This window comes from Lentzea albidocapillata (genome assembly GCF_000719115.1).
Lineage (GTDB): Bacteria > Actinomycetota > Actinomycetes > Mycobacteriales > Pseudonocardiaceae > Lentzea > Lentzea albidocapillata.
The window spans coordinates 55924-111501 of sequence record NZ_JOEA01000008.1; the positions used below are offsets into that span (position 1 = coordinate 55924).

General features: G+C 68.1%; 57 protein-coding genes and 1 pseudogene (2 of these 58 cut by a window edge). 26 read left to right on the plus strand and 32 right to left on the minus strand.

Features of this window, described 5'->3' with window-relative positions; genetic code table 11:
- On the minus strand, positions 1–901 hold the beginning of the coding sequence (locus IG04_RS0112755; protein ID WP_030476818.1) for a S9 family peptidase. Its footprint begins 959 nt before the window's first position; only the first 901 of its 1860 coding nucleotides appear in the window; the start codon lies at positions 899–901; the stop codon falls past the left edge of the window.
- 89 nt (positions 902–990) lie between these two features.
- On the opposite strand from IG04_RS0112755, the gene IG04_RS0112760 reads away from it, so the two are divergent.
- Positions 991–2193 carry a metal-dependent hydrolase family protein gene (locus IG04_RS0112760; RefSeq protein WP_030476819.1) on the plus strand — a complete coding sequence of 401 codons (1203 nt, stop codon included), beginning with the start codon at positions 991–993 and terminating at the stop codon, positions 2191–2193.
- On the opposite strand, the gene IG04_RS0112765 is transcribed toward IG04_RS0112760, so the two are convergent.
- Positions 2190–3200 (minus strand): TerC family protein, encoded by a 1011-nt coding sequence (locus IG04_RS0112765; protein ID WP_030476820.1) that lies wholly within the window; start codon positions 3198–3200, stop codon positions 2190–2192. The two genes, IG04_RS0112760 and IG04_RS0112765, sit on opposite strands and share 4 nt — an antisense overlap.
- Positions 3201–3557: 357 nt before the next feature.
- Here IG04_RS0112765 and IG04_RS0112775 point away from each other — a divergent pair, with 357 nt between their 5' ends.
- The 3 genes from IG04_RS0112775 to IG04_RS0112785 are packed head-to-tail and all read left to right on the plus strand — an operon-like array spanning position 3558 to position 7508.
- Positions 3558–6404 carry an alpha/beta fold hydrolase gene (locus tag IG04_RS0112775; RefSeq protein WP_030476821.1) on the plus strand — a complete coding sequence of 949 codons (2847 nt, stop codon included), beginning with the start codon at positions 3558–3560 and terminating at the stop codon, positions 6402–6404.
- Positions 6397–6585, plus strand: a complete 189-nt coding sequence (locus IG04_RS46430; protein ID WP_084401629.1) for a hypothetical protein — start codon at positions 6397–6399, stop codon at positions 6583–6585. The genes IG04_RS0112775 and IG04_RS46430 overlap by 8 nt, the downstream gene beginning before the upstream one ends.
- On the plus strand, positions 6582–7508 hold the full coding sequence (locus IG04_RS0112785; RefSeq protein ID WP_030476822.1) for an ABC transporter permease: 927 nt from the start codon (positions 6582–6584) through the stop codon (positions 7506–7508). Before IG04_RS46430 ends, IG04_RS0112785 begins: the two co-directional genes overlap by 4 nt.
- On the opposite strand, the gene IG04_RS0112790 is transcribed toward IG04_RS0112785, so the two are convergent.
- Positions 7505–7897, minus strand: a complete 393-nt coding sequence (locus tag IG04_RS0112790; RefSeq protein ID WP_030476823.1) for a VOC family protein — start codon at positions 7895–7897, stop codon at positions 7505–7507. The genes IG04_RS0112785 and IG04_RS0112790 overlap by 4 nt on opposite strands.
- 56 nt (positions 7898–7953) lie before the next feature.
- Between IG04_RS0112790 and IG04_RS0112795 the strand changes: the two genes are divergently transcribed.
- Positions 7954–8337 carry a VOC family protein gene (locus IG04_RS0112795; protein WP_030476824.1) on the plus strand — a complete coding sequence of 128 codons (384 nt, stop codon included), beginning with the start codon at positions 7954–7956 and terminating at the stop codon, positions 8335–8337.
- 28 nt (positions 8338–8365) lie between these two features.
- Here IG04_RS0112795 and IG04_RS0112800 read toward each other — a convergent pair whose 3' ends face one another.
- From IG04_RS0112800 to IG04_RS0112815, 4 genes are all read right to left on the minus strand, one after another.
- The gene (locus IG04_RS0112800) at positions 8366–8716 is read right to left on the minus strand and encodes an MmcQ/YjbR family DNA-binding protein (RefSeq protein ID WP_030476825.1); all 351 of its coding nucleotides are present in this window, start codon (positions 8714–8716) and stop codon (positions 8366–8368) included.
- A 7-nt stretch (positions 8717–8723) separates the two neighbouring features.
- The gene (locus IG04_RS0112805; RefSeq protein ID WP_338043525.1) at positions 8724–9128 is read right to left on the minus strand and encodes a MarR family winged helix-turn-helix transcriptional regulator; all 405 of its coding nucleotides are present in this window, start codon (positions 9126–9128) and stop codon (positions 8724–8726) included.
- 243 nt (positions 9129–9371) lie between these two features.
- On the minus strand, positions 9372–11534 hold the full coding sequence (uvrB, locus tag IG04_RS0112810; protein WP_030476827.1) for an excinuclease ABC subunit UvrB: 2163 nt from the start codon (positions 11532–11534) through the stop codon (positions 9372–9374).
- 66 nt (positions 11535–11600) lie between these two features.
- Positions 11601–12707, minus strand: coding sequence for a DUF5685 family protein (locus tag IG04_RS0112815; protein ID WP_030476828.1), 1107 nt, complete (start codon positions 12705–12707; stop codon positions 11601–11603).
- A gap of 50 nt (positions 12708–12757) precedes the next feature.
- On the opposite strand from IG04_RS0112815, the gene IG04_RS0112820 reads away from it, so the two are divergent.
- A complete protein-coding gene (locus IG04_RS0112820) occupies positions 12758–13267 on the plus strand; it encodes a ribonuclease FAU-1 family protein (protein WP_051769845.1) in 510 nt (169 codons plus the stop codon).
- 88 nt (positions 13268–13355) lie between these two features.
- A complete protein-coding gene (locus IG04_RS0112825; RefSeq protein WP_030476830.1) occupies positions 13356–13874 on the plus strand; it encodes a ribonuclease FAU-1 family protein in 519 nt (172 codons plus the stop codon).
- Here IG04_RS0112825 and coaE read toward each other — a convergent pair.
- The 3 genes from coaE to rpsA form a co-directional block, all read right to left on the minus strand.
- Entirely contained in the window at positions 13850–14998 is a 1149-nt protein-coding gene (coaE, locus tag IG04_RS0112830; RefSeq protein WP_030476831.1) for a dephospho-CoA kinase, read from the minus strand. The genes IG04_RS0112825 and coaE overlap by 25 nt on opposite strands.
- A 52-nt stretch (positions 14999–15050) precedes the next feature.
- Entirely contained in the window at positions 15051–15668 is a 618-nt protein-coding gene (locus IG04_RS0112835) for a hypothetical protein (protein ID WP_030476832.1), read from the minus strand.
- Positions 15669–16050: 382 nt separating this feature from the next.
- Positions 16051–17541, minus strand: coding sequence for a 30S ribosomal protein S1 (gene rpsA / locus IG04_RS0112840; RefSeq protein WP_030476833.1), 1491 nt, complete (start codon positions 17539–17541; stop codon positions 16051–16053).
- A 181-nt stretch (positions 17542–17722) separates the two neighbouring features.
- Here rpsA and IG04_RS0112845 point away from each other — a divergent pair, with 181 nt between their 5' ends.
- The 6 genes from IG04_RS0112845 to IG04_RS0112870 all read left to right on the plus strand — a co-directional run bounded on the left by IG04_RS0112845 (position 17723) and on the right by IG04_RS0112870 (position 23227).
- Positions 17723–18556, plus strand: coding sequence for a class I SAM-dependent methyltransferase (locus IG04_RS0112845; protein ID WP_030476834.1), 834 nt, complete (start codon positions 17723–17725; stop codon positions 18554–18556).
- An 11-nt stretch (positions 18557–18567) separates the two neighbouring features.
- On the plus strand, positions 18568–19488 hold the full coding sequence (locus tag IG04_RS0112850; protein ID WP_030476835.1) for a GNAT family N-acetyltransferase: 921 nt from the start codon (positions 18568–18570) through the stop codon (positions 19486–19488).
- Positions 19489–19566: 78 nt separating this feature from the next.
- Positions 19567–20193: a hypothetical protein gene (locus IG04_RS0112855; protein ID WP_030476836.1), complete on the plus strand. Its 627-nt coding sequence runs from the start codon at positions 19567–19569 to the stop codon at positions 20191–20193.
- Positions 20190–22106, plus strand: a complete 1917-nt coding sequence (locus tag IG04_RS0112860; protein WP_030476837.1) for a YhgE/Pip domain-containing protein — start codon at positions 20190–20192, stop codon at positions 22104–22106. The genes IG04_RS0112855 and IG04_RS0112860 overlap by 4 nt, the downstream gene beginning before the upstream one ends.
- Positions 22103–22678: a TetR/AcrR family transcriptional regulator gene (locus IG04_RS0112865; protein ID WP_030476838.1), complete on the plus strand. Its 576-nt coding sequence runs from the start codon at positions 22103–22105 to the stop codon at positions 22676–22678. Before IG04_RS0112860 ends, IG04_RS0112865 begins: the two co-directional genes overlap by 4 nt.
- An 87-nt stretch (positions 22679–22765) precedes the next feature.
- The gene (locus IG04_RS0112870; protein ID WP_144065448.1) at positions 22766–23227 is read left to right on the plus strand and encodes a hypothetical protein; all 462 of its coding nucleotides are present in this window, start codon (positions 22766–22768) and stop codon (positions 23225–23227) included.
- A 4-nt stretch (positions 23228–23231) separates the two neighbouring features.
- Here IG04_RS0112870 and IG04_RS0112875 read toward each other — a convergent pair whose 3' ends face one another.
- From IG04_RS0112875 to IG04_RS0112900, 6 genes are all read right to left on the minus strand, one after another.
- Positions 23232–23744, minus strand: coding sequence for a Rossmann-fold NAD(P)-binding domain-containing protein (locus IG04_RS0112875; protein ID WP_245816354.1), 513 nt, complete (start codon positions 23742–23744; stop codon positions 23232–23234).
- Positions 23741–24313 (minus strand): P-loop NTPase family protein, encoded by a 573-nt coding sequence (locus tag IG04_RS0112880; RefSeq protein ID WP_030476841.1) that lies wholly within the window; start codon positions 24311–24313, stop codon positions 23741–23743. The genes IG04_RS0112875 and IG04_RS0112880 overlap by 4 nt, the downstream gene beginning before the upstream one ends.
- A gap of 108 nt (positions 24314–24421) precedes the next feature.
- Positions 24422–24625, minus strand: a complete 204-nt coding sequence (locus tag IG04_RS0112885; protein ID WP_030476842.1) for a cold-shock protein — start codon at positions 24623–24625, stop codon at positions 24422–24424.
- 170 nt (positions 24626–24795) lie between these two features.
- On the minus strand, positions 24796–25311 hold the full coding sequence (locus IG04_RS0112890; RefSeq protein ID WP_144065449.1) for a hypothetical protein: 516 nt from the start codon (positions 25309–25311) through the stop codon (positions 24796–24798).
- Positions 25312–25348: 37 nt separating this feature from the next.
- The gene (locus IG04_RS0112895) at positions 25349–26395 is read right to left on the minus strand and encodes a Gfo/Idh/MocA family protein (RefSeq protein ID WP_030476844.1); all 1047 of its coding nucleotides are present in this window, start codon (positions 26393–26395) and stop codon (positions 25349–25351) included.
- 183 nt (positions 26396–26578) lie between these two features.
- Positions 26579–27844 (minus strand): Gfo/Idh/MocA family protein, encoded by a 1266-nt coding sequence (locus tag IG04_RS0112900; RefSeq protein ID WP_030476845.1) that lies wholly within the window; start codon positions 27842–27844, stop codon positions 26579–26581.
- Between the two features lie 69 nt (positions 27845–27913).
- On the opposite strand from IG04_RS0112900, the gene IG04_RS0112905 reads away from it, so the two are divergent.
- On the plus strand, positions 27914–28834 hold the full coding sequence (locus IG04_RS0112905) for a nucleoside hydrolase (protein WP_030476846.1): 921 nt from the start codon (positions 27914–27916) through the stop codon (positions 28832–28834).
- Here the strand turns inward: IG04_RS0112905 and IG04_RS43935 are convergent.
- From IG04_RS43935 to IG04_RS0112920, 3 genes are all read right to left on the minus strand, one after another.
- A complete protein-coding gene (locus tag IG04_RS43935; protein ID WP_144065450.1) occupies positions 28812–30284 on the minus strand; it encodes a DUF8189 domain-containing protein in 1473 nt (490 codons plus the stop codon). The genes IG04_RS0112905 and IG04_RS43935 overlap by 23 nt on opposite strands.
- A gap of 100 nt (positions 30285–30384) precedes the next feature.
- A complete protein-coding gene (locus tag IG04_RS0112915; RefSeq protein WP_051769732.1) occupies positions 30385–30852 on the minus strand; it encodes an NlpC/P60 family protein in 468 nt (155 codons plus the stop codon).
- 24 nt (positions 30853–30876) lie between these two features.
- Positions 30877–31389, minus strand: coding sequence for a GNAT family N-acetyltransferase (locus tag IG04_RS0112920; RefSeq protein WP_051769735.1), 513 nt, complete (start codon positions 31387–31389; stop codon positions 30877–30879).
- A gap of 77 nt (positions 31390–31466) precedes the next feature.
- On the opposite strand from IG04_RS0112920, the gene IG04_RS0112925 reads away from it, so the two are divergent.
- Together IG04_RS0112925 and IG04_RS0112930 are read left to right on the plus strand one after the other, a co-directional pair.
- Positions 31467–31913 carry a winged helix-turn-helix transcriptional regulator gene (locus tag IG04_RS0112925; protein ID WP_030476850.1) on the plus strand — a complete coding sequence of 149 codons (447 nt, stop codon included), beginning with the start codon at positions 31467–31469 and terminating at the stop codon, positions 31911–31913.
- Positions 31914–31999: 86 nt separating this feature from the next.
- Positions 32000–33460 (plus strand): alkaline phosphatase family protein, encoded by a 1461-nt coding sequence (locus tag IG04_RS0112930; protein ID WP_030476851.1) that lies wholly within the window; start codon positions 32000–32002, stop codon positions 33458–33460.
- A 23-nt stretch (positions 33461–33483) separates the two neighbouring features.
- Here the strand turns inward: IG04_RS0112930 and IG04_RS0112935 are convergent, their stop codons facing one another.
- On the minus strand, positions 33484–34086 hold the full coding sequence (locus IG04_RS0112935) for a TetR/AcrR family transcriptional regulator (protein ID WP_030476852.1): 603 nt from the start codon (positions 34084–34086) through the stop codon (positions 33484–33486).
- Positions 34087–34149: 63 nt separating this feature from the next.
- Here IG04_RS0112935 and IG04_RS0112940 point away from each other — a divergent pair, with 63 nt between their 5' ends.
- Complete coding sequence (locus IG04_RS0112940; RefSeq protein ID WP_030476853.1) at positions 34150–34596, plus strand: hypothetical protein; 447 nt, start codon at positions 34150–34152, stop codon at positions 34594–34596.
- Entirely contained in the window at positions 34583–35800 is a 1218-nt protein-coding gene (locus IG04_RS0112945) for an aminotransferase class V-fold PLP-dependent enzyme (protein WP_051769741.1), read from the plus strand. Before IG04_RS0112940 ends, IG04_RS0112945 begins: the two co-directional genes overlap by 14 nt.
- Here IG04_RS0112945 and IG04_RS46435 read toward each other — a convergent pair.
- From IG04_RS46435 to polA, 3 genes are all read right to left on the minus strand, one after another.
- On the minus strand, positions 35781–35945 hold the full coding sequence (locus tag IG04_RS46435; RefSeq protein ID WP_157512912.1) for a hypothetical protein: 165 nt from the start codon (positions 35943–35945) through the stop codon (positions 35781–35783). The genes IG04_RS0112945 and IG04_RS46435 overlap by 20 nt on opposite strands.
- Positions 35942–36571 (minus strand): SecDF P1 head subdomain-containing protein, encoded by a 630-nt coding sequence (locus tag IG04_RS0112955; RefSeq protein ID WP_030476855.1) that lies wholly within the window; start codon positions 36569–36571, stop codon positions 35942–35944. The genes IG04_RS46435 and IG04_RS0112955 overlap by 4 nt, the downstream gene beginning before the upstream one ends.
- Positions 36572–36833: 262 nt before the next feature.
- On the minus strand, positions 36834–39620 hold the full coding sequence (gene polA / locus IG04_RS0112960) for a DNA polymerase I (protein WP_084401631.1): 2787 nt from the start codon (positions 39618–39620) through the stop codon (positions 36834–36836).
- Here polA and IG04_RS0112965 point away from each other — a divergent pair.
- Positions 39613–39972, plus strand: a complete 360-nt coding sequence (locus IG04_RS0112965) for a hotdog fold thioesterase (protein WP_084401633.1) — start codon at positions 39613–39615, stop codon at positions 39970–39972. The two genes, polA and IG04_RS0112965, sit on opposite strands and share 8 nt — an antisense overlap.
- 77 nt (positions 39973–40049) lie before the next feature.
- A complete protein-coding gene (locus IG04_RS0112970; RefSeq protein WP_063758260.1) occupies positions 40050–41222 on the plus strand; it encodes a lipase family protein in 1173 nt (390 codons plus the stop codon).
- 53 nt (positions 41223–41275) lie between these two features.
- Here the strand turns inward: IG04_RS0112970 and IG04_RS0112975 are convergent, their stop codons facing one another.
- The 5 genes from IG04_RS0112975 to IG04_RS0112995 form a co-directional block, all read right to left on the minus strand.
- Positions 41276–41992, minus strand: coding sequence for an ABC transporter ATP-binding protein (locus IG04_RS0112975; RefSeq protein ID WP_030476859.1), 717 nt, complete (start codon positions 41990–41992; stop codon positions 41276–41278).
- Positions 41989–42810, minus strand: coding sequence for an ABC transporter ATP-binding protein (locus IG04_RS0112980; RefSeq protein ID WP_030476860.1), 822 nt, complete (start codon positions 42808–42810; stop codon positions 41989–41991). The genes IG04_RS0112975 and IG04_RS0112980 overlap by 4 nt, the downstream gene beginning before the upstream one ends.
- Positions 42807–44519: a branched-chain amino acid ABC transporter permease gene (locus IG04_RS42555; protein WP_051769750.1), complete on the minus strand. Its 1713-nt coding sequence runs from the start codon at positions 44517–44519 to the stop codon at positions 42807–42809. Before IG04_RS42555 ends, IG04_RS0112980 begins: the two co-directional genes overlap by 4 nt.
- Entirely contained in the window at positions 44516–45430 is a 915-nt protein-coding gene (locus IG04_RS0112990) for a branched-chain amino acid ABC transporter permease (RefSeq protein WP_036014507.1), read from the minus strand. The genes IG04_RS42555 and IG04_RS0112990 overlap by 4 nt, the downstream gene beginning before the upstream one ends.
- Positions 45431–45506: 76 nt before the next feature.
- Complete coding sequence (locus IG04_RS0112995; RefSeq protein WP_030476863.1) at positions 45507–46736, minus strand: branched-chain amino acid ABC transporter substrate-binding protein; 1230 nt, start codon at positions 46734–46736, stop codon at positions 45507–45509.
- A 225-nt stretch (positions 46737–46961) separates the two neighbouring features.
- On the opposite strand from IG04_RS0112995, the gene IG04_RS0113000 reads away from it, so the two are divergent.
- Positions 46962–48590, plus strand: coding sequence for a hypothetical protein (locus IG04_RS0113000; RefSeq protein ID WP_144065451.1), 1629 nt, complete (start codon positions 46962–46964; stop codon positions 48588–48590).
- Here IG04_RS0113000 and IG04_RS0113005 read toward each other — a convergent pair whose 3' ends face one another.
- The 4 genes from IG04_RS0113005 to IG04_RS0113020 all read right to left on the minus strand — a co-directional run bounded on the left by IG04_RS0113005 (position 48591) and on the right by IG04_RS0113020 (position 51225).
- Positions 48591–49202 carry an ANTAR domain-containing response regulator gene (locus IG04_RS0113005; protein WP_030476865.1) on the minus strand — a complete coding sequence of 204 codons (612 nt, stop codon included), beginning with the start codon at positions 49200–49202 and terminating at the stop codon, positions 48591–48593.
- Between the two features lie 42 nt (positions 49203–49244).
- Positions 49245–50066, minus strand: a complete 822-nt coding sequence (locus tag IG04_RS0113010; RefSeq protein ID WP_051769753.1) for a hypothetical protein — start codon at positions 50064–50066, stop codon at positions 49245–49247.
- Between the two features lie 203 nt (positions 50067–50269).
- On the minus strand, positions 50270–50674 hold the full coding sequence (locus IG04_RS42560) for a hypothetical protein (protein ID WP_144065452.1): 405 nt from the start codon (positions 50672–50674) through the stop codon (positions 50270–50272).
- 194 nt (positions 50675–50868) lie between these two features.
- Complete coding sequence (locus IG04_RS0113020) at positions 50869–51225, minus strand: PLDc N-terminal domain-containing protein (RefSeq protein WP_030476868.1); 357 nt, start codon at positions 51223–51225, stop codon at positions 50869–50871.
- Between the two features lie 308 nt (positions 51226–51533).
- Here IG04_RS0113020 and IG04_RS0113025 point away from each other — a divergent pair, with 308 nt between their 5' ends.
- From IG04_RS0113025 to IG04_RS0113040, 5 genes and pseudogenes are all read left to right on the plus strand, one after another.
- Positions 51534–53120 (plus strand): thiamine pyrophosphate-binding protein, encoded by a 1587-nt coding sequence (locus IG04_RS0113025; protein WP_030476869.1) that lies wholly within the window; start codon positions 51534–51536, stop codon positions 53118–53120.
- A gap of 28 nt (positions 53121–53148) precedes the next feature.
- Positions 53149–54528 carry an ArnT family glycosyltransferase gene (locus IG04_RS0113030; protein WP_030476870.1) on the plus strand — a complete coding sequence of 460 codons (1380 nt, stop codon included), beginning with the start codon at positions 53149–53151 and terminating at the stop codon, positions 54526–54528.
- 134 nt (positions 54529–54662) lie between these two features.
- A complete protein-coding gene (locus IG04_RS0113035; RefSeq protein WP_030476871.1) occupies positions 54663–54857 on the plus strand; it encodes a helix-turn-helix domain-containing protein in 195 nt (64 codons plus the stop codon).
- Between the two features lie 18 nt (positions 54858–54875).
- Positions 54876–55115 (plus strand): annotated as a pseudogene (locus IG04_RS48920) (hypothetical protein); the annotation flags it as partial.
- Between the two features lie 42 nt (positions 55116–55157).
- A protein-coding gene (locus IG04_RS0113040) for a DinB family protein (RefSeq protein ID WP_030476872.1) crosses the window boundary here: on the plus strand, positions 55158–55578 show its 5' portion. It continues 65 nt past the right edge of the window; the window shows 421 of its 486 coding nt (coding positions 1–421); the start codon lies at positions 55158–55160; its stop codon lies beyond the right edge, outside the window.

Consider the following 55578-nt stretch of genomic DNA (forward strand, 5'->3'; position numbering starts at 1 on the left):
GGTTGCGCACGACCAGGAGCACGCCCGACGAGTCGGCCACCGGCTGACCGGAAAGCCGTTCCACGTCGACGGTTTCGGCGTCGGTGAGCCGGACGGGAGCGGAACCGTCCACCGGCGACTTCCACAGGCCGTGGTTGCGCGCCACCGCGTCGATCCCGGTGAACTCGGTGCCCAGCCAGTAGAGCGACCCGTTGGCCACGAACGGCATCGAGACCTCACCGGCGCCGCGGACCAGCAGCGACGCCTCGCCGCCGGCGGCGGGGATCGTGTACAGGTCGCAGTGCAGGGTCTCGGAGACGCCCAGGTCGCGCGGGGCGACGAACACCAGCGTCGAGTCGTCGAGCCAGGCCGGGTCGGAGACGTCGTGCGCACCGTCGGTGACCTCGGAGACGACACCGTCCAGGTCGACGACGTGCAGGCGCGGGCGGCGGTCGGCGAGGAAGCCGACGTCGTCGACGCGGTAGTCCAGGCGCGTGATGCGGCGCGGCGCCTCGGACTCGGGGCCGTCGTCGGTCGTGCCGTAGCGGCCTTCTTCAGGCACGCGGGCCACGAAGACGAGTCGCGACGAGTCCGGCGACCACACCGGGGCACCGGCGCCCAGCGGCAGATCCGTCAACCGGCGAGGCTCGCCGCCGTCCACCGGAACGACGTAGAGCTGCGGCTTCGACTTTCCACTGACGCGCAAGAACGCGACCAGCCTCCCGTCGGGAGAAATGCGCTGCGCATTGTCACGATCACCGTGCGTCCACGGTGTTGTCGTGCCATCCGGGAACACCCGGTGCAGACCGCCCCGGTACGTGTTCTTGTCGAGGTCGGGCGTGGTGATGCTGACCAGCACCAGGTCTCCGGACACGGCGACGGTGCCGGGCGTGGTGAGCAGCTGCAGGTCTTCAGGGCGCACGGCGTGGACGCTAACAGAACTTGTTAGCAACGCTCAGAGTTATTTGTTGACCGATCACAAAAATTGACTCAGCACATAGATTCCCGCGTATGACGCGCATCGTGTTCTCTGGGGGCAGGGTCTTCACCGGCCGGGCGACAGAGCCCGGCGACGTGGTGGTCGAGAACGACCGCATCGTCGACGTGGGCATCGGGCTCGACGGCGACACCAAGGTCGACGCGACCGGCCACACGATCCTGCCGGGACTGTTCGACTGCCACGTGCACTTCATGTTCAGCGGCGCCGATCTGGTGCGGTCGCTGAACACGCCGTTCTCGCTGCCGTTCTACGAGGCGATCGGGAACATGAAAGCGACGCTGCAGTGCGGCATCACGACGGTCCGCGACGCGCTCGGCGCCGACCTCGGTGTCGCGGAGGCGGTCCGGCGCGGCCTGGTCCAGGGCCCGCGCATGCAGATCGCGGTCAACATGGTCTCGCAGACCGGCGGCCACAACGACGACTGGATGCAGTGCGGCGCCCACGTCTCACCGCCGTTGCACCCCGGCCTGCCGGACACCGTCGCCGACGGTCCCGAGGAACTGCGCAAGGTCATCCGCACGCTGGTCCGCCACGGCGCCGACGTCATCAAGATCGCGTCGAGCGGCGGCGTGATGTCCCCGCGCAGCAACCCCAGGCACGCGCACTTCCGCGACGAGGAGATCGCGATGATCGTGCAGGAGGCCAACGCCGCGGGCATCGCGGTGATGTCGCACGCCATGAGCGGCGACGGCATCCTCACGGCCGTGCGCAACGGCGTCCGGTCCATCGAGCACGGCGTGTTCCTCACCGACGAGGGCGTCGAAGAGATGATCAAGAACGGCACGTGGCTCGTGCCGACGCTGATGGCCCCGCGCATGGTGCTCGACCAGGCCGCCGCCGGCGTGGCGATCTCGGACGTGATCCTCGACAAGGCCAATGCCGTTGTCTCGCAACACTTCCAGTCGTTCCAGAAGGCACACCAGGCAGGCGTGAAGATCGCGATGGGCACCGACTCCGGCGTCGGCCCGCACGGCGACAACCTCAACGAGCTGACGCTGATGGTCGAGTACGGCATGTCGCCCGCCGAAGCGCTCTACGCCACCACCACGTCCGCCGCCGAGCTCATGCGCCTCGGAAACGAACTCGGCGAGCTCGCCCCTGGCAAGCTCGCCGATCTCGTACTCGTGGAGGGTGACGCCGAACAGCACGTGAAGGCCGGAACCCTGAAGGAGGCAGTCCGCGCCGTCTACCAGAACGGTGTCAGTGTCGACTAGTGGTTGGCGTCCACGTCGGCGCCGATGTGCTTCGCGGCATCCGGGTTGCGACGCACCTTGAGCAGGCTGGCGATCGTCGTGATCGCCAGCACGCCGATGATCACCGACAGCGAGACCTCGATGCCGATGGTCGGCACGTTGAACGGCTCGCCGCCGTTGAGGAACGACAGGGTGTTGGTGTGCAGGGCTTCCAGGATCAGCTTGACGCCGATGAAGCCGAGGATCACCGACAGACCGATCGAGAGGTAGACGAGCTTCGCGAGCAGGCCGCCGAGCAGGAAGTACAGCTGGCGCAGGCCCATCAGCGCGAACGCGTTGGCCGTGAACACCAGGAACGGCTCCTTGGTGAGGCCGAAGATCGCGGGGATCGAGTCGAGCGCGAAGAGCAGGTCGGTGGAGCCGATCGCGACCATCACGATGAACATCGGGGTCACGAAGCGCTTGCCGTCGATCTTGATGAACGACCTGGAGCCGTGGAAGTCGTCGGTGACCGGGAAAACCTTGCGCACCATGCGCAGCATCAGGTTCTCCTTGTACTCCTCTTCCTCGTCGTGGTTCTCCCGCGCCAGCTGCCAGCCGGTGTAGATGAGGAACGCGCCGAAGATGAAGAAGACCCAGCTGAACTGGCTGATGAGCGCCGCACCGGCCGCGATGAAGATGCCTCGCATGATGAGCGCGAGCAGGATGCCGATCAACAGCACCTTGTGCTGGTGGATCGCGGGCACCTTGAACGTTGTCATGATGATCAAGAAGATGAAGAGGTTGTCGACACTCAGCGAGTACTCGGTGATGTACCCGGCGAAGAACTCCGTCGCGTACTGACCACCGGAGAAGTACCAGATGCCGAGGCCGAAGACGGCGGCCATCGCCACGTAGAAGATCACCCAGCGGGCGGCTTCACCGATCGTCACCTCATGGGGCTTCCGATCGACGATCACGAGGTCCACAGCCAGCAGAACGAGCAGACCACCGATCGTCGCGATCCACATCCATGCGGGGACGTTCACAACCCAACCTCCGGGATTCTCAGCGCATGCCAGATAAACCCGGAGGTCTCCTCCGCCGCCGAGATGATCTCTCGAACGACCAACGGCACCGGGAGCTCTACGCCGAGCTCCGTACTGACGACACCGCTGCTTAGGGAGTACTCCCCTCCATGCTGCGTCAATATTGTGCTCTACGAAGAGCGGTTAGCGCCACACAGGGTGAGCAGACCCACGCAACCAGCTGCAATGGGAATACGCAGCGTGTCGTTCGGGTTAAGCCGACCACTACCTGAAGCCCTGCTGAAGATCCACTGATGCTGAGACCGCGGCCGGATCCCGACAGGCCGTTCTCAGCAAAACTCGCATATCGTCATCGACGTGTCCCGCCTCTCCCGCCTTCGCGGCAGGTGGACGATCCCCGCATTGATCGTGGTACTCGCCCTCGTCGCAGGTGGCGTGTACTTCACTCGATCCGGAGACGACCCCGTAGCCGTTTCCTTCAAAGAAGCGAACATCGACGCACCTGAGAGCGCTGACAGCGCTCAGACGGTGACGATCGAGACCCGCCTCTACCTCCCCCAGCAGACGCCCGCGCCCGCGATCATGCTCGCGCACGGCTTCGGCGGCAGTTTGCGCAGCGTGCACACGCAGGCCGAGGAGTTCGCCCGGCGCGGCTTCGTCGTGCTGACGTGGTCCGCACGTGGTTTCGGCCGCAGCACGGGCCAGATCGCGCTGAACTCCATCGACCGCGAGGTCCGCGACGCGCAGAAGCTCCTCGACTTCCTCGGCACACGTGACGAGGTGGAGAAGGACAGCGGCGGCGACCCCCGCGTGGGCGTGACAGGCGCGTCGTACGGCGGTGCGCTGTCACTGCTGCTCGCGGGCGTCGACAAGCGCGTCGACACACTCGTTCCCGTCATCACCTACAACGACCTCGCGCAGGCGCTGCTGCCGAACTCGGCGCTGGCGACACCGCGGGCGGACGCCACCCCGTCCGCCACGGCGTTCGGTGAGGACGGTGTCTTCAAGCGTTCGTGGGCGGGCATCTTCTTCTCCGCGGGCATGACGTCGATCGACCTCTCGTCGCCCACGGGTGACGCGCCCGAGCAGGGCGAGCGGGAGCCGAACCAGAACTCGGTCCAGGCACCACAGCAGCAGCCGGGCGGCAGTTCCGGCGCCCAGGGCCAGCAGCCACCCACGCCGTCCTTGGGCGCGTGCGGCCGCTTCACGCCCGAGGTCTGCGCCGCCTACACCGAGGTCGCCACGAAGGGCCGTGCCTCGCAGCAGACGCTCGACCTGCTGCGCAAGTCGTCCCCCGTCGCCGTGACCGACCAGATCAAGCAGCCGACGATGCTGGTGCAGGGCGAGCAGGACACCCTGTTCGGTCTCGACCAGTCCGACGCCACCGCGCGTCAGATCGCCGCGGCCGGCGCCCAGGTCAAGATGGTCTGGTACGCGGGCGGCCACGACGGCGGCAACCCCGGCACCGCGCTGCGCGGCGAGATCGCCGACTGGATGGACTTCCACCTGCGCGGCAAGGGCACCGATCCCGGTACGGGCTTCGAGTACACGGTGCAGGGCGCGTTCCGCTCGTCCGGCCAGCCGTCGCTGCGCACGGTCATGGCGCCGTCGTACCCCGGTCTCGCCCAGGGCTCCTCCACCGAGCGCAAGACGATGAAGCTCAGCGGACGCGAGCAGGTCGTGGTGAACCCAGCGGGCGGCAACCCGGCGTCGATCAGCAACCTGCCGGGCCTCGGTTCGGCGCTGTCGCGGTCGTCGGCGATCTCGTCGCGACTGTCGCTCGACATGCCTGGCCAGGCCGCGGTGTTCACCTCGGACGCCCTGGACTCGCAGGTGCTGCTGACCGGTTCGTCCACGGTGAAGCTGCGCGTCGCGCGCGGTGACCAGTCCTCCGGCGAGGCGATCCTGTTCGCGAAGCTCTACGACGTCTCCGCGGACGGCACCCGCACGCTGCCCGGCTCGATCGTCGCGCCGTTCCGCGTGGCGCTGCCGCCGGACGGTTCCGCCGCCGAGGTGACGGTGACGCTGCCCGGCGCCGTCCGTCCGGTCGAGAGCGAGCACAAGCTGGCTCTCGTGGTGTCGACGACGGACCAGGCGTTCGCGAACGCCGAGCAGCCCGCCGCGTACCGGATCTCGCTGGCCTCCGACGAGATCTCGGTGCCCGTGGTGCCCGGTCGCAACGTCACCGAGGGCTTCCCGACGGGAGCACTGTGGGGCATCGTGATCGCGCTGCTCGTGCTGATCGGCTCCGGCATCATCGCGATGTTCCGCCGCCGCTTGGCGCAGGACTCGGACCCCGACCTCGCCGGCGTGCCGCTGGTGATCTCGAACCTGACGAAGTCCTACCCCGGCGGCGTGACCGCGGTGAAGGACCTGTCGTTCCGCGTCGAGCACGGCATGGTCCTCGGTCTGCTCGGCCCCAACGGCGCCGGCAAGACCACGACGCTGCGCATGGTGATGGGCCTGATTCACCCGTCCGAGGGCCACATCCGGGTCTTCGGCCACAAGGTCACGCCGGGCGCTCCGGTGCTGTCGCGCATCGGTTCGTTCGTCGAGGGCTCCGGCTTCCTGCCGCACCTCTCCGGCGCCGCGAACCTGCGCCTGTACTGGGCGGCGACCGGCCGCCCGGTGGAGGAGGCGCACGTCGCGGAGGCGCTGGAGATCGCGGGCCTCGGCAAGGCGGTACACCGCCGCGTGCGCACGTACAGCCAGGGCATGCGCCAGCGGCTGGCGATCGCCCAGGCGATGCTCGGCCTCCCGGACCTGCTGATCCTGGACGAGCCGGCCAACGGGCTCGACCCGCCCCAGATCCACCAGATGCGCGAGGTCCTGCGGCGCTACGCCGCGGCGGGCCGCACGGTCGTCGTGTCGTCGCACCTGCTGGCCGAGGTCGAACAGACCTGTTCGCATGTGGTCGTGATGCACAGGGGTCAGCTCGTCGCCGCCGGCGAGGTGGCCGACATCGCGGCGGGAGGCGGCGAGGCGACGTTCCGCGTCGACTCCCCCTCGAAGGCAGCCGATGTGCTGCGGAGCCTCGAAGGCGTGCACGACGTGCACGAGGACGAGGACGCCGTGCACGCGTCGATGAATGGCGTCCCGCGCGCCGCCGCCCTCGCTGCTCTCGTGGCAGCCGGCGTGGCGGTGGACCAGGCGGGCCCGCGACGCAGGCTGGAAGACGCGTTCTTGGAGCTGGTCGGTGAATGACTTCCTGATGGCAGCGGCGTCCGCCACGGCGGACGCCCCGAACCCCGCCGCCGTCGAGGTGCTGGCCGAGGCCGGCCTCGACGTGGCGGACGAGATCGCGGCGACGCCCGCGTTCGCACCCGTGCGGACCGCCAACCCGAACCGCACGAAGGCACCAATCCCGCAGGAGGTGGACCGGTGAACGAGAACAGCGTCCACACCGACCCAGGCGCGCTCAAGGATCTCACCGACGCAGCCGCCCAGCAGCACACCGAGGTGGCGCCGGACGGTTCGTCGGTCGGCTACAAGGCGCGCCGCACCCTCCGCATCCACGTGGAGCTGCAACGGCAGATCCGCCGCCGCAGGACCCAGCTCGTGCTGGGCTTCCTGGTGCTGCTGCCGTTCATCCTCGCGGCGAGCTTCGAGATCGGGCAGTCCGACCCGAACCGCCGCTCCGGCGGCTTCGTGGACCTCGCCACCGCCAGCGGCATCAACTTCGTGGTGCTCACGCTGTTCGTGAGCAGCAGCTTCCTGCTGCCGATGATCGTGGCGCTGTTCTTCGGCGACACGATCGCGTCCGAAGCGTCGTGGTCGAGCCTCAAGTACCTGCTCGCCGCACCGATCCCGAGGCACCGCCTGCTGCGCCAGAAGGCCATCAGCAGCGGCCTGCTCAGCGTCTTCGCCCTAGCCCTGCTCCCCGCGGTGGCCCTGGGCGTCGGCGTCGCCTGGTACGGCGCGGGCGAGGTGGTGAGCCCGACCGGCGAGGCAGCCCCGTTCGGTGACGGCGTGCTCGGCATGGCGCTCGCGGTCGTCTACATCTCGATCAACCTGTTCTGGGTCGCGGGCCTCGCGATGTTCCTGTCCGTGTCCACCGACGCGCCTCTCGGCGCGGTCGGCGGCACGGTGCTCGTCTCGATCGTGTCGCAGATCCTCGACCAGATCGAGCCGCTCGGGGACCTGCGCAACTACCTGCCGACGCACTACGCGATGGCGTGGGCCGACCTGCTCTCGACCGACATCGACTGGTCGGAGATGGCTCGCGGCACGTTCTCCGCGCTCGCCTACGGCGGCATCTTCACGCTGCTCGCGGCACGGCAGTTCAAGACGAAGGACATCACGAGCTAGCTCACGCAGAACTCGTTGCCTTCCGGGTCGAGCATCACGACCCAGTGGCCCGTCTGGTCGTTGTGCTCACGCACCCGCGTGGCGCCCAGCGAAACCAGGCGGGCCACTGCGTCGAGACCTGGCCGGATGTCGAGGTGGACACGGTTCTTCGCGGTCTTGCCCTCGGGCACCCGCTGGAACAGGAACCGCGGTCCCCTGCCGTCCGGGTCGATGATCGCCGCGTAGTCGTCCACCGAGTCGAACGGGATGTTGTTCTTCACCGCGAACTCCTCCCACGTGGCAAAGCCAGGAGGCGGCGGCTGCTGGACGTAACCGAGCGCCTGCGCCCAGAAGCCGGCGAGCTTGGGCGGGTCGTTGGCGTCGAACGAGATCTGGATTTCGGTTGCCATGCGGCCACCGTAGAGACCAATGCGGACAACCACTGTCCGGAGTAGCGTGCCCTCTCATGTCACGTCCTGTGCACTTCGAGATCCACGCCGCCGATCCCGAGCGAGCGCGGAACTTCTACTCCTCCGTCTTCGGCTGGAAGATCGAACAGTGGGGCGACATCCCCTACTGGACCATCGTGACCGGCGACGACGACCAGCCCGGCGTGAACGGCGGCCTGCTCCCCCGCCGAGGCCCGGACCCGGCCCCGGACGCACCCGTCCACGGCTACGTCATGACGATCGGCGTGCCCGACATCGACGTGACCATCGCCGCCATCGAGGTCAACGGCGGCACCGTGGCCCTGCCCAAGGACAAGATGCCCGGCGTCGGCCTGCTCGCGTACTACAAGGACACCGAGAACAACATCTTCGGCATCATCCAGCCGGAAGAACGCCAGTAGCGGGTCGCTGCCAGCGCCGTGACCGGCACTAGACAGCGGGCCGCCTCCCCTTGGGCAACCGCGCGACGACGGCCTCGTAGGAGCCGTCGACCAGCTCCAGCAGGTCGTCGTCGGGCACAGACCCCTTGAGCGCGATGGTGTTCCACCCGTACCGCCCGACGTACCCGCTCACCGTGACGTCACCGGGAAAGCGCTCTCGCCACACCGAGGCAGCCTCGGCGTCGGCACCGCACTTCAACCCGACGGTGTGCAGGTCGAGCCCGATGAAGGCGAACGCCTTCCCGCCGACCTTGCACACCAGCTCGGCCTCGCCCCACGGATACGTCTCCTCGGCGCCAGGCTTGCCGGCGCAGTAGACGATCAACTCATCCAGTGTCACAACAGAATTATCGCGCGCCGAACACGGCAACGAAACGAGTGAGCAGCCGGGCGAACACCACCCGCTCCTCCTCACTCCAGTCCGCCATCGCGGCAGCACAGGCACTCTGCCGGGCCCGATGCAGCTCAGCGGACGTAGCCCGCCCCCGAGGCGTCCGCACCAGCAACACCCGGCGCCCATCGGCCTTGTCCGCGATCCTCGCCACCAACCCGGTCTCGACGGCGCTGGTGACGAGCTTGCTGGCCCGAGGCTGATCAACGTGCAAAGCCAAGGCAACACTGGAAACCGTGGCCTGAGCCCCGGTCCGCTCAGCCGTCTCCACGACATCCAGTACGTCAAAGGCAGGCACAGCCAACTCGGCCAAGGCCCGACGAGACTGACTACGCCGCACAGCGATCAGCGCCTGCTCCACCGCGGCAAGGTGGGAGTCCACATCCACCCCGAGATCATGGCCGCCCGCGGGCCTGACGAAAGCAGACCGCGAACATCTCACCCCAGAGGGCGATTTACGCGCGCCGCGCGAATCGTTACAAGCGCACCGGACTACGCACCGCACACAGCGATCTAACCCACCGCACGCAGCCCGCCTCCACAGTGGACACGCCAACCCGCACGCGATCAGGCGAACAGTCATTCCTCGCCAACGCGCCCAGGATCACTTGACCCCGGCCGCGTCCATCCCCCGCAGTTCCTTCTTCAAATCCTGGATCTCGTCCCGCAACCGACCAGCCAACTCGAACTGCAGATCCCGGGCAGCGTTCATCATCTGATCCGTCAGCGACTGCACCAGGTCTGCCAACTCGGACCGAGCCATCCCAGCCCGCTCAGCCGAAGCCACCACCCCGGAAGACCGGCCACTCTCCCCTGCGGCCCGCTTCCCCCGGGACTGGTTCCGCCCGGACCCGCCGACCGGAACCTCGTCCTCGATCTCGGAGTACACGGCCTCCAAGATGTCGGTGATCTTCTTCCGCAACGGCTGCGGGTCGAGGCCGCGCTCGGTGTTGTACGCGACCTGCTTCTCACGCCGCCGGTTGGTCTCGTCGATCGCGTGCCGCATCGAGTCGGTGATCCGGTCCGCGTACATGTGGACCTCACCGGACACGTTACGAGCGGCACGGCCGATCGTCTGCACGAGAGAAGTTCCCGACCGCAGGAACCCCTCCTTGTCCGCATCGAGAATCGCCACCAGCGACACCTCGGGGAGGTCGAGCCCCTCCCGCAGCAGGTTGATGCCGATCAGCACGTCGTAGTCGCCCAGACGCAACTGCCGCAACAACTCGACGCGGCGCAGCGTGTCGACCTCGGAGTGCAGATAGCGAACCCGGATCCCCAGCTCCAGCAGGTAGTCCGTCAGGTCCTCGGCCATCTTCTTGGTCAGCGTCGTGACCAGCACCCGCTCGTCGCGCTCCGCCCGTTCGCGGATCGAGTGCACCAGGTCGTCGATCTGGCCCTCGGTCGGCTTCACGACGACCTGGGGGTCGATCAGTCCGGTGGGGCGGATGACCTGCTCGACGAACTCGCCGCCGGCCTGGCCCATCTCGTACGGGCCCGGGGTGGCCGACAGGTACACGACCTGGCCGATGCGGTCGGCGAACTCCTCCCACGTCAGCGGGCGGTTGTCCATCGCAGAGGGCAACCGGAAGCCGTGCTCCACGAGGTTTCGCTTGCGGGACGCGTCGCCCTCGTACATGCCACCGATCTGCGGCACCGTCACGTGCGACTCGTCGATGACCATCAGGAAGTCGTCCGGGAAGTAGTCGATCAGCGTCGCCGGCGCCGTGCCCGCCCCGCGCCCGTCGATGTGGCGCGAGTAGTTCTCGATGCCGTTGCAGAAGCCGACCTGCTTCATCATCTCCAGGTCGTACTGGGTGCGCATGCGCAGGCGCTGGGCTTCGAGCAGCTTGCCCTGGCGCTCCATCTGCGCGAGTGTCGTCTCCAGCTCCGCCTCGATGTCGCGGATCGCGCGCTCCATGCGCTCCGGGCCCGCCACGTAGTGCGTCGCGGGGAAGATCCGGAGCTCGGAGACCTCCTTCACCACGTCGCCGGTGAGCGGGTGGAGGTAGTAGAGCTTGTCGATCTCGTCGCCGAAGAACTCGACGCGGACGGCGAGCTCCTCGTAGGACGGGATGATCTCGACCGTGTCGCCGCGCACGCGGAACGAGCCGCGGGTGAACGACATGTCGTTGCGGGTGTACTGGACGTCGACCAGCAGGCGCAGGAACGCGTCGCGGTCGACCTCCACGCCCGTCTCCAGCGGGATCGAGCGGTCGAGGTACGACTGGGGCGTGCCCAGGCCGTAGATGCACGACACGGACGCGACCACGATGACGTCGCGCCGGGTCAGCAGCGACATCGTGGCCGAGTGGCGCAGGCGCTCGACGTCGTCGTTGATCGAGGAGTCCTTCTCGATGTACGTGTCCGTCTGCGGGATGTACGCCTCGGGCTGGTAGTAGTCGTAGTAGCTGACGAAGTACTCCACCGCGTTGTGCGGGAAGAGCTCCTTCAGCTCGTTCGCCAGTTGGGCGGCCAGGGTCTTGTTCGGAGCCATCACCAGGGTGGGGCGCTGCAGCTTCTCGACCAGCCACGCCGTGGTCGCCGACTTACCGGTACCCGTGGCGCCGAGCAGCACGACGTCGCGCTCACCGGAGCGCACGCGCCGTTCGAGGTCGGCGATCGCCGCCGGCTGGTCGCCTGCCGGCTGGTAGTCGCTGACCACGCGGAACTGCCCGTCGGTGCGGACGATGTCGCCGACGGGACGGTGTTCGGAGTGCGCCTTGACGGTGCTTTCCTCTGGCGGGAGCTCGGTTGCGAAAGCCACGGGAAGCACGTTACGCCGAGGGTCTGACAATTTCCGATTGTGCCTGGTCAGGCACCCTCGAAGACCTCAGTCGCAGGGGCAGCAGTTGCAGTCGCAGTCACAGTTCGGACTGCAGTCGGGCCCGGGATCGCACCCGTCCCGCCGCTTGTCGCTCCACGGGCCGGGGAACGGGTCGCGGCAGCAGAACTGGCACGTGCCGCACATGTAGAGGAACGCCCCGCAGCCCTCGAAGCACCCGCGCGGCTGCCGCTGCCAGTTCAGCCTCGGGTACGCCCACAGGCCGCTGCCCGGATCCGACCAGCGGGGCTTGCCCGGCGGGTACTCGTGCCGCCTGCGCTTGCCGAACACCCGGATGATCGACTCCTCCAACTCGTGCACCAGCAGCTTGTGCACGAGCCGCGCGTCGGTGAACTCCACGTCGCCGAGCGCCAGCCTGATCCCCGCGACCGCGTCCAGGCACAGCCGGTGCGCCTCCTCGACGGGCGTCCCGGTGGCGAGCAACGGGTTCCACGCGCCGGAAGCGCGGTCCTCCTCCAGGTCCTCCACGGCGTCGATCAGGTGCGCCACCCGCCCGAACAGCCGTCCCACCTCGCGCAGCGGCTCCACGTTCCCCGGCCTGCCGGCGATGATCGCGGTCTGCCCGACGGCGAACGCGGTCGCGGTCTCGGTGGGTTCGGTGACCACGAGCACGGAACTGCCCAGCCCCGCCCCGGCCTCCACCTCGGGCTGGCGCCGCACCGCGTCCACCATCACCGAAGCGTCGAACCCGAGGTCGGAGGCCGTGCCCAGCCCCTTGGAGGCCCAGCGCCGCGCCACCGCGCGCCCCGCCCACCCCACGCGGCCGGCGAGCCCGTCACCGTCGTCCACGTGGTCCTGGATCTTCAACGACGCGAGCACGAGCGACACCGACGCAGCCAGCCGCGCTCCGGAACCGATGGCCACGTCCGCGGACTTCATGCCGCGCAACGCACAGGGTCCGGCCGACCGCCGCGAAACGCCGGACTGTGCCTCCACCGCGGCCGAGATCATCAGCCCGTCGTAGTTCGTGACGAGACGCGAGAGATGACCGTGCTCGTCGCGCAACGACAGGCACATTCCACAAAGGTGTGAGAGCCACGCGGACCGCAGCTCAGCGCCCATTCTGTTGCGGCAGGGGCGGATGATCCCGAACATGCGCGGCATCCTAAGTGGCCGCGGCGCCTGACGATGGCAGTATCGCGGACGTGGCACACATCCATCCGCCGAAGATCGAGTACTTCGACCTGGACGCCAAGAGCAACACCGATCCCAAGGGGCAGCTGAGGAGCGTCGACGAGTTCCGGCTCACGCCGACCGGCCTCTACATGTTCCGGCCGCTCGCGGGACATCCGAAGATCAGCCACTTCGAGAGCTGGTTCCTGCCGAAGCTCAACATCCGCGTGACGCGCCAGTCCTGGCACCCCGGTCACCAGCTCGACTTCGACTTCTACGTGGACGTCGTGGAGATCAACGCGATCGGCAGTGTCTGGAAAACAACCGATCTGTACCTCGACCTGATAGTCCGGACGGGCCACAGCGTGACTGTTTTGGACACGGACGAGTTGATCTCCGCAGTTCAGCACAACCTGCTCTCCGCGGAACGCGCGCAATGGGCGCTGGAAACCACCTACTCGGCGGTGTCCGGCATTTCAGCGCACGGTCACGATGTGATCAGGTGGCTCACCTATTCGGGTTGTCCCACGACCTGGCGCTGATACACAGAGCGTGTTCGTCACCTGACCGTGACGTAACAAATCGACCCAGCGTGTAACTGGGAGCACATATTTGACTACGCTCGGCGTCGTGGGAGCGGTCACTACACCTCAGTTGGTCGATGTCGTCGACACCATTTCGGGCGTGCGCTCGTATTCGTCGGGCGGCTCGCGAACTCTCAGTTCGTGCTATGCCGAACGGTGGGGTCTGCGAATCGAGCATCCCACTCCGGAAGACCCGTTCTCGGACTCCGAGGTCACCTGGCTGATGCCCGAACTGGGCCTGCGCCTGACCACTCACCGCCCGCGTTCGCGGCACGCGCGCAGCAGCCCGAGCGTGCTGTCCGCGGTGCGGGTCGAGCGCGACCAGCGGCACTGGCAGACCACGGACCTGTTGCTGGGCCTGGCCGTCCCCGGCGGCACCACGGCCCGCATCGTGCGCAGCGAGGAGTTCGCCGCCGCAGTCGCGGGCCGCGTGCTGCGACCGGGCGACGCCGACCAGGCGCTGCGCACGGTCCACCGCACCCTCGAAGAGCTCAGCAACGTCAACCACAACCTGACGTCGTGGCTGACGTGGCACGGCATCTACGACTCCTGGCCACCCCTGTAGGCCTCGACGCGCCGCGCGGCCGCCTCCATCCAGGGTTCCTTCGCCTCACCGTAGGCAAAGGCGCCGGCGTCGCCCGCAAACCGTTGTGACAGCTCGAGCTTGAGATTCGCGTACTCCTCGCGGGCCTGCGCGTCGTGCCGCAGCCAGTCGCGGAAGTCGACCGCCCACCGCCAGTTCGGAGCACCTGCGACGCGCAGGTGCAGGTTCACGCGCCGCCCAGGGTCAGCCCCGGCGTGCAGCCGCTTGCTCCAGTCACCTTCGCCACGCGGCGTGTCCACGTACGGCCCGACGTACGGGAAACCAGCCTGCGCCAACGCTTCCCGCAGATCGTCCGCGGTCTCCATGTCCTCGACGGCGAGCTGGAAGTCGAGCACGTCCTTGGCCGCGAGCCCCGGCACCGCCGTCGACCCGATGTGCTCGACGTGCCGCCCACCGGCCGCCACACTGATCCGGCGCGCGATCCGCCGCGCCTGCGCCGGCCACCGCTCGTCATAGGGCACGACGATCGGCGACCCCGACGCGTACGAGCCGGTGCGCACGTTCTTCTCAAAGGCCACCAGCCGATCCCACAACGCCGTGACGTCCGGAACCTCACCGCTGTTGTCCAGCCACACGTCCGCGACGGCCCGGCGCTGCTCGTCGGTGGCCTGCGCGGCGATCCGGTTCTCGGCGTCCCGCCGGTCCATCCCGCGACTCGTGACGAGCCGCTCCAGCCGCGTGGCCGAGTCCGCGAAGACCACGATCACCAGGTGGTACATCGCCGCCATGTCCCGCTCCACCAGCAACGGGATGTCGTGCACCACGATGGCGTCCTCGGCAGCCTCGGACATCCGCTGCCCGGTGAGCGCACCGATCCGGGGATGCGTGATCCCGTTGAGCGTCTGCCGAGCCTCCTCGGTCGCGAACGCCTTAGCCGCCAGCGCCGCCCGGTCGAGCGTGCCGTCCGCGTTCAGCACGTCCTCACCGAACGCCTCGACGACCTCCGCGAGCCCGTCGGTGCCAGGCTCCAGCACCTCACGCGCAAGCTTGTCCGCGTCGATGACAACGGCGCCGTTCTCCGCCAGCAGCCGCGCGATCGTCGACTTGCCGGACCCGATTCCCCCGGTCAACCCCACCCTGAGCATGCCGGTCAGGTTAGCCGGGCGAGCAACCACCGCGTGTACGCCGACGTGCTTGCTAGACCGGCGGCGTCATCGACTGCGCGGCCAGCACCGGCAGGACCGCGATGAGCTTCTCCTTCGGGAGGAAGTTGTTCCGGTTGCGCACCACGAACGTCGACTTCCCGAGCGACCCGATCACCAACTGCTCGTCCTTGCCCTCGACCAGCGTCCCCTTCTGCTTGCCGACGTCGACCTCGGTGATCTTCGCACCCTCGGCCCGCTCAGCCTCAACGCTCTCGGCGACACGCGTACGAGCCGTCAGATCGTCGTTGTAGGTCGACAACCCGATGACGATCTTGGCCTCCGGGAGGTTCTTCTTAGGGGGAATCCCGTAGTAGCAGTCGATCTTCCCGGTCCGCCCGATCCCCGGCTCCTTGATGCCGATGATGATCCGGGGCTCCCCAGGAAGCTCCTGCCCGAGCGTCGCGTTCATGACCTCGACGGACACCACGAGCTCACAGTCGTCCGGCAACGCCCGATCCACCATCACCGGCACCCGCGAAGGGATGGTGGACGGAGTGATCTTCGGAATCTGCGGCGGCGGCGCCTGAGTCTGCGGCTCGGCAGTAGAACAGGCGGCGCAGACCGCCAGCACACCCACACCCAGTGCCACGAAGAACTTGTTCCCACGCATAGGTTTGTCAACCTACACAACGAGGTTGGGCCTCCACCACAGAGTGAACGGGTACGCAGACATCAACCCGCGAAGCCGAAGGCGAGCCGTCCTTACCAAACGGGCCAGGCGGTGGGGTCCCATCACGAGTCGCGCCATAGCACTTGCTGCACCTGAGGGGTGAGGTCGGCTCGTGATGGGACCCCACCGCCAACGCACTCTCTAAGCAACCGGCGGCCGCCCAACTCAACAGGCGTGCCATCAACCCACCCGTGGCGTGGACCCCCTGATCAGATTGCCGGGGGTCTGGGGGCAGAGCCCCCAGGGCAAGCACGCAACGCAAGGCACAAAGGCCCCCACACCCGAACCGGGTGCAGGGGCCTTCGAAGGTCTAACTAGCGACTCACATGCCGCCCGACAGCTTCTCGCGGAGCGCCGCGAGCTGCTCGTCGGAGGCGAGCGTGCCACCGGACTGAGCCGGCGCGCCCACGGACGTGGAAGGAGCCTCGCCACCGGAGGTGTAGTTGCCCGCACCCTCGGCCGAAGCCTCTTCCTCGGCCTCGGCGGCCTTGCGGATCTGCTTCATGTGGGCCTCGTAACGAGTGTGCGCCTCGGCGTACTGGCGCTCCCACTCCTCACGCTGCTTGTCGAAGCCGTCCTGCCACTCCTGGGTCTCCGGGTCGAAGCCCTCGGGGTAGATGTAGTTGCCCTGGTCGTCGTACTCGGCGGCCATGCCGTACTGGGTCGGGTCGAACTCGGTGTCGACCGTGAAGCCCTCGTTGGCCTGCTTGAGCGACAGCGAGATGCGGCGACGGTCGAGGTCGATGTCGATGACCTTGACCATGACGTCGTCGCCGACCTGGACGACCTGCTCCGGGATCTCCACGTGGCGCTCGGCCAGCTCGGAGATGTGGACCAGGCCCTCGATGCCCTCGTCCACGCGGACGAACGCACCGAACGGAACCAGCTTGGTGACCTTGCCCGGCACGATCTGGCCGATCGCGTGGGTGCGGGCGAACTGGCGCCACGGGTCTTCCTGCGTCGCCTTGAGCGACAGCGACACGCGCTCGCGCTCCATGTCGACGTCGAGGACCTCGACGGTGACTTCCTGGCCGACCTCGACAACCTCGGACGGGTGGTCGATGTGCTTCCAGGACAGCTCCGACACGTGGACGAGACCGTCGACGCCACCCAGGTCCACGAAGGCACCGAAGTTGACGATCGAGGACACGACGCCCTTGCGGACCTGGCCCTTCTGCAGCTGGTTGAGGAACTCGCTGCGGACCTCGGACTGGGTCTGCTCGAGCCACGCGCGGCGGGACAGGACCACGTTGTTGCGGTTCTTGTCCAGCTCGATGATCTTCGCCTCGAGCTCACGGCCGACGTACGGCTGGAGGTCGCGGACGCGACGCATCTCGACGAGCGAGGCGGGGAGGAAGCCGCGGAGGCCGATGTCGAGGATGAGACCACCCTTGACGACCTCGATGACCGTGCCCTTGACGGGCTCGTCCTTCTCCTTGAGGGCTTCGATGGTGCCCCACGCGCGCTCGTACTGGGCGCGCTTCTTGGAGAGGATCAGACGGCCTTCCTTGTCCTCCTTCTGGAGAACAAGCGCCTCGACCTCGTCACCGACCTTGACAACCTCGTTGGGGTCGACGTCGTGCTTGATCGACAGTTCACGCGAGGGGATGACGCCCTCGGTCTTGTAGCCGATGTCGAGCAGGACCTCGTCCCGGTCGACCTTGACGATCGTGCCCTCAACGATGTCGCCATCGTTGAAGTACTTGATCGTCAAGTCGATAGCTGCGAGGAAGTCCTCCTCCGTCCCGATGTCGTTGATCGCGACCTGCTTGGGAGCAGCGGCAACGGGGGCGGTGGTGGTGTCGGTGGACATTAGGTAGGTGGCTCCGGTACGGATTGGCATCGATTGGCTGGGTGGTGGTGCGCGCGCAGCGACACAGAGACCTTGAAAGCCGGCACTTCTGGATCATGGGCAGCGCTAACCCACTACGCACGCGATATCGTACGCGGCCCGGAGACGCGCAAGCAAACCAGCCCCCATGTGAAGGAGCAGTGTGTCCAACCAGCACACGAGCGCGGAACAAGCGCTCGGTACCGCCGGCATCGTCAAGCGCGGGGCGGACGCCGCGGAGTCGCGCGTGGCGAACCAGATCTGGTGGGACGCGGACGCCGACGACTACCACGAGACGCACGGCGAGTTCCTCGGCGCGGCGGACTTCGTGTGGTGCCCCGAGGGCCTGCGCGAGGCCGATGCCCGATTCCTGGGTGAAATCGCTGGTCAGCGCATCCTGGAGGTGGGCTGCGGCAGTGCGATGTGCGCCCGCTGGCTCAAGGAGAACAAGGCCGACGTCACCGCGTTCGACATCTCCGCCGGCATGCTCCGCCACGCCCGCAGGAACAACGCCGAGACCGGCATCGACGTGCCGCTCGTCCAGGCCAGCGCGGACCAGCTGCCGTTCCGGGACGACTCCTTCGACGCCGCGTGCAGCGCGTTCGGCGCCGTGCCGTTCGTGGCGGACGTCCAGGAGGTCTTCGGCGAGGTCGCCCGCGTACTCAGGCCCGGCGCGCCCTGGGTGTTCGCGGTCAACCACCCGATGAGGTGGATCTTCCCCGACGACCCCGGACCGCTCGGTCTCACCGTCACGCAGTCGTACTTCGACCGCACGCCCTATGTAGAGGTGGACGAGGAGGGCAAGGCGACCTACGTCGAGCACCACCGCACGCTCGGCGACTACGTCCGCGCGCTCACGAACACGGGTTTCGTGCTCGAAGACCTGGTCGAGCCCGAGTGGCCGAAGGGCCACACCCGCAACTGGGGCCAGTGGAGCCCGCTGCGCGGCAAGCTCTTCCCCGGCACCGCGATCTTCCGGACCCGCCTGACGTCGTAATCTCACCTGCCATGACCTCGGCACGCGGACTAGTGGCGGCCCAGTCAGCCCGTTTCGCCTCACTGGACCCGTTGCTTCCACCCGCCACCGAACCGCCCACGGACGGCCACGTCATCACGGCGGCGCTGGCGGACGGCACCCGCGTGGCCGGGATCATCAGCCACCAGAGCTTCGAGCCCCACACGACCACGCGGCTGTGGTCGGCGGCCGAGGTGTGGGAGATGCTGCCGCTCGTCGGCGAGTCCCAGGGCATGGACGCGCTGCTCACCCGCTTCCGCCGGCACCTCGACACGCAGGAAGTGCACGACGACACGGCGTGCGTCGTGCACTGGCCGAGCCGCGACACCAAAGCCGCACGGGCGTTCCTCGACCACGGACTCGTGCCGCTGTCCGTGCTCGCCGTGCGCCTGAGGACTCCGGCACAGCACATCTCCCGCACGCTGACGATGCGCCGTGCGACCCCGCACGACCTGGAGACCGTGCTGGAGCTGTCGCTCACGGAGCTGGAGTACTCCTCCTACGTCGGCTCGACGATCGTGCGCCCGAACGCCGCCCATGTGAAACGCCGTGCGCTGATCGAGCGTCTCGAGAACGCGAGCCCCATCTGGCTCGCCGAACGCGACGGCATCGCGGTGGCACTCGCCGAGTGCGCGATCGTGTCGTCCGAACCCGGCACGGCCGCGGCGGCGAGACTCCCCCGCGGCCGCTGGGGATATGTGAACTGCGTCTCGGTACTGCCGGGCGCCCGTGGCACCGGCATCGGCCAGCAGCTCCTCGCCTACGCCCACCAGGAACTTCACCGGATGGGCACGGTCGGCACGTACCTCTACTACAACCCGCCGAACCCGCTGAGCAGCGTCTTCTGGCCTCGCCAGGGCTACCGGCCGCTGTGGACCGTCTGGGAAGTACGCCCCGCCGCAGCCCTTAGGTGACCTATGTCCGAGTTGCAGGGCGCCGAGGTCTGCGCGAGAATTTGTACTGACCGGTCAGTTTAAACGGAAGGTAAAGCCGTGGAGATCCACGCAAGTCGTGCAGGCGTCAACGGGGGCCATGGTCCCCTGCTCCGGCCGACTTCGCTGACCGTGAAGCCCGGCGAGCTCACGCTGGTCGCGGGCGAGCCCGGCACCGGTCACACGGCGTTCGGCCTGCTGCTCTCCGGCCGCATCAAGCCCTCGACGGGCACCGTGTCCCCGGACGCGAAGACGCTGCGCAAGCGCGTCGTCCTGGTCGACGCCCCCGAGGTGAACGAACCGGAGGAGGCGCTGAGCCTGTCCGCCGTCGTCGGCGAGGAGCTCGCGATGAACGGCATGCCGTCCGGCAAGAAGGCGGTGCACGACTGGTTGGTGGAGCACGCCGCCGATGAGCACGCGGACAAACGCTTCGAGCACGTTCCGGCGCGGACGCGGTGCGCGGTGCTGCTCGAACTGGCCGCGTCACGTCCGGGCGTGACGGCGCTCGTCCTCGACTGCCCCGACCGCTACCACCCCGACCCGCGCGAGTGGTTCGCCCTGGCCCACGACCACGTGACTCCCGAACGGTCCGTCGTCGTCCTGTGCTCGAACTCCTCCGCCCACATCCTCGACATCCCGCACGCACGCCTTGGTGAGGACAACGCCAAGATGGAGATCACCGCATGAGCGCCCTACGCATGGCCTTCAACGAACTTCGCCGGGTCACGTCCGGCAAGCTGCCCAAACTCGCCGTTCTGGCTCTGGCGCTCGTGCCCCTGCTGTACGCGTCGCTCTACCTGTACGCCAACAAGGACCCGTACGCGAACCTCAACCACGTGCCAGCCGCACTGGTCGTGAAGGACAAGGGCGCCAAGGACCTCAACGCGGGCAAGGACGTCGCGGACGAGCTGCTCAACGGCAAGAAGTTCAACTGGAAGGTCGTCGACGACGCCGACGAGGGCGTGCGCAAGGGCGAGTACATCTTCGCCCTCACGCTGCCGGAGGACTTCTCCGAGGCGCTCACGTCCGCGGAGCAGAACAAGCCGCGCCAGGGCGTGCTGACCCTGACGACCAACGACGCCAACAACTACCTGGGCAGCACGATCGCGAACCAGGTCGTCAGCGAGGTGCGTCGGGCCGTGACGGCGAAGGTCTCCACCGAAGCCGCCGACAAGCTGCTGCTCGGCTTCTCCACGATCCGCCAGGAGACCACCAAGGCCGTCGACGGCGCCACGCAGCTCGCGGACGGCAGCGCGACGCTGCGCGACAAACTCGGCGAGCTCGACAGCGGCGTCCAGCAGCTCTCCACGGGCGCGGTGACGGCGGCCAACGGTGCCGCGCAGCTCCGTGACGGCACGCACGAGCTCCGCTCGCAGACCGCGCAACTGCCCGAGGGCGCCAAGAAGATCGCCGACGGCGCGCGCCAGGTCGCCACCGGCAACGAGACCGCCGCGACCCAGGCCGAGGAGTACGCGAAGAAGGCGCAGGCTCTCGTCGGCGTGCTCGACCAGGCCAACGGCGACATCGCGAACCGTTTGCGCGCCTTGGGTTTCACCGAGGAACAGGTGCAGCGCGTGCTGACCACGATCGGTCAGGTGCGCCAGCCGGTCGACGACGCCAACGGCAAGGTCCAGGGTGCCGCGGGTGATCTCCGCAAGCTCGCGACCGGCGCGGACCAGGTGGCCGACGGCGCCGAGCAGCTCTCGTCCAAGATGCCCGGCCTGGTCGCCGGCGTCGGCAGGCTCGACGACGGCGCCACCAAACTCGCCGACGGCAACGCCCAGCTCCGCGACGGCCTGCAGAAGGCGGCCACCGGCACGCCGCAGCTCAAGGACGGCGCCGCGAAACTCGCCGACGGATCGGCGCAGCTGCGTGACGGCCTGTCCGGTGGCGTGAACAAGATCCCGAACCAGGACGACCCGACCCGGGCGGCCATCGCGCAGGCGATCGGCGACCCGGTGGCGGTGCGCGGGCTGTCCCAGACGAAGGCCGCCACGTACGGCGCCGGCCTCGCCCCGTTCTTCCTGGGCCTGGCGACGTGGATCGGCGCGTTCGTGCTGTTCCTGCTGCTGCGCCCGCTCTCACGCCGTGCGCTCGCCGCCGGTCAGTCAGCGCTCAGGGTCGCGTTGGGCGGTTGGCTACCGGGTGCGTTGCTCGGCATCGTGCAGGTGCTTGTGATGTTCACGGTCGTGCGATTCGTAGTGGACATCGAGCCGTCGAACCCCATCGGCACGTTCGGGTTCCTCGCGCTAATGTCGCTGACGTTCGTGGCGATCCTGCACGCGCTGAACGCCGCGTTCGGCGCCGTCGGCAAGTTCCTCGGCCTGATCCTGCTGATCCTCCAGCTGGTCAGCGCGGGTGGCACGTTCCCGTGGCAGACGATCCCGGTGCCGCTGTACCCACTGCACTACGGCCTGCCGATGGGCTACGCGGTCGACGGCCTGCGCCACCTGATGTACGGCGGTGACCTGGGCAGCGTCGGAAAGGACGCCCTTGTCCTTCTCGCCTGGCTGGTCGGAGCCCTAGCCTTGACGTCCGTGGCGGCATACAAGCAGCGCGTCTGGACAGCGTCCAAGCTGAAGCCGGAGCTCGTGCTGTGAGCGCGCGGACGACGGCGACCAGGCAGAAGCTCTTCGACGCGGCGTTGAAGCTGGTCGGCGAACGGGGCGCGGCCTCGGTGACGGTCGACGAGATCGCCGCGGAGGCAGGCGTCGCCAAGGGCACGATCTACTACAACTTCGCCTCGAAGGACGCCCTGGTCGAAGCGCTGCTGCACCACGGCGTGGAGATCCTCGCGGGCCGGCTGCGGTCCGCGGAGGGGTCCGAGGACTCGCTGGAGGCGCTGGTCGACGAGATGCTCGGCTTCTGGGCCGAGTACCCGGCGTTCGGCCAGCTCCTCGTCTCGGAGCTGTGGCGCACGCCGGGCCAATGGCACGGCACTCTCTCGTTGCTGCGCGACGACATCGTCTCGATCGTGCGCGGTCAGATGAAGCGCCTGGCCGACGCGGGCCGCCTGCCCGCAGGGGTCGAGGTCGGCACGGCGTCGGCGGCGTTGTTCGGCACGTTGCTCGTGATCGCGCTGGACTGGCAGGTGTTCCAGCCGGAGCGGTCACGGGCGGACGTGCGCGAGTCGGTCATGCTGCTGGTGCGCGGGATGCGCTCGGCGCGTTAGAGCTGAGCGCAGGGCGTGCGGAGTCACCCCGAACGAGCGACGCGTTTGACCGAGCAGGGCCACATGCCCGCCGGTACGAACGAAGACATGCCGAAACTGCTGAACATCGCCACCGCCCTGCTCGCGACCATCGCCCTCACGGCCTCCCCGGCGCTGGCCGAGCCCGAGCCGGTGAAAGCCACCGCCGACTTCCAGGAAGCGCTGTTCACGCCCGTCGACGGCGTGCTCGATCTGGAGGAGACAGCCGAGGGCATCAAGGTCAGCGGCACGTTCCAGAAGGGCTTCTCCTCCGACGCGCCGTCGGACTACCAGCTGGTGGTCCTCGACGGCGCGGAGGTGGTGCTGGACTTCAGCAAGGACTTCCAGAAGGTCGCCGAGATCGAGGCGGCGGAGGTCGCGGACTTCGAGTTCGTCACGGAGACCAAGCAGAAGATCGCGGACCTCCGCAACGAGGACGTGGTCGTCCGCCAGCTCGTGAACGTGGCGGCCGGCATCAAGGTGCAGGCGGAGATCGGCCGGGCCAAGATCGTGAAGACCGAGGTCCGGTAGGGCTTCAGCGGGCGTCCTCGTGGTGCAGCGAGGGCGCCCGTCCCTCCAGTCCTCGTTCGACGGCCTGCAGCACCGCACGGTTCGTGCGCAGCGTGGCGTCGTGAGCGAAGTGACCGAGCAACACCTGCTGCGTCGGGTGCGGGAGCACTGGGTCGGGCACCGGCGCGGACGTGTGCACCTCCACCACCGGCGCTCCTTCTGCGAGAAGGTGCCGCACGGCGTTGAGGACGCTCACGCGATAGCTGTCGTGCACCCACGCCACGAGCAGGTTCACCAGATTGCCGTCGAGCTCGTACTCGACCTCCGACGCGAGCTTGGAGGGCTCCGCCCAGTCGGCCCTCACCCACGTCGGCCGATGGCCCAGTGAGATCGACGCCCGCGCCGCCCGTCCGGGACCGTCGCCGGCCATCAGCGGCCGCGTGCGCGAGGGCAGCACCACCCGCCATCCGCGTGCCACGAGCTGGCCCGCGCAGCCGGCCAGCATGCCTGTCCCACCGAGCACCAGCGCAGTTCTCACCGAGCACGCTCCTCGCCGACCGAGGCGAGCGGTCCCGAGAGCCACCGCTCCACCTGCGCCTGCCCGCGCAGCCGCACGACCACCACGTCGTCGACCAGAGCGAGCACCCTGGCCCGGTTGCGCCGGTAGCTCTTCCAGCCCCACCGCAGGATGTGCTCCGGGTCGGTGAACGCCGACCACAGCGACGACTCCCGATTACCGTTCCACAACTCCACGCCTGCCGCGCGACGTCTGATCGTGCGACTCACCAGCCGTCCCATCACGACCGGGAACCGGTGGTCGAGCCACACCACCGTGTCCGCCCTGGCGAGCAACGCGGGCCGCGCCGCCTGGTACTGGTACTCCGTAACCCAGTGGTCGTCCTGCGCGAACGCGGCGACCTCCGCGAAGAACTCCGGCCGCGGCGTCCACTGTGGACCCCAGTAGAGGCTGTCCAGCTCGACGCGCCGCAGTTCGCGCTGCTCGGCGATGCGCAGGCAGAGCGTCGACTTGCCGGATCCGGCGTTGCCGGCGACGAGGATGCGCCGGGGCATGTGCGGCAGCGGATCAGCTGGACCGAGCAACGGCATCGGGCCAGGCTAGCGAAAACCCGATGAGCACGACACGGTGCGGAGCGGGCCCGGAAACGCCCGAAGGGCCCCCGGAAAACTCCGGAGGCCCTTCGGGGTGAAACAACGTCAGAGAGCGGTGACGTTCGTCGCCTGCGGGCCCTTCTGGCCCTGCGTGATGTCGAACGAAACCTTCTGGTTCTCCTCGAGGCTGCGGTAGCCGCCGCCGTTGAGGGCCGAGTAGTGAACGAAGACGTCAGCGCCGCCGTCCTCGGGGGCGATGAAGCCGAAGCCCTTTTCAGCGTTGAACCACTTGACGGTGCCGTTTGCCATGTACTGCTTCTCCTTGATTACTGAAGAGCGAGCCGCACTGTGCGGCCACTCCGTGGTTGGTCATGAGCCTTGCCCCAACCGTGAAGAAGGAGAAGCACTCGCAACTGAAGTTTGGCGAGCGTGAAAGACACGAACACGAAACTGCAACCAACAAAGAAGTATACCCCAACCTAGCCGCGTTTGCGCTGAGGTACCGCGAACCTCCGCTGCATGATCGAGATGCGGAAGACAAGGAAGCAGGCAAGCCCTCCCGCACCGATCGCGCACAACGTCGACAGGGTCGAAAACACCACGTAGAAGGGGGTATCGAGCAGCAACGACTCGAACACATCGCACAGCACCATGGCGAGGAACGCCCACTGCCAGGGCTTGATCAACGGGCTCGCCACGCGCTGCGCGAACGGCACTTCGCGCTGCGCCGGATCGCTCGCCTTCCACACCTGCGAAACCGTCCGCACGCCGTGCAGCGCGATCGCCTCGGCATTGTGGGTAACACCGCGGAACCACACGATGGACGCCACACCCGCGGGCACGACCAGCATGATGGCGAGGAAGCTCCATGACGACGAGCCACCCTGCCAGTCGTTGATCGTGCCCCAGATCGACTCGGCGGCGACCAGCGCGATCAGGCCCATGCTGACGTAGCCGGTGACCCGGACGTCCTTCAGGTCGATGTAGGTGTCCAACACAACACTCCCCGAACGCGGCGAACTGCGCGGCAGACTACCGTCCGAATCCGCAGCCCAGTTCGGTGAAGGTCGCGATCTTCTCGGCCGCCCGCACGACGACCTCGTCGATGCCGTCGAGCACCACCCGTTCACCGACGCGGCGGGCGGGCAGCAGCGGCACGTCGGCCTTGCCGCACTGCTCGGCGATCGACGTGAACGCCCGTGCGGCGGCCAGCGGCGCGACCAGGGGCTCGCCGGTCTGCCGGTGCCGGATGAGGTTCTCCAGGAGGTCGACCGACGGCGCCACGGCCATGCGGTGGTCGTTGACCGTCAGTCTGTCGTCGTCGTACCACCAGACGGCCTGGCCGAGTGTTCCGTGCACCAGCACGACCGGCGGCAACGATGTCGCCGCGCAGAGCGTGGTGGCGACCACGACCGGCGGCGCGCCATCAGCCGTCACCCGGACACAGGCCGTGTCGTCCGCGCTGATCGTGTCGCGGCACCGGTACAACTCCAGTTCGACAGCGATGTCGGCTCGTTCCTCGACATCGGCTAGCAACAGCGCGTTCTGCAGCGCATGCGCGAACGGGTTGACGAGCGTTCCGTCCTCGCCCTGCCGCCCCGCCCACTCGGAGCGTTCGTAGTAGGAGTCCGAGCGCACCCAACGCCCGGCGGCGCCGATGCCCGTGATGTCGCCCAGCGCCCCGGAGCCGATCAACGAGCAGAGCCGCCGGTACGAGCCCGTGCCCTGCGCCTGGAAGCCGACCTGGCACACCAGGCCGCGGTCCAGCGCCACCGCGGAGATCTCGTCGAAGTCGGTCACCGACAGCACCGCCGGCTTCTCGACCAGCACGTCGCAGCCCAGCTCGAACGCCGTCAGCACGTGATCGCGGTGCGTCGCGGGCGGCGAGGAGACCACGACGACCTCGGGGTGGAGCTCGGCCGCCAGCGACGGCAGATCGGGGTAGGACGGCACCGGCACGTCGACGTCCGCCACGTCGACCACGCCGACGAACGTGGCGAGCCCGTCGTGGCCGAGCCGGACCAGGTTCTCCACGTGCCGCGCCCCATGTCCCCGAGCACCGACCAGCGCAACACGCATCGCTCTCACCCTTCTCGGGCGGACTCCGCCACCAACGCGGCCACCAGCATCAGCCGAGGTGCCGGTAATTTCAATGCGCCGCGCCAACCAAGACTCGTTTGCGGCAGCATCCCGGCACCAACGGCGCCCGAAGCGTCAACACAGCCACCCGAACGGGCAATGGCGCAGGGAGCACGGTGACCGCTATCGGAGGTCGATGACGTCGGCGACGTGGACCGGCTGCCCGGTCTCGAAGCTGCGGTTGGCGGCGAACCCGGTCAGCAGGGAGAGCGTGCCGTCGTAGTGCGTCGCTTTGCGCCCGAGCGGGTCCTCCTGCCCGGCGGGGCCGTACAGCGCGTCGACCATGCGCTGGTCGGCGCCACCGTGCCCGTCCCGGTCGTACTCCAGCGGGATGTCCTCGCGCTCGGCGAACAGCCGTTGCACCGAGAGCTTCGCCCACCCCTGCTCGGGGTTCGCGGCGACGCCGTGCACGGACGGGTCCTGACCCGACACCCAGGAGTTCTCGACGACCTCCAGTTCGAGACGACCCCTGCTGCCGTTGACCATCAGCCGGTAGCCCTCCCACGGCGAATAGGCCGTGAGGTGGTAGGTCAGATTCGCGCCGCTGGCGTAGCGGACGAGCACCGACATGTCGTCCTCAATGGACACGCCGGGCTCGAACGGGTTCTGGTCGCGGCGATAGCCGTCCTCGTGCCGTGCGTCGACGTAGAGCTTCTTGAGCCAGGCGTTCTGCTCCAGATCGACGTCGAACCTGTCGTCGTGCGTGTACCCGTGACGCTCACCGTTCTCGCTGCCGTAGAAGAACAACCGGCCGTGCGCGTACACGGTTTCGGGCACCGAGCCGACCCACCAGTTGAGCAGGTCGAAGTGATGGGTCGCCTTGTGGACCATGAGACCGCCGGAGTTGGCCTTGTCGCGGTGCCAGCGGCGGAAGTAGTCGGCGCCGTGCCGGGTGTCCAGCAACCATTCGAAGTGGACGGACCCGATCTCGCCGACAGCACCGTCCGCGAGCAGCGCGCGCACCTTCTCGTGGATCGGGTTGTAACGGTAGTTGAAGGTGACCGTAACGCTGCCTTCGTTGCGATGCACCGCGTCCAGGATCTTGCCGGCCGACGGGACGTCCGTCGTCATCGGCTTCTCCGTGACGACGTCACAACCGGCGTCCAACGCCTCAACGATGTACGTGTCATGGAAACGGTCGACGGTGGTCACCACCACCACGTCGACCCGTTGCTCGTCGAGCATCTTCAGGAAGTCTTCGGCGTCGTACGTGGGAACCGGCTCGACGCCCAGTTCCGCGAGGCGGTCGTTGTGGACGTCCATCCTGGTCCGGTTCACGTCCGCGAACGCCACGAGTTCGCAGGTGTCCGCGTGTTCGACCGCGATGGCGCGGACGTGCCGCTCCGCCCGCGATCCCGTGCCGACCACCGCGTACCGCCTGCGCGCCATCTCCGACCTCCGCTGAAAACGTTTTCTCCACGCTAGCGGCACGTGCCCCGGCCTCGTCAAGATGAGGTCATGCCGACTCCTGTGGTGCTCGACTGCGACCCCGGCCACGACGACGCGATCGCGATCCTGCTCGCGGCCGGCTCACCCGAGATCGACCTGCGCGCGATCACCACCGTGGCCGCGAACCAGACATTGGACAAGGTCACCGCGAACGCCCAGCGGATCTGCTCCGCCGCCGGCATCTCGGTGCCGATCGCGCGCGGGTGCGCACAACCGTTGGTGCGACCGCTGTACGTGGCGGAGGACATCCATGGAGAGTCTGGAATGGACGGTCCGGCGTTCGGCCCGCTGACCGTCGGAGTGGTGGAGGAACACGCGATCGACGTGATGCACGCTCACATGCCGGCGACGCTGGTGGCCACCGGCGCGTTGACGAACGTGGCGATGTACCTGCGGCGGTACGGGCCTGCCGCGGTGCGCGAGATCGTGCTCATGGGCGGGTCGACCGAGCGCGGCAACACCACGCCGTACGCGGAGTTCAACATCTACGTCGACCCGGAGGCGGCCGCGATCGTCTTCGGCAGCGGCGTGAGGATCACGATGATCGGGCTGAACGTGACGCACCAGGCGTTGGTGACGCCGGAAATCGTGGCTCAGTTGAACGCTCTGGGGCCGCTCGGGCGGACGTGCGGGGAGCTGATGACGTTCTTCGCGGCGACCTACCGCGACGTGTTCGGGTTCGCAGCACCACCGCTGCACGACCCGGTGGCGGTGGCGCGGGTGATCGATCCGACGCTGGTGAGGTGCGTCGAGGCGTTCGTGGGGATCGAGACCACGGGGACGTACACGCGCGGCGCGACGGTCGTGGACCTGCACGGCAGGCTCGGCCGGGAGCCGAACGCGCAGGTGGCCGTCGGGCTGGACGTGGACCGGTTCTTCGGCCTGGTCGTCGAGGCCGTGGCCCGGCTCAGGACACTGTCTTGTCGCTGAGCTTGGCCCACTGGCTCCAGCCCGCCTTCTCCTTGTAGAAGCGGCGGATCAGCTTGCCGTCGTCGGTGCGGGCGAAGACCTCCACGGTCTTCGTCTGCGCGTGGTACATCGCGGTCGGCGCCTCGGCGACCTTGGTGGTGCCGAGCTTGGCCCACGTGGTCCAGCCGCCGTCGGTCGCGCGGGAGTGCTCGACGATGCCGCCCTCACCGAGCTGCACGACGTCGATGGACCCGGTCGTGGAGTTGAAGACCGCCGACGGCGCGCCGGTGCCCTTGCCGCCCAACGACTTCCAGACACCCGCCCCGTACTGCTCGACGCTGCCGGACTCGGTACGCACGAAGACCTGGTCGACGGCGACGCTCGGGTCGCTGACGATCTTCTTGTCGCCCTGGTCCGCCCAGGTGCTGCCGTCCCACTTGACGAGCTTGCCGTCGGCGGAACGCGCGTAGACGTCCTTGTCGGCGACGGCCGGGTTGCCCTCGATCTTGCGGTCGCCGACCGGCGCCCACTTGTCGGTGAAGCGGAGCAGGAGGCCGTCCGCGCCGCGGGCGAGGACCTCGACGGCCTTGGTCTTGTCGTTCCAGAACAGCGTCGGCTCGCCCGCGACGGCCGTGTCGCCGAGCGCGAGCCACTTGCCGTCGACGCGGCGGTAGATCCTGTCGTCCGTTCCGCGCGCGAACACCTCGACGATCTTCGTCTGCGGGTTCATCAGCGCGACCGGCTCGCCGGCGAAGAGCTCGGGCCCGAGCTGCTGCCAGCCGTTCCAGCGGCTCGTCTTGTGGAAGTTCGTGACGATCGTGCCGTCGGCGGCGCGATCGAAGATCTCGAGCTGCTGCTGGCCGGTGTTCGAGATCTGCGGGCCGGCGCTGACGACGAGCTTGTCCGTCACCGGCGTCTCGCTGCCGGTGCTGCCGCCGCTACCGGCTTCGAGGATGTTGTTGTAGCGCAGGGGCACGTACTTGCGAGCCGTGCCGGCACTCCACACGCGCTGCACGGGCCTGCTGCCGTCCGGCCCTGCCTGCTCGCGCACGATGGGCCGCGTCTTGGCCGCGTCCGCCCAGCCGATGAACAGCGCGACGTGGTTCTCGCGGTCGTTGAGCGCGTCGCCGGGACGGAGGTCCTCCCAGTCGATGCGGTGTGCGACCTGCTCGAGGATGTGCGTGGTGTAGGAGATGCGCAGGCCCCAGGCCATGGAGACGAAGCCGGAGCAGTCCGTGCGGTAGGCGCCGTACTTGTTGCCGAAGCAGTCGCGTTGGCTGTACGGCACACGGGCGCTGATCCACGTCCGGGAGCGCGCCAGGACCTCGCTGCGCGTGATCTTGGAGTTGGCCTCGTACGTCCCGCAGACCACCCCGCCCTCGGCGGCGGCGACCGCGACGTCGGGCATGGCCAGCGTCGAGCCGAACGTGATGGCCGCCGCGGCGACCGCCAACATCCCCCACGATCTCATGCCGGTCACCGTAGCAAGGTGATGTGAAGTTTTGGTCCGGTCGAACGTCCTGTCTTCCGACGGTCAACCGTGAACGCGCGGGCACCCGTGTGGATGATCGTCACGCCTCGTCGAGCACGCTCAGATACCGGCGCGGCACGTACAGCTCAGCTTCGGCCTCATAGGGATAGGCGAGGGCGCGCAAGCGTGTGCTGTACCCACCGGCCTGCTCGTAGGCCCAGTACCGTCCGGGCTCCTCCGCCCACGACGCGAAGATCACCACGTGCCGCGTCAGGTTGGTGCCGTCCGCGCGGATGACGACGTCGCCCGGCCGCAGTTCGTGCGCGGGGATCAGGCCACTCACCGTGGCCAGGCCCGGGGTGTCGAACCCGCCGTGCCGGTCGTCCGGCTTGCCGGGCAGCCCCCACGCCATCGACACGAAGCCCGAGCAGTCGGCGCGATAGATGCCGTGTTCGTTCTGATGGAACCTCTTCTGGCTGTACGGGACCGAGTCGCGCAGCCAGGAACACGCGCGCTCCATGATCTCGGAGCGGCGGATCAGGCGGCCGGCGGCACGAGCGGTGGTCACGCGGACATGGTCGGGACCGGATCTCTAAGTTCCCTGCAAACTCTCTACAAGGTCGGCGTCGCTGATCTCGGCGGTGACCCAGGCGAGCGGGTAGCTCAGTTCGATCGTGTCGATCTCCCTGGTCAGCCGCACGCCGGGCAGCACCCTGCGCACCAGCGCGAGCATCGCGTGGTTGTCGGGCAGGACGTTGCCGTGCAGTTCGGCGACGCCCATCCGGGCCGCGATCGACGTCAGCTCCTCCAGCAGGAGACGGCCGACGCCACGTCGCTGCCACAGGTCGATCACGGCGACCGCGATCTCCGCGCCGCACTCGCCGGTCCTGATGACCCTCGCGATGCCGATCGGCTCACCACCGACCGTCGCGCACACGGCCCCGTGCCGTTCACCGTCCACATCGGTCAGCACTCGGCGCGCGGACGCGGTCAACCGCGGCGTTGGCGAGTGGAACCGCAGGTAGCGGCTTCGCGCGGACAGTCCTTCGAACACCGCGTCGACAGCTTCCGGCGCGGTGTCGCGGTTGAGCTCGGTGACGCGCATGAGGATCGACCCCTCTAAGTTCGGAATCCGAACTGTAGCTGAGTTCGAAAATCGAACGCAAGGGATATCCTTGGCTCATGCCGTACTCGAGTTTCGCGAGCATGCCCTGCACGCTGAGCCGCCCCGCGGCGCTGCTGGGCGAGCGCTGGACGCTGCTGCTGCTCCGCCAGATCTTCCTGGGCACCCGCCGCTTCGAGGACTTCCAGGCGACGATGGACATCTCGCGGAGCGTCCTGACCGATCGACTGAACGTGCTGCTGCAGGAGAACGTGCTCAAGCGCGTGCCCTATCACGAGGATGGCCGCACACGGCACGAGTACCGCCTCACGGAGAAGGGGCGCGACCTCTACCCCGTGCTGATGGCTCTGCGGACATGGGGCGAGAAGTGGATGGCTCCAGAAGAAGAGGAGTCGTTCCACCTGCACCACCGCGACTGCGGCGGAGACGTGCGGGCGAAGGTCGAGTGCACCGAGTGCGCCGCCGAACTGACCGCCCGCGACGTCCAGGTCACGGCCAAGCAGTGAACTTGTACTGACAACTGCCGAATCCCGGGTGAACTCGAGATCCACACCGTTGCCGAACACGGTTGCAGGCGGCGAGAGTGCCTGTCATGACAAGAGCTGCTCTTGCGGTACTGCTGCCCCTCCTGCTGGTGACCCCGGCTGCTGTCGCGGCACCGGCGAAGACGCCGAAGGTGCTCGTGATCGGGCTCGACGGTGCCCGCTACGACAAGCTGGTCAGCGGCGACACCCCCAACATCAAGGCGCTGCTGAACCGCGGCTACGGCGCCCGCAGCGCGCTGTACGGGTCGGGCATGGCCCAGACCTCCAGCGGCCCCGGCTGGTCGACGATCCTCACCGGCGTCTGGCCGGACAAGCACAAGGTGAAGGACAACTCCTTCGCCGGCAACGCCCTCACGTCGTACCCGAGCTGGCTGGAGCGCGCGAACACCGCGAACCCGGCCCTGTCGACGTACGCGGCGGTGGACTGGAAGCCGATCAGCGACCACGTCCTGCGCACCGGCCAGGACCGCAAGTACGTGCTCGACGGTGACGCGGCGGGCTACACCGGCTCGGACGAGAAGATCACCGTCGACGCCGAGCAGCACCTGAGGACCGACGCCGCCGACGCGTCGTTCGTCTACCTCGGCCAGATCGACATCGCGGGCCACGACAGCGGCGCCGACTCCTCCCAGTACGCCACGGCCATGCGCACCAACGACGCGCAGATCGGCCGTCTGATCAAGGCCGTCGAGGCGCGGCCGTCGTACGCCTCCGAGGACTGGCTGATCATGATCACCACTGACCACGGCCACACGGCGGCGGGCGGCCACGGCGGTGACTCGCCCGAGGAGCGGATGACGTTCGTGATCTCCACCGGCCCGGCACGCCCCGCCGTGGCACCGAAACTGGTCGACGTGGCAGCGTCCGCGCTGCAGCACCTCAACGTCCCGGCGTCGCTCGACGGCTATGCGCTCGGCACCGCGCCGGTCGACCCGTTCGACTCGGTGACGCTGAAGCCGCGGCAGGACGAGACCGGTGTGCCCGCTTCAGTTCTCGGCTGGACGCACCAGGGTCCGGCGGGCTGGACCGTGACCACCGCCTCGTCGATGCCGCAGGGCGTCGCGGAGTGGCAGGGCTGGTCGTTCACCACCGACGACTTCTGGACCCGCACCGCGCCCTCCCAGTCGCGTGAGGCGAACGTGCGCGCACGTGGTGTCTTCGCCGTCGCCGACCCCGACGAGTGGGACGACAAGGGTTCGCCTTCCGCGCGCGGCAGGTTCGACTCGACGCTGACCTCGCCCGCCCACGACGTGACGGGCGAGCCGAGCCTCAAGGTCGACTACTTCTCGCACTACCTGCAGGAGGGCACGCAGCGCGGCACGGTCAGCGTGTCGTTCGACGGCGGCCCCGAGCAGGTCGTCCGCACCCACAACGCGAACGGCCTCGCCCAGCAGGTCTCGCTGACCGTGACCGTCCCGGCGGGTGCCCGCACGGCGCGCGTCTCCTGGCGCCTCTTCGACGCCGGCAACAACTGGTACTGGGCCGTCGACGCCCCTCGTCTGTCCTGATCCGGCGGTGTGGGTCGGGGAGGCTACCGCAGCGAGTCGAGGTGCCTGCGCAGCAACGACACCGTGAGCTCCGGCGTCATCCGGTCCGGGTGCAGCACCCCGTCGACGGTGATGCCGTTGAGCAGCGACGCCAGCCGTTCGGCCTCCAGGTCTACGTCGTGCGTGGCCCCAATGGTCCCGGCCTCGGTCATCACGGTCAGCGCGCGGCGGCAGAGCATGCGCAGGCCGTCGTAGAGCCGCTCGGCGTGCGGCACGAGCGACGGCCGGGTGCGCGCGGCGGTGACGAAGGCCAGCCACAGCACGGCTTCGTCGCGGCGGCGGTCGTCGAGCGGGAGCACCTCGGAGAGCACGCGTTCGGCCGGCCGGCGCGGGTCGCTGCGGTCCGGCAACGACCGCACGTGGGCGAAGACGCGCTGTTCCGTCGAGTGGATGAGGGCCTCGACAGCGAAGATGATCATGTCGTCGTGGCTGTCGAAATAGTGGCGGATCGAGCCGATCGCGAGGCCCGCCTCCACCGCCACGTTGCGCAGCGAGGCCTGTTCGACGCCGTCGCGCACGACCACGCGGAACACCGCCTCGGCGACGGCTTGGCGGCGGGCGGCGGGATCCACGACTCTCGGTGACACCTCCCGTTTGTAGCATGACCCTGCTAGTTTAAGTAGCAGGGTCATGCTACTTAGGGGGAAGCAATGACATATCTGCTGATCGCGGTCGGTGTGCTGTACGTGCTCGTACGCCGGTTCCGGGGAGAACCGCTCAACGCCAGGGACCTGCTGGCGCCGCCCGCGTTCCTGTTGTTCTTCGGCATCCGCGCGGTCGACGAGTTCCATCTGGTCCATCTGCTCCCGCTCGCCGCCGGCTTCGCGTTCGGCGCGATCCGGGGGATGACGATCAAGCTGTTCGAACGCGACGGCCACCTGTGGCAGCGGTACACGCCGTGGACCTTGCTCGTGTGGGTGGCGTCGATCGGCGCGAGCTTCGGCTTCCTGCTGCTGCTCGACCACCACGCGCCGACGCAGCTCTCCATCGGCGTGAGCATGCTCGGCGAGCTGTGCGCCGTGGGCGTGAAGGCGTTGAACACCGGCCTGCCGTTCGCACCGGAACGGGTGTCCAATGGCAGGCATGGAACGTCGTGACTTCCTCGTGGGGGCAGGGCTGCTCGCGGTCGCACCGACCGCGTCGTCAGCCGCACAGGGAGCGGACTGGGGCGCCGTGCGCCGCGAGTTCCGGCTGGACCTGGGCCTGACCAACCTGGGGCTCTTCTACCTCGCGTCGAACCCGCGCGAGGTGAGGGACGCGGTCGAGGAGTTCAAGCGCAGGCTCGACGCCAACTCGCACGACCTGATGCCCGAGCAGGCACAGGAGGTCGCCGTCGCGCTCGGGCAGTACGTCGGTGGCGCAGCGGACGACATCGCGTTCGTGCCCAACACGACCATGGGTCTCTCGATCGTCTACGGCGGCCTCAAACTGCGCCCGGACCAGGAGTTGCTGCTCAGCGACCAGGACCACGCGTGGCACCAGCAGGCGGCGAGGCTCGCGGCGGCGCGGGCAGGCGCGAAGGCAAGGGTCGGCACGCTCTACGAGAACCCGGCGAAGGCCACCGAGGACGAGATCGCGACCCGGCTGCGGAACTCGATCACGCCGCAGACCCGTGCCGTCGGCATCACGTGGGTGCAGTCGAGCACGGGCCTGCGCATGCCGGTGCGAGCCTGCGCGCAGGTCGTGGCCGAGGCCAACAAGGGCCGCAAACAGGAAGACCGCTGCCTTCTCGTCGTAGACGGCGTGCACGGACTGGCGGCCGTGCACGACGACGCGGCGCGCATGGGTGCGGACGTGTTCGTCGCCGGCACGCACAAGTGGCTGTTCGGACCGCGTGGCACCGGCATGGTGTGGGTGAACCCCGAGGTGCGCGGCGAGATCGTGCCGATGCTGCCGAGCCTGAGCGACCGCAGCGAGACGGCGTTGCTCGGGCCCGGCGGCTTCCACGCGTTCGAGCAGTACTTCGGGGTGCAGGCGGCGGTGCGGTTCCACCAACGCCTCGGCCGCGACCGCGTCGCGGCCCGGATCGCCGAACTGTCCGGGCGGTTCTCCGACGGGCTGGCCGAGATCCCCGGCGTCGTCGTGCACACGCCGCGCGACCCAGCGACGTCCGCGGGCATGGTGTGCTTCGACGTCACCGGGCACAGCGGCCCCGAGGTCGTGGAACTGCTGGCGCGCAAGCAGATCCAGATCACGACGGCGTCCTACCGGATCCCGTACGCGCGGGTCGGCACGTCGATCCTCAATACATCGGAGGAGATCGACCGGACGGTGCGGGAGATCAGCGCCCTGGCTCGGTGATGCGGGGCAGTTCGGCCGTTCCCGGCGGTTCGAGCTGCACGCTGGTGTTCTCCATCCTCACCTGTGGCTGGTTCATCGCGTCGTGCGCGATGAACGGCGTGGCTTCGAGGTAGGCACCCGTCGCGGCCGCACCGTCCGGGGTCATCGGCCGACCAGTTGCCTCGCGAGCTGATCGGCCTCGTCCGCGGTGAACTTGCCGGCGATCTGCGTGGCGCCACCGGTGATCGGCGACTGGATGCTGGGTGCGCTGAGCACCCGTCCGTTGATCAGGATCGCGACCTGGTTCCCCACGTGGGCGGTCGTGAAGTCGCTCCAGGTCCGTGCGCCCTCGGCGTCGAACTCGGCCGTCACCACGTGGCCGGTGCCGTACTCGCTGGGACTGGCCTCCGCCTTGACGACGCGGTCACCGTCGAGGAAGACCGGGCCGAGGTCGTACTTGAACCCGTCGGCGTCGCACGTCACCAGCGGGGCGGCCGCGTCGTCGTTGCCGGTCAGCGGGTCCGGGGCGCCGCAGTCCAACGTGCTGAGCGCCTGCTCGCGGACGGTGGCGTCCGTGCTCTGCCGGGTCGCCCGCGCCGTCTGGACGGCCGGGTCGCCGGCCTCGTTCCGGGGCACGGCGTTACCGGGCGACGGCGCGGAGGCCGGCGTGACGCTCTCCACCTTGCGGAAGGTCAGCTTGCCCGTGAGCCACGCTTCCTTCTGCTGCTCGCCCTGCGGGGTGGTCGTGCAGGCGGCGACGGCGAGGAGCAGCACCACGGCAAGGATCTTCATGCCGTTGACTTACCACGCGGCCACCGCCCGCATCAGGCGAATCAGAGCGCCATCAGCCGTTCTGCCCCAGTTGAAGTGCCTCGGCGAGGCTGCGAGCCCTAGGGTCTGTATCGAAGTCTGATCCGCGATAGCCGGGCCCGACGTGGCCCCTGGTGGTGCGGCCGGACAACCCACATACAACACCGGTATGCGGGCCGTCCGGCCGCACCACCAGGAACCACCTCAAGCGCAACTCTCATCGAACCAGACTTCGATACAGACCCTAGTGGGCGGCGTCGTCCCAGGAACGGCCCACGCCGACCGAGACCTCCAGCGGCACCTGCAGCCGGTAGGCGTTGCCCATCTGGGCGCGCACCAGGGCCTCGACGGCCTCGCGCTCGCCGTCGGCCACCTCCAGCACCAGTTCGTCGTGGACCTGCAGCAGCATCCGCGAACGCAGGCCGGACGACTCCAGCGCGCGGTAGACGCCCAGCATGGCCACCTTGATGATGTCCGCGGCGCTGCCCTGGATCGGCGCGTTGAGGGCCATGCGCTCGGCCATCTCGCGACGCTGGCGGTTGTCCGACGTCAGGTCCGGCAGGTAGCGGCGGCGGCCCAGCACCGTCTCGGTGTAGCCGTCCTTGCGGGCCTTCTCGACGATCTCGTTGAGGTAGTCGCGCACGCCGCCGAAGCGGGAGAAGTACGCCTCCATCTGCTCGCGGGCCTCTTCGGTCGGGATGCGCAGCTGCTGCGACAGACCGAACACCGACAGGCCGTACGCGAGGCCGTACGACATCGCCTTGATGCGGCGGCGCATCTCCCCCGTCACCTCGGCGGTGGGGATCGAGAACGCCTGCGACGCCACGTAGGTGTGCAGGTCCTCGCCGCTGTTGAACGCCGCGATCAGGCCCTCGTCGCCGGACAGCGTCGCCATGATCCGCATCTCGATCTGGCTGTAGTCCGCGGTCATCAGCTCCGCGTAGCCCTCGCCGACGACGAACGCCTGGCGGATGCGGCGGCCCTCGTCCGTGCGGATCGGGATGTTCTGCAGGTTCGGGTCCGTCGAGGACAGCCGGCCGGTGGCGGCGATCGTCTGGTGGAACGTCGTGTGGATGCGGCCGTCGTCGGCCACCGACTTCAGCAGGCCGTCCACAGTGGACTTCAGGCGCGTGACGTCGCGGTGCGAGAGCAGGTGCTGCAGGAACGGGTGCTCGGTCTGCTCGAACAGGTTCTGCAGCGCGTCTGCGTCCGTGGTGTAGCCGGTCTTGGTCTTCTTCGTCTTCGGCATGTTGAGCTCGTCGAAGAGGACCGTCTGCAGCTGCTTCGGGCTGCCGAGGTTGATCTCCTTGCCGATGACCGAGTACGCGTCCTGCGCCGCCTGCTTCACGCCGGCCGCGAAGTGCGCCTCCAGCTCCGAGAGGTGGTCGACGTCGATCGCGATGCCGACCGCCTCGACCTCGTCGAGCACGTTCATCAGCGGCAGTTCGAGGTTCGCGAGCAGGTCGGTGCCGCCGATCGTGACCAGTTCCTCGTCGAGGCGGTCGGCGAGCTCGGCGACGGCACGCGCGCGCAGGATCGTGCTGGTGGCGACCTTCTGGGCTTCCTCGGACTCGTCGGAGAGCAGCGACAGCTGGCCGTCGCCGGACTCCTCGGCGCGCAGCTCGCGCTTGAGGTAGCGCAGCGCCAGGTCGTCCAGTGCGAACGAACGCTGGCCGGGACGCACCAGGTAGGCGGCCAGCGCCGTGTCGGAGGACAGGCCGCGCAGCTTCCAGCCGCGGGCGCGCACGCGGCGCAACGGCAGCTTCAGGTCGTGGCCCGCCTTGGACACCGACTCGTCGGCCAGCCACGCGGCGAGAGCCTGCTCGTCGGCCTCGTTCAGCTCCTCGACGGCGACGTACCCGCCCTCACCGGTGGCCGTGCACAGCGCGACGCCCTCCAGGTCGGTCGTGATGCGCAGCGCGACGCCGACCCGCGTCTTGCGGGCGTGCTGGTCCAGCCACGTCGCGAGCGTGCCCGCGGGGATCGCGCCGCCGGAGACCTCGAAGCCCTCCTCGGCCTCGGGCTCGGCGGTCGACAGCGTCTGGAACAGACGGTCGCGCAGGACGCGGAACTCCAGCTCGTCGAACAGGCGGTGCACCGCGTCGCGGTCCCACTGCTGCACCTCGAGACCGTCGATCGTGTACGGCAGCTCGACGTCCTTGATCAGTTCGGTGAGCTGGCGGTTCATGATGATGTTCGCCAGGTTGCCGCGCAGGGCCTCGCCGACCTTGCCCGGCACCTCGTCGACGCGGTCGACGAGCTCGTTGAGGCCGCCGAACTGGTTGAGCAGCTTGATGATCGTCTTCGGGCCGACGCCGGGGGTGTTCGGCAGGTTGTCCGAGGAGTCGCCGCGCACCGCCGCGTAGTCCGCGTACTGCTCCGGGCGCACGCCGTGCTTCTCCTCGACGTAGGCCGGGGTGAAGCGGCCCATCTCCGAGACGCCCTTGACCGGGTACAGCACCGTGACCTGGTCGTTGACCAGCTGGAACGCGTCCCGGTCGCCGGTGACGATCTCCACCTCGACGCCCTGCGCCACGGCCTGCGTGGTCAGCGTCGCGATGATGTCGTCCGCCTCGTAGTTCTCCTTCTCCATGGTCGGGATGGCCAGCGTGGCCAGCACGTCCTTGATCAGGGAGACCTGGCTGCGGAACTCGTCCGGCGTCTTCGTGCGACCGGCCTTGTACTCGGGGTACTGCTCGGAGCGGAAGGTCTTGCGCGAGACGTCGAACGCCACCGCGACGTGCGTCGGCTTCTCGTCGCGCAGGATGTTGATCAACATGGACGTGAAGCCGTACACGGCGTTCGTGACCTGGCCCGTCTTCGTCACGAAGTTCTCGGCGGGCAGGGCGTAGAACGCTCGGTAGGCCATCGAGTGACCGTCGATGAGCAGGAGCCGCTTCACGTCTGAGGTAGTCACGGGCCCGAGTCTAGGGTGGGGGTCTGACAGTTTTGCTTGAGCCCTTGGAGCACGTGTGACCCCCGACCTGCCTATCGAGTTCGCCGACGAGCAGCTGCACGTACGGATGGGCATCGAAATCACCCAATGGGATGTTCAGGAGATGATCGGCACGATGCCGGTCAAGGGCAACCGCCAGCCGTTCGGCCTGCTGCACGGCGGCGCGAACGCGGTGCTCGCCGAACAGCTGGGCTCAATCGCGTCCGCGATGCACGCCTCCCAGTTCGACTGCATCGCCGTCGGACTCGAGTTGTCCTGCACCCATCATCGAGCGGCGCGCGAGGGCACCGTCACCGGCGTGGCGCGCCCGATCCACCTGGGCCGCAGCACGACGACGTACGAGATCGTCATGACCGACGAAGACGGCAAGCGCACCTGCACCGCCCGCCTCACGTGTCTCATCCGCCCGAAGCCTCCGGGCGCCTGAGTGCTGGGGTAAACCACACCCCAGGTCTGCGGTAAGCCCCAGTGTGCGACCAAGATCAGCACGACATCGTTGGCCGCATGACCTTCACGACTCGACTGACAGCAGCAGTCCTGTGCGGCGCGGTGGTCGCGGCCTCGGTCCCGGCCACCGCCTCCGCCCGCCCGGTCCGCGGCAGCCTCCTCGACGTCGTCCCGGTGTCCACCATGGACACCAACCAGTTGGTCGGATACCTGGGGGACCACGCCTTGGACGCCTCGCGCGTCCGCTTCGCCGTGGACGCGAAGCGCATCACGTACCGCACCATCGACGCCTTCGGGAAACCGACGACGGCGAGCGCCCTGATCGCATTACCGCGCAACGGTGACCGAAAACCCCGGCAGGCCGCCTGGCTGCACGGCACCACCGGCTACCGGGGCTCGGTCGCCTCGGTGGCGGACGGCAACGACAGAGCCGCCACCTACCTCTTCGCCGCCGCCGGCTACCTCACCACCGCCCCGGACTACCTGGGCCTGGGCACCGGTCCCGGCCACCACCCGTACGTCGACGCCCCGTCGACCGTCACCGCCTCGGTGGACGCCTTGCGCGCGGCCCGTGAGTTCGCCGCCCGCCGAGGCCTCCGCCCCGACCCGCGCGTCATGATCACCGGCCACTCGCAGGGCGGCCACGCCGCCATGGCGCTGGGCCAGGCCCTGCAGCGGGGCGCCGACCCACGCCTGGAGGTGGGTGCCCTCGCCCCCATCGGCGGCCCGTTCAAGCCGAGCCTCCTCGTGGCCAAGGCGACGAACGACGAGATCTCCAACGGCGTCGCGTACATGGCGTACTGGACCGTGGCCTGGAACCGCCTGCACCACCTCTACGACGACCCGGCCGAGGCCTTCCGCGACCCTTCGGTCGAGGCGCTCTTCGACGGCGACCACCGCAACGAGGACATCTTCCCGCACCTGCCGGCGACGATGGGGGAACTCCTGACCGAGTCCTACCTGGACCGCGTCAAGCACCCCACGGGCATCCTGCGCGCGAAGCTGCGCGAGGCCGACGGCTACTGCGACTGGCGCCCCGCGGTCCCGGTGACGATCTACTCGTCCGCCGGCGACCAGGACACGCTGCTCGAAACCTCCGCCTACTGCGACCAGCGCCTGAAGCGGCACCACGCCCGCAGCACGCTCGTCGACCTGGGCGCGGACGTGAACCACGGCAAGGCCGCCAAGCTGGCCTTACCCCGAATCCTGGCCGACTTCGACCGCTCGTAGAACGAAAGCGGGGCGGAGGAAAATCCCTCCGCCCCGCTCCCACAAGCCGAACCTCAGTGAGCCTCACCCAGGTACGCGTCGCGCACCCGCTGGTCGGCCAGGAGCGAGTGCCCCGGACCGTCCAAAGTGGTCTTGCCGAGGTCGATCACGTACCCGTGGTCCGACAACGCCAGCGCGGCAAGGGCGTTCTGCTCCACCAGAAGGATGGTGGTGCCGAGCGACTGCAGCTCCTTGATGGTGTCGAAGATCTTCTGCGTCATGATCGGCGAGAGACCCATCGAGGGCTCGTCGAGCATCAGCAGACGGGGCTTCGACATCATCGCGCGGCCGATGGCCAGCATCTGCTGCTCACCACCGGAGAAGAGCCCGGCCTTGTTCTGCCGCCGCTCCCCCAGCACGGGGAAGAGGTCGTACACGCGCTGGATGTCGGCCTCGACGCCGTCGTCCTTGCGGACGTAGGCACCGAGCTGCAGGTTCTCCTCCACGGTCATCCGCGGGAAGAGCCGGCGGCCCTCGGGGCAGTGGGCGATGCCCTCTCCGAGGATCGCGTGCGCCGGGTCGTTGTGGATTTCCTTGCCCTGGAACCGGATCGAGCCGGACGTCGGCCGCAACAGACCCGAGATGGTGCGCAGGGTCGTGGTCTTGCCCGCACCGTTCGAGCCGATCAGCGACACGATCTGGCCGGCCTCGACCGTGAACGAGATGTCGCGGACAGCCTCGATCGCGCCGTACGAGACGGAGAGGTTGCGGACTTCGAGCAGCGCGGTCATGCCTGCTCCTCCTCAACAGAAGCAGCGGCGGCCTCGACGTCGTGCTGGACTTCCTCCGGGGGCTTGCCGAGGTAGGCCTCGATCACCCGCGGATCCGCCCGCACGACCTCGGGGCTGCCCTCGACGAGCAGTTCGCCCTGCACGAGCACGGAAACCGAGTCGCACAGCCCGAAGATGAACTTGATGTCGTGCTCGATGACCACGACGGACACACCCGTGTCGCGGATGCGGAAGATCAGCTGCTGCGTCGCTTCCGTCTCCTGCGGGTTCATACCCGCGGTGGGCTCGTCCAGCAGCAGCACCGCCGGGTCCGTCGCCAACGCGCGCGCGATCTCCAGACGGCGCTGGTCGCCGTACGGGAGGTTGCGCGAGAGCTCGTCATCGACGCCGTTCAGACCGACGAACGCGAGCAGCTCCCGCGACCGCTCGCGAGCGGCCTTCTCACCGCGCTGGTACGCCGGGCCGTGGAACAGCGAGGCCAGCGGGCCCTGCTTCATCCGCACGTGGCGGCCGACCATGACGTTCTCCAGCACGGTCATGCTGGGGAACAGGCGGATGTTCTGGAACGTGCGGGCCACGCCCGCGTCCGTCACCTTCGCCGGGTCGCCGGGCAGGATGTTGCCCTTGAGCAACACCTCGCCGGTGGTCGGCGTGTACAGACCCGTCAGGCAGTTGAAGAACGTCGTCTTCCCCGCGCCGTTCGGACCGATCAGACCGACGATCTTGCCTTCTTCGAGCGTCAGGGTGACGCCCTTCAACGCCTTGAGGCCACCGAAGACCATCGAGACGTCACGCGCCTCCAATACCGGAGTGCTCATGCTTTCTTCGCCTCCACATGCGCCTCTTCGGCATTCTCGTCGGCGCGTTCGACCATCTCAGCGCGCCTGTGCGCATCGGGGATCAGGCCGACCGGCCGGAACCGCATGATCAGGATCAGCGCGAGGCCGAAGATCATGAGGCGGTAGTCCTCGAAGTCGCGGAGCTTCTCGGGCAGCACGAACAGCAGCGCGGCACCGAGAACGGCGCCGGGGATCGAGCCCATGCCGCCGAGGATGACCGCCGCGAGCAGCGTGATCGACTCGAGGAACTTGAACGATTCGTAGGACACAGTGCCGTTCTTGTGCGCGAACACCGCACCCGCGAGGCCCGCCAGCATGGCACCGATGAGGAACGCGAGGATCTTCATCTTGCCGGTGCGGATGCCCATCGCGCGGGCGGCGTCCTCGTCCTCACGGATCGCGATCCACGCACGGCCGATGCGGCTGAACTTGAGGTTCGCGAACACCGCCATCGTCGCCGCGACGAGCAGCACGATGAGGACGTAGTAGAGAACACCGGCGGGCAGCTTCACCGCGCCGATCGAGATCGACTTGTTGAACTCCGCGCCGAACAGCGACAGCGCCGGAACACCGGGGATCGCGTTGGAGCCGTTGGTGAAGCCACCGATGTCGTTCTGCGCGGAGCGGGTGAAGATCTCACCGAACGCCAGCGTCACGATCGCCAGGTAGTCACCGCGGACCCGCAGCGTCGGCGAACCGACGATCGCGCCGAAGATGCCGGCCACGACGGCCGCGATCACGGCGGCGACGGGGAACGGCAGGGAAAAGCCGAAGTACGCGGTGGCGGCACCGGAGAAGTTCGCCGCCACGAGGGCACCGATGCCCATGAACGCCACGTACCCGAGGTCGAGCAGACCCGCGAGGCCGACGACGATGTTCAGACCGATCGCGGTGGCGGCGTAGATGCCGATGTTCGCCGCGACGGTCATCCAGTACTCGTTGCCCGCCTCGGTGAACGGCAACAGCAACGCGCACGCCGCCAGCACGATCACGCTGAACACGCGGTGCTGCTCGGACAGTGCCGAGAGCCAGCGGACGTAGCCGACGCCGCTCAGTGCGCCGATCACACCGGCCGCGAACCCGAGGAACGACAGGAAGACCGCGCCCGCGTACGGGTTGGCGGTACCGACGCCACCGGTGGTCAGCATCGCGGCGACGGCGTAGAGCACCGCGCCGAACGACAGAAGCAGCACCAGGTACGCGACCGGGGTGGAGATCTTGAACTTCCACTCGCCCACCGGCTCGATGCCGATGCCGTAGCCCGCGAGGATCGTCAGCACGCCGGCGACGAGGCCGACGACACCACCGAACGCGGTCGCACCGTCGAGGGCCGTGATGGCGCCGAGGCCACCGCCCTTGACCGTGATGTAGAGGGCGTTGATGAACGACACGGCCGTGAGGCCCCAGCCGAGCGCCCGGACGACGCGGCCCTTGGACGGGACCGGCGCGAACGCCGCGACCAGGACGAGGACGCCCAGCACCAGGAGGTGCCAGCGGAATCCGGTGACCAGGAACGGGGCGTCGAAGAACTGCAGCGTCGACTTGTCAGGCCAGTTGCCGTCGTTGAGAACGAACGTGACCCACGGCAGCAGCGCCGCGACGATGCCGAGGACGCCGCCGGCGGCCGCGAAAGGCTTGCCGAGGGGTGCGAGCGCGGAGCGCTTCGCAGAAGTGTCGACCGTACTCATGCGCGCACCCTTTCCGGCTCACCGAACAGACCCTGCGGGCGGAAGACGAGCACGAGGATCAGCACGACGAAGATCCACACGTAGTCGTACTGGGTGCCGCCCGGCATGTACTGACCGGCAACGGTCTTGATCAGACCGATGATGAACGCGCCGATGACCGCGCCGCGGATGCTGCCGACGCCGCCCAGGACGGCCGCCGTGAAGGCGAAGATGCCGTTCTGGAAGCCCATGTCGATGTTGATGTTGTTCAGGTAGCCGCCGAACATGATGCCCGCTACACCGGCGAGAACAGCGCCGATGATGAACGTCAGCACGATCACGCGGTCGGGGTTGACACCCATGAGCTTCGCGGTGTCGGGGTCCTGCGCGGTCGCTCGCATCGCGCGACCCATGCGGGAGCGGTTGATGTAGGTCTGCAGGATGACGGCGAGGCCCACGGAGAGCACGACGAGCATGACGCCGGTCCACGAGATGTTGACCGTGCCGATCGTCAGGTTGCCCTCGGGGAAGACCTTCGGGTACGGCAGGTTGGACTTGGCGTTCGGGTAGAAGACGCGCACGGCCTCCTGCAGGAACACGGACACGCCGAGCGCTGTGATGAGCGGTGCGAGCCGTGGTGCGTTACGCAGCGGCCGGTAGGCGAACCGTTCCATGATCACGGCAACGATGACCGCCACCACGATGCCGCCGGCGAACATGAGCGGCAGGGCCACGGCAGGCGACTTCTTGAGATCGTCAGGAAGAAGCGTGAACGTGGCGAGGCCTCCGTACGAGGCCACCATGAAAACCTCGCCGTGGGCGAAGTTGATCAGCTGGATGATGCCGTACACCATCGTGTACCCGAGGGCAATCAGGGCGATCAACGCACCCTGAATGACCCCGTTGGCCAGCTGTTGGAGCAGGACTGACACGACTACCTCCGTAGACGGCGGGGGCGAGCAAAGAACGCCCGCCCCCGCCGTGGCTCAATCAGTTTTTCGGTAGTCGTCAGCCGGTGTACGTGCCGGTCTGAACGTCCTTCCACTTGGCCGAGGTGACCTGGTAGACGGTCAGCACCTTGTTCGTGCTGTCGCCGTACTCGTCGAACTTGATCTCGCCGGTGGCACCGGAGGCGGTGTAGGCAGCGACGTTGGTCAGCATGGCGTCACGCTTCGACTCGTCCCAGGCAGCGCCACCCTCGAGGGACTTGGCGAGGCCACCGATGATCGAGTTCGTGGCGTCGTAGGAGAACGCACCGTAGGCGGCGTAGTCCTCCTTGCCGAACTTCGCCTTGTACGCGTCGACGAACGCCTTGGCCGTGGCCAGGGACTCGGTCGGGGCACCGACGGAGGTGGCGAGGTCGCCCTCCTTGCCGCCGAGCTCGATGTACTTGCCGTCGAAGATGCCGTCGCCGCCCATCAGCGGAACGTCGAGGCCGCTGTCCTTCATCTGCTTGGACAGCGGGCCGGCGACCGGGTACTCGCCGCCGTAGTAGACGGCCTCCGGGCCGAGGGCCTTGATCTTGGCGATGACGCCGGAGAAGTCGGTGTCCTTCTCGCCGACCTTCTCGGAGCCGACGATCGTGCCGCCCTTCTTGGCGACCTGCTTGGACAGCTCGGCGGCGAGGCCCTCACCATAGGTCTTGCCGTCGGTGATGATGGCGATCTTCTTCTTGCCGGCCTTCTCGACGAGGTAGTTGGCCGCGTACGGCCCCTGCAGGTCGTCGGTGGTGCAGACGCGGAAGTAGTTGTCGAACTGACGCTTCGGGGCCGTCAGGAAGTCATTGCCCCTGGTCAGCGTCGGGCTGGTGTTGGCGGGCGACACCATGGGGATCTTCTTGTCCCGCAGGATCGGCTGCACGGTCTGGGCGACCGACGAGTTCAGCGTGCCGACGACACCGACGACGTTCGGGTCGGTCGACAGCTTCGTGGCGGCCTGGGCACCCTTGGCGGGGTTGGCCTCGTCGTCCTGGGCGGACACGGTCAGCTTGAAGCCCGGAACCGTGCACTTCTTGTTCGCCTCGTCCACGGCGAGCTCGGCGGACTGCTTGATGCCGACGCCGAGAGCGGACAGGTTCCCGGACAACGGGGCGACAACACCGACGGTCAGAGTGCCCTTCGACGTGTCGCAGCTGCCCCCGTTGGTGCCGCCGCCCTCGGTCTTGTTCGAGCCACAGGCTGCAAGAACAAGCAGCGAGGCGCCGACGATCGCTGCGGACTTCACAGAGTGCTTACGCACGTGATGTCCCTCCTATATCCCTGCTCCCGGCCACGCGAGATCTCCGCGCGCCGCTCCATCACCCTCTCCTGAGGGATGGCCGGAACCTAGGCGATGACTGTGACCGCAGTCATCAAAGCCAATGGGCTCGTGACCATAACGCAACGCGGCGTTATGTTTTACTTAAGCAATCTCACAGCCTGTAACCTTCGTTCACTCTTTGGACGGCTGCCATAACGAGGACGTATGACTCCGCGTCGCCGGGTGATCGCCGCGTTGGGCATCGTCGCGGTTCTGGTCGCCTCGGTGCTGGTACTGCGCGCCACCGATGATGCCTCGAAGAAGCCCAGTTCAGAGGCCGTTCGCTTAACTAAGTACACGGCGGATTTCGTCGAGGTTTCGCCTCAGCCGGCGCGGCCCAGCCCTCCGTCCACCGTTTGGAGCAGCGACGGACGGGTCCAATGGGCTCCCGTGGACGGCGCGGCAGGCTACGAGGTCGCCGGGAAACTCGTCGCGTCTCCTGAGGCCGCGGGCTCCGGACGGCCCGAGGTGCGCGCCGTGGACGCCTTCGGCCAGCGATCCCAGCCGGTCAAGGCGGAGGAACGTCCGAGCGACGACAGCTGGCGCCAGAAGATCAACGGCTGGATCGACGACTTCGACGACACGTTCCTGGAACGCCGCTACCACCTGAGCGGGCGGAGGGGGTGTGTGAACCCCGGCTCGGGCTCGGGCGGCCGCCTGGTGCTCGACATGCCGTGCGGCAACGACACGGCCGTGTTGCGCGCACGGTCGCTTCTGCAGTTGAACGAGTCGGGCGAACTGGGCCGCGTGGCCGTGGTGACGGACGCGGCGGGACCGCGCGGGAAGCTCGTGCTCGACCTGGTCCCCGGAACCCCCGATCGCCTCGGACCCATACCTCCTCCTGATGCGATCCGTGTGGTGGTGGACGACTCCGTGGCCCCCGGAACGCGCGGTGCAGGCGTTCTGCATCGATTCGAAGCGGTGCTGACAGATAACGATGTGCGCGTTGTGCAAGATGGCGTGCAGATCGCGACGGTGCCGGGCCCGCCGAAGTGGCGTGAGGCGAGCGTGTTGATCAGCGTGACCCCGCCGCCCAGCTATCCCGGACGTGTGGAGATCGACGCTGTGGGCATCACCGGTTCGCGTGGCCCGGCGGACGAGGTGATCGAGACACCGCTGGTGGCGGGGACGTTGCGCGTGCTCGAACCCGACGAGGAGGCGCCAAGCGTCGGCGTAGCGCGCGCACCGTTGCGTGCGGCCCCTTCAGCTCGATTGCGAACGACGGTGCGGTTCGGCGACGGCGGCGACCCGAACGGCCTGGTCGCGGAGCTCGGACCGGCGAAGCTGCCGTTGCGGCCGGTGGTGAGCGGCTGGTCGGCGGCGGAGGACAGCGAGTTGACGCTGGCCGGGGACGTGCCCGCCGAGTTACTCGGAGAGGCCGGGCCGCACGCGCTGACGCCGTTCGTACTGCGAATGCCCGGTGCGTCGCAGGCCCAGGTGCTGGAGAGCTACCTGGAGGTGCCGGGCCGGTCGCCGGTGAAGCTGGAGAACGCCCCGGACGAGCCGCCGCCCGTTCTGCCCGTCATGACCGCTGAGTTCGCCGCTACGGGCCCGAACGACACAACGCTGGTGGTCACCCTCGACGCCTCCTCCGCACGCTCGGTGGCACCGATAGCGGGCTTCGAGGTGTACGTGGACAGCTCTCTCGCGGCGACCGTGCCGATGCCCGGCGGCATAGGTGGCCGGCACGAGCTGCTGCTCTCGCTGAAAGGCAGCCACCACGTCGAAGTCCGCCTGCGCCCCGAGGATCCGGGGCGGCAGACGGACTCCGTGTGGCTCGAACTCAGACGCTGATCAGCCGAAGTTCTCGATGACGGCCTCTGCGACGGCCTTCATCGTCGTACGGCGGTCCATGGCGGTGCGCTGCACCCAGCGGAACGCCTCCGGCTCGCTCAGACCCTGCTTGGTCATGAGAATGCCCTTGGCCCGCTCCACGACCTTGCGGGTCTCCAGGCGCTCGGTGAGCCCGGCGACCTCCTGCTCCAGCGCGGCCAGTTCGCTGAACCGGCTCATCGCCAGCTCGATCGCGGGCACGAGGTCCCGCTTGGCGAACGGCTTGACCAGGTAGGCCATCGCACCCGCGTCACGGGCGCGCTCGACCAGGTCGCGCTGACTGAACGCGGTGAGGATCACGACCGGCGCGATCCGATTGCCCGCGATGTGCTGCGCCGCCTCGATCCCGTCGACCTTGGGCATCTTGACGTCCAGGATCACCAGGTCGGGGTCGAGTTCGGTCGCGAGCTTGATGGCCTCTTCACCATCTGCGGCCTCGCCCGCCACGTCGTAGCCCTCTTCGCGCAACATCTCCACGAGGTCGAGGCGGATCAACGCCTCGTCCTCGGCGACGAGCACGCGGGGGGCCTTGCGCGTGGCTTCGGACTGGGCCTCGGCAGCCTGCTGGGTCACCGGGGTCCTCCTGACGATCGTTCCTGCGGGCGAAAGCGCAGTCTACCGGCGGTCGGGCCGATCATCGGGCTGACCAGCCGTGACGGCAGACACGAACTCCTCAGGCCACGGATAGGTCCGCATGCCCTCCTCGACGTCCCCGGCCGGCGCGTCGATGCGGCGCAACGTGATGTCGCGGGTGGTCCCGAAGTCCGGGTGGCCGAGCTTCTGCCTGATCTCGTCCTCGGTCGGACCACCGGGCCACTCGACGAACCAGGCCCCGCCCATCGGGAGTGCTCGCAACCAGCTGGCGTCATGCCACAGGTGTACCCGGCGCAGAAGAGCGCTCCCAGTGGCCGGTTCCGCGATCTCGTCGTCGTTGCCGCCGCCGTCGGTGTACTCGACGCCGCGGTGCTCGTGCATCCAGCGCACGTAGCGCATGCCGAGGTCCCAGGCCTGCTCGTCGACCCCGGCCAGCACGACGCCGGCGTCACCGGTGGTCAGCTCGGCCGACCTGCGGTACTGGCGGTGTTCGAGACCGGCGACGCCCATGCCGAAGCCGCCCTCGGTGCGCGGCAGCAGTTCGAACAGCAGCGGGCCCAGAGCCCTGTCGCTCAGGTGCAGCCTCAGGGTCTCCCCCGGTTCCACCGTCCGGAACGCGTGGGCGGGCCTGATGATGCTCGCGGGCGGCATCAGCTGGAGCATGCTGGCTGCGGTGCAGCCCGCGACCAGGACCTTGGCCTCCAGCCGGCGCTGCGCCTCGGTGGTGGCGCCGGGCAGCACGGAATCCCCGTCGCGGACGGCCGGGACCGCTTGGGACAGGTTCTCGCCCGTGTAGGTGCGCCGCAGATCGGCGAGCTGGTCCGTGGTGGACAGACGTGCCATGACAGCAGTCCTCGTTTCCGCCGCCCGGCTCGGCCGACAAGGACGCATGTGTCACGCGTCTACGTGGTCAGTTCGCTTCGGTGAGCAGGAGTTGCTGAACACTGCGGCGGAGAGTGCCGCTCACTGCCGGGGAGCGGCTCCAGCCTCACGTCTGCTCGGACGCCGTCCACCACGTTACCGGACCGGCGCACCCCATTTTCGCCTTAGTCGGCGCCCACGATCAGCTTGTACCTCACGTCGACTTCCTTGCCGTTCGCCGACCCGCGGATCACGAGCTCGTGCTCACCCGACGCGGGCGCGGGGATCCAGGCGTAGAGACCACAGCCGACGGAGTTGATCCGCCCGGCCGAGGTGCCGTACGGGTTGCCCGCGCGCGCCTCGTAGGTGAACGGCGTGGCGGACACCTTCGTGAGCGTCTGCGTCGAGCCGTCCAGCAGCACCTCGCCCTGCGCACTCTTCATGAACGTCTCGCAGGAGGCGACATCGCTCGCGAGGTTCACGACCGGCGCGAGCAACGGCTTGGAGGCGGGGACCCGGCACTGGCGCTCGACCGGCGCTTCGCCGAGCGACCCGGCGAGCAGCCAGACCTCGATGGGCTGGTCCCGCATGCAGAAGCGTCCGGAGGTGTCGGACATCGGGTTGCTGCCCGAGGGCTGGGAAGCCCAGCTCCACCAGCGCGCCTGGAAGTCGGCCGGCGCCAGTTTGTCCGAAGTAGACGATTGAGAGGTGGGGGGTTGTGCCGCCATTTGCGCGTTTCCGCCACAACCGGCGAGCAGAAAAACCAAGAACAGCAGGACAATCCTCACTGGTTCTCGCGTCCCTTGCGTCGTTGTTCCTCCGCGCGCTCACGGCAGCGGCGCAGGAACTCCTGATCGTCGTCAGCATCGGTGGCCGCGAACCGTCCCGGCCGGTCGTACTCGGGAAAAGCAGGAGTACCTCGTTCATACGATCCGAATCGCGCTCGTCCGGTCCCCACCACCGGACGGCCCGCAAGGAGCCACGCGATCGAACCCACCAACGGGAACAGCAGGACCAGGAGAAGCCACATCATCTTCGGCAGGTTGCGAACCGAGCCCTCGTCGGTCGTGATCACATCCACGACGGCGAAGATCGTCAGGCCCAGCATCAGCACTCCGAACAGCCCACCGAAGTACAGCATCTCCACCCCCAGGTCATGCGGTCGCCGCACATGGTGACACAAGCGGCCACTCCCTGAACACAGTTCACATGTCAATCATCTTGAGACCAATTCACGAAGCCGCGAATCCGCCGAAACTGGCGCGGCGGAATTCGACGCGTCGTCACACGGGACCGAATTGCGTTTCACCGGATTCGAACGAGGTTTCGCGCACCGGAACGTCCACACCGTCCTAGTTGGACTGGAGTCCGTGAGAGGAGCTGACGCTGAGCGCCAGACCTGCTGCGCACCCGTTGCCCAGGTAGTAAGAGAGCCTTAGCGTCGGACACATGCCGAGGGGTGCCGAGAGCTTGCTGGAAGTGCTGGCCGCGCACGACGTCGAGGTGGTGTTCGGGCTACCCGGCGTGCACAACCTCGCCATCTGGGAGGCGCTGCAGAAGTACCCAGGCATCCGCATGATCGGCGTGCGCCACGAGCAGACGGCGGTCTACGCGGCAGACGGCTACGCACGGGCCACCGGCAAGCTCGGTGTAGCGGTCGTGACCACCGGACCCGGCGCGGCGAACACCCTGGGCGCCACGGGCGAGGCGTGGGCGTCCGGCAGCCCGGTGCTCGTGATCGCCACGGACATCCCCTCGACCCTCCGGAAGCCGGGGGTGTACCGCGGCGTCCTGCACGAAACACGCGACCAGAAGGCCATGTTCGCGCCGGTCACCAAGGCGTCGTTCGAAGTGCCGTCCGCCCTAGATCTCGGGGTCTACGCCGACAAGGCCGTCCAGCAGGCCACGCGGAGCCCGCACGGCCCGGTGTACCTGGGCGTCCCGACGGACTTCCTGTCCGACGAGGTCCCGCACCACACCGTGACCAAGGTCGAGCACACGCACGTCGTCGCCGACCTCACCGAAGCCGAGAAGCTCGTCGCCGGGTCGTCAAGGCCTCTGATCTGGGCCGGTGGCGGTGCGGCGCGGTCGGGCGCGGGAGCAGCCATCGGTGCGTTGGCCGCCAAACTGCAGGCACCGATCATCACTACGTACGGCGCCCGCGGCCTGACGGACGGCCCTTACGTCGTGCGTGGTCCGGTGCACGCACCGCCCGTGGGAAAGCTGTGGGACGACGCCGACCTCGTGATCGCGATCGGCACCGACTTCGACGGCATGATGACCCAGAACTGGTTGCAGCCGAAGCCGCGCGCCCTGCTCGCCATCAACATCGACAAGGCCGAGGCGAACAAGAACTACCCCGCTGACGTCACGCTCGAAGGCGACGCGGCCGCCGTCACCACCGCTCTCGCCGCGGAAGTGACCGCCAAGCAAGGCACCGTCGACATCGAAGCCGTCAACGCCGAGGTGCGCGCACTGGCCGAAACCGACTCCCCCGAAGCCGCGAAACTGTTGCAGGCGTTGGAAAACACTGATGCCACGATCGTCGCCGACATGTGCATCCCCGGCTACTGGATCGGCGGCTTCCACCACGTCACCAAACCGCGCGGTCTTGCCTACCCGGTCGGCTGGGGCACGCTCGGCTTCGGTTTCCCGGCGGCCATCGGCGCAGCCGTCGAACACCGCACCATCGCAGTAGTCGGCGACGGAGGCTTCCTCTTCGCGTGCGGCGACCTCGCGACGTTGAAACAAGAGGGCCTGCCGCTCACCATCGTGCTCGTCGACGACGGCGGCTACGGCATGCTCCGCTACGACCAGCAGATCGCGAACCACGCCATCAGCGGCGTCGACCTGACCCGCCCGGACTTCGCCAAGCTCGCCGAGAGCTTCGGCATCCCCGCGGTCACCCTCGACGGCTTCGACGACCTCAGGTCCGCCCTCGCCGACGCCGAGGGCCCCACCATGATCGTGGTCAACGCGCACCTCAAGCCCCCGATCAACACTTCCCCTCGCTGGTACCGCAAAACCGCCACCTGATCGGACACACCATGGGTACCGTCCGTCCATGAGACGTGGGCTGGGGATCGTGCTCGCCGTGCAGGCGGTGGTGCTGACCGCGTTGTCGGGCCGCTACGGCTTCCACCGCGACGAGCTCTACTTCATCGCGGCGGGCAAACGCCTCGACTGGGGCTACGTCGACCAGCCTCCGATCACCCCGGCACTCGCCCGCCTCACGACGGAGGTGTTCGGGGAGACCCCCGTCGGCCTCCGCGTGATGGCCACCGTCCTGGCCCTGGCCATCACGGTCGTGGTCGCCCTGATCGCGAGGGAGCTGGGCGGAGGCTCGGTCTTCGCGGCGGCCGCCTCGGCAACCTCGACGTTCGTCCTGGCCGTGAGCCACATGCTCTCCACCGCCACAGTCGACCTGCTGATCTGGGTGCTCATCGGCTACTTCGCGATCAAGCTCCTGAAGACCGGCGACGGCCGCTGGTGGCTCGCCCTCGGCGCAACGGCCGGCGTGGGCCTGGCCAACAAGTGGTTGCTGCTCCTGTTGCTGGCGGCCATGGCGATCGCCTTGCTCGCCGTGGGCCCGCGCAACGTCCTGCGCACCTGGTGGCTCCTCGCCGGCCTCGCGGCGTGCGCGGTGCTCGCCGCCCCTGCCGTCATCTGGCAAGCGCTGCACGACTTCCCGCTGCTGACCGTCGCCCAGGGCATCAGCGAAGACGACGGCACCGAGAACCGCATCATGTTCGTCCCCATGCAGATCCTGCTGCTGTCACCACTCCTGGTACCCGTGTGGCTGATCGGGTTCCGAAACCTGTGGCGCGACAGGACCTTCCGCTCGATCGCACTCGCCTACCCGATCCTCTGCGCCCTGTGCCTGATCACCGGAGGCAAGCCCTACTACGCCGTCCCGCTGCTCCTGGTGCTGACGGCCGCAGGAGCCCGCCAAGCCCAGGAATGGCTGGCACGCCGCAAGACCACCGGCAGCGTCCTGGTCGCCCTGAGCGTCGTGCCGGCTTTGCTGGGCTCCTTGCCGATCCTGCCGCCCAGCGCACTGGCACCGGTCATCGCCATCAACCCCGAACAGGGCGAGCAGGTCGGCTGGCGCGAACTGGCCCTCACGGTCCAGGACGCGTTCTTCGCGAACGACTACCCGACCGTCATCACCCGCAACTACGGCCAGGCCGGCGCGATCGAGGCCTACACCGAGGTGCACGTCTGGTCCGGGCACATGTCCTTCTACGACTGGGGACCTCCCCCGTCCGGCCGCGCGAAGGTGCTCCTGGTCGGGTTCGTCGAGGCGCCGTTCAGCGACTGCGAGGTCGTCGCCCGGCACCACAACCCCGTGGAGAACGAAGAAGACGGCACGGAGATAAAGCTGTGCACAGCACCCACGGAACCATGGGAAACCCTCTGGCCGAAACTCCGCCACTACTACTGAAACAACACCGGCCACTTAGGACGTTGGAGAACTTCCAACACGGTCCACGGTGAGCGGGCGAGAGTTCGGCGCCTCCATGCGCGAAGCACTTCGACATGTGGGCTGTCTGGCCGCGAGGTGTCGAGCCTCGCCGGATGGATCCTTCGAAGCTGTCCGACCTGCTCAACGGCAAGGGCGGCGTGACCGAGTCCGACGTCAACAGGCTTGTGGGCGTCTGCCGAATCCCGTCAGAGCAAGCAGATGAATTGGTGACGCCGTGCCGATTGACCCACCGCGTCATGATCGCAGCGAACCTGAACGTCGCCCAGGAGAAGCCGACGAACGCGTGACACGTCGGTCCGTTCACCTTCCTGAAGTTCGACAAGTTCGAATCGCTCGTCTACACGGACGCGGAGACCTACGGCCTGTTCCTCGACGACGAGGACACCGTCAAGGTGCATCTCAACATCCTCAAGGCGCTCGACCTAGTGGCGTTGGACGAACTCCAATCCAGAGAACTCAATCACCAGCGTCGCCGGATGACGGCCGCAACATCACCTCGCAGCGAGTGCGGCCGCAAGTGGCACCAGTTCAGAACATTCGCCTGATCCCACGTTCCGGACGGCCACGAAGGCTGACAAGCTCGCCCGGTGACCCGAACCTGGCCCGAGAAGCGCGCCACCGACGAAAGCACGCTCGCCTGGGAATTCCTCGACTTCCTGCGCAAGACCGCCGTGCTGAAGGTCGACGGCCTGAGCCGCTACCAGGCTGCGGCGGCCCCGATCGCCACCTCCCCGAAGCTGACGGCGCTCGGCGTGCTCAAGCACCTGACGGCCGTCGAGCGGTACTGGCTGTGCATCGCGGGCGCGGGCCTCGACCTGCCGTCGTTGTGGAAGGGCAGCCCGGACCCGTCCTGGAACCTCGAGGACGGCGACACCCCGGCGTCGCTCATCCAGGCGTACCGCGAGGAATGGACGAACGCCGAGGCGCTGAAGGAGCTGGCCCCCGACGCGACGGCCGCGGACGGCGAGCGCACTGTGCGGTGGATTCTGGCCCACGTGGCACAGGAGA

What these genes read in the sequence shown, in the direction of transcription:
- IG04_RS0112900 (WP_030476845.1), bottom strand. Translation starts at nt 27,844, where the DNA reads ATGGCGCGCAGGCGGTACGCGGTGGTCGGCACGGGATCGCGGGCGGAG.
- coaE (WP_030476831.1), bottom strand. Translation starts at nt 14,998, where the DNA reads ATGCTCAGGGTGGGGTTGACCGGGGGAATCGGGTCCGGCAAGTCGACG.
- IG04_RS0112930 (WP_030476851.1), top strand. Translation starts at nt 32,000, where the DNA reads ATGACAAGAGCTGCTCTTGCGGTACTGCTGCCCCTCCTGCTGGTGACC.
- IG04_RS0112925 (WP_030476850.1), top strand. Translation starts at nt 31,467, where the DNA reads ATGCCGTACTCGAGTTTCGCGAGCATGCCCTGCACGCTGAGCCGCCCC.
- IG04_RS0112975 (WP_030476859.1), bottom strand. Translation starts at nt 41,992, where the DNA reads ATGACCGCGCTGCTCGAAGTCCGCAACCTCTCCGTCTCGTACGGCGCG.
- IG04_RS0112795 (WP_030476824.1), top strand. Translation starts at nt 7,954, where the DNA reads ATGTCACGTCCTGTGCACTTCGAGATCCACGCCGCCGATCCCGAGCGA.
- IG04_RS0112920 (WP_051769735.1), bottom strand. Translation starts at nt 31,389, where the DNA reads ATGCGCGTCACCGAGCTCAACCGCGACACCGCGCCGGAAGCTGTCGAC.
- IG04_RS42555 (WP_051769750.1), bottom strand. Translation starts at nt 44,519, where the DNA reads ATGAGTACGGTCGACACTTCTGCGAAGCGCTCCGCGCTCGCACCCCTC.
- IG04_RS0112870 (WP_144065448.1), top strand. Translation starts at nt 22,766, where the DNA reads ATGCCGAAACTGCTGAACATCGCCACCGCCCTGCTCGCGACCATCGCC.
- IG04_RS0113035 (WP_030476871.1), top strand. Translation starts at nt 54,663, where the DNA reads ATGGATCCTTCGAAGCTGTCCGACCTGCTCAACGGCAAGGGCGGCGTG.
- IG04_RS0113010 (WP_051769753.1), bottom strand. Translation starts at nt 50,066, where the DNA reads ATGGCACGTCTGTCCACCACGGACCAGCTCGCCGATCTGCGGCGCACC.
- IG04_RS0112790 (WP_030476823.1), bottom strand. Translation starts at nt 7,897, where the DNA reads ATGGCAACCGAAATCCAGATCTCGTTCGACGCCAACGACCCGCCCAAG.
- IG04_RS0112980 (WP_030476860.1), bottom strand. Translation starts at nt 42,810, where the DNA reads ATGAGCACTCCGGTATTGGAGGCGCGTGACGTCTCGATGGTCTTCGGT.
- IG04_RS0112850 (WP_030476835.1), top strand. Translation starts at nt 18,568, where the DNA reads ATGACCTCGGCACGCGGACTAGTGGCGGCCCAGTCAGCCCGTTTCGCC.
- IG04_RS0112835 (WP_030476832.1), bottom strand. Translation starts at nt 15,668, where the DNA reads ATGCGTGGGAACAAGTTCTTCGTGGCACTGGGTGTGGGTGTGCTGGCG.
- IG04_RS42560 (WP_144065452.1), bottom strand. Translation starts at nt 50,674, where the DNA reads ATGCGGGACCAGCCCATCGAGGTCTGGCTGCTCGCCGGGTCGCTCGGC.
- IG04_RS0112885 (WP_030476842.1), bottom strand. Translation starts at nt 24,625, where the DNA reads ATGGCAAACGGCACCGTCAAGTGGTTCAACGCTGAAAAGGGCTTCGGC.
- IG04_RS0113030 (WP_030476870.1), top strand. Translation starts at nt 53,149, where the DNA reads ATGAGACGTGGGCTGGGGATCGTGCTCGCCGTGCAGGCGGTGGTGCTG.
- rpsA (WP_030476833.1), bottom strand. Translation starts at nt 17,541, where the DNA reads ATGTCCACCGACACCACCACCGCCCCCGTTGCCGCTGCTCCCAAGCAG.
- IG04_RS0112945 (WP_051769741.1), top strand. Translation starts at nt 34,583, where the DNA reads ATGGAACGTCGTGACTTCCTCGTGGGGGCAGGGCTGCTCGCGGTCGCA.
- polA (WP_084401631.1), bottom strand. Translation starts at nt 39,620, where the DNA reads ATGCCCATCCGTACGTGCAGCTGCTCGTCGGCGAACTCGATAGGCAGG.
- IG04_RS0113000 (WP_144065451.1), top strand. Translation starts at nt 46,962, where the DNA reads ATGACTCCGCGTCGCCGGGTGATCGCCGCGTTGGGCATCGTCGCGGTT.
- IG04_RS46435 (WP_157512912.1), bottom strand. Translation starts at nt 35,945, where the DNA reads ATGACCCCGGACGGTGCGGCCGCGACGGGTGCCTACCTCGAAGCCACG.
- IG04_RS0112760 (WP_030476819.1), top strand. Translation starts at nt 991, where the DNA reads ATGACGCGCATCGTGTTCTCTGGGGGCAGGGTCTTCACCGGCCGGGCG.
- IG04_RS0112860 (WP_030476837.1), top strand. Translation starts at nt 20,190, where the DNA reads ATGAGCGCCCTACGCATGGCCTTCAACGAACTTCGCCGGGTCACGTCC.
- IG04_RS0112955 (WP_030476855.1), bottom strand. Translation starts at nt 36,571, where the DNA reads ATGAAGATCCTTGCCGTGGTGCTGCTCCTCGCCGTCGCCGCCTGCACG.
- IG04_RS0112815 (WP_030476828.1), bottom strand. Translation starts at nt 12,707, where the DNA reads ATGTTCGGGATCATCCGCCCCTGCCGCAACAGAATGGGCGCTGAGCTG.
- IG04_RS0112970 (WP_063758260.1), top strand. Translation starts at nt 40,050, where the DNA reads ATGACCTTCACGACTCGACTGACAGCAGCAGTCCTGTGCGGCGCGGTG.
- IG04_RS0112895 (WP_030476844.1), bottom strand. Translation starts at nt 26,395, where the DNA reads ATGCGTGTTGCGCTGGTCGGTGCTCGGGGACATGGGGCGCGGCACGTG.
- IG04_RS0112905 (WP_030476846.1), top strand. Translation starts at nt 27,914, where the DNA reads ATGCCGACTCCTGTGGTGCTCGACTGCGACCCCGGCCACGACGACGCG.
- IG04_RS0112965 (WP_084401633.1), top strand. Translation starts at nt 39,613, where the DNA reads ATGGGCATCGAAATCACCCAATGGGATGTTCAGGAGATGATCGGCACG.
- IG04_RS0112880 (WP_030476841.1), bottom strand. Translation starts at nt 24,313, where the DNA reads ATGCCGTTGCTCGGTCCAGCTGATCCGCTGCCGCACATGCCCCGGCGC.
- IG04_RS0113020 (WP_030476868.1), bottom strand. Translation starts at nt 51,225, where the DNA reads ATGCTGTACTTCGGTGGGCTGTTCGGAGTGCTGATGCTGGGCCTGACG.
- IG04_RS43935 (WP_144065450.1), bottom strand. Translation starts at nt 30,284, where the DNA reads ATGAGATCGTGGGGGATGTTGGCGGTCGCCGCGGCGGCCATCACGTTC.
- IG04_RS0112940 (WP_030476853.1), top strand. Translation starts at nt 34,150, where the DNA reads ATGACATATCTGCTGATCGCGGTCGGTGTGCTGTACGTGCTCGTACGC.
- IG04_RS0113025 (WP_030476869.1), top strand. Translation starts at nt 51,534, where the DNA reads ATGCCGAGGGGTGCCGAGAGCTTGCTGGAAGTGCTGGCCGCGCACGAC.